This is a genomic window from Shewanella sp. 4_MG-2023, assembly GCF_030548015.1.
Classification (GTDB): domain Bacteria; phylum Pseudomonadota; class Gammaproteobacteria; order Enterobacterales; family Shewanellaceae; genus Shewanella.
Genome location: NZ_JAUORL010000036.1, coordinates 1 through 46,000, shown reverse-complemented (window position 1 = coordinate 46,000; position 46,000 = coordinate 1). Strand labels below are relative to the sequence as shown.

Genomic DNA, 46,000 nt, shown 5'->3' with positions numbered 1-46,000 from the left:
GTAGGGCTAATTCTTGCTCGATAGCTTTTTTAGCCACTGCAAAAGCAATATATTTGCTCACTTGCTGAATGTCTTCCAGTCTTGGCAGTAATGAGCCGGTACCATTTTGACCAAGGGGTGAACACTCTGCCAGCGCACGACTTGATGCCATCAGCATTTCATCTGATACCCGAGTTGCGCCACTTGCTAATACGCCTAAGCCAATACCGGGGAAGATAAAGCTATTGTTACATTGAGCAATTTCAAAGGTTTCTTCTTCAATTACAACTGGTTCGAACGGGCTACCGGTAGCCACAAGTGCTTGGCCATTGGTCCAATGCAGCACATCTTTAGGCGTTGCTTCAACGCGGCTGGTTGGATTAGATAGCGGGAATACAATCGGGCGCTTGCAATGGCTATGCATGGCTTTGATTATTTCTTCGGTAAATAAACCTGGCGCACCAGATACGCCAATAAGCACAGTTGGCTTGGCATTATTAACCACATTAAGTAATGAAATGTGATCGCTAAATCCGTCCCAGTTTTCAATATTAGCGGTTTTTTGTGCCAGTTTTTGCTGGAAGCCTAACAGGGTTGGCATGTTATCAAGTAACAGTCCCCAGCGGTCGACCATAAACACTTGTGAGCGTGCTTGCTCGTCGCTAATACCTTCAGCAACCATTTGCGCCACAATGGCTTCAGCAATACCACAGCCGGCACTACCAGCGCCTAAAAAGGCGACTCTTTGCTTACATAATTGCGTGTTTGCAGCTTTACAGGCTGCTAGTAATGAACCTACAGTCACTGCTGCAGTACCTTGAATATCATCATTAAAGGTACAGAATCTATCTTTGTAGCGCTCAAGTAATGGCATGGCATTTTTCTGAGCAAAATCTTCGAATTGGATTAATGCTTCAGGCCAGCGACGACTAACCGCTTGCATAAACTCTTCAACAAACTCAGCGTATTCTTCACCGCCAATACGCTGGTGGCGCCAGCCCATATACATAGGGTCTTCTAGTAAATGAGGGTTGTCAGTGCCGACATCTAAGGTGATCGCCAAGCAGTACGCCGGACTGATCCCGCCACAACTGGTGTATAAAGATAATTTACCAATGGGGATCCCCATGCCACCAATACCTTGATCGCCTAAGCCTAAAATGCGCTCGCCATCGGTTACCACAATGACTTTTACTTTATGACGGGTCGAGTTATTGAGGATGTCATCAATACGGTCTTTATTGGAATACGAGATAAACAGACCACGGTTACGGCGATAGTTTTTAGAAAAACGCTCACACGCTAAGCCTACCGTAGGGGTATAGATGATTGGCATCATTTCACTGATGTGATTACGCACTAAACGATAAAAAAGCGTTTCGTTGGTATCTTGAATATTACGCAGGTAAATATGCTTATCGAGATCGTTAGTAAAGTTTTTATATTGATCATAAGCACGCGATGCTTGCTCATCGATAGTTTCAACCACCCAAGGGATAAGCCCTTCAAGGTTAAAGTAAATGCGTTCTTCTTCGCTAAAAGCAGTGCCTTTATTGAGCATAGGAGATTCAAGAATCGCTGGACCTGCGAAAGGAAGATAGAGAGGGCGTTTATTCTCGTCCATTGGAAACCTTATTGTCAGTGACGTATTGCAGTTATTTTTATCTACAGTTAGTTAATTTTTATCTCAAAGATAGAATTTTGTTGTTAATCGTAGACGTATCTTGTTATCGGTGCAGGTTATCACATCTTGATTTTATTGTGGTCTGTTAAGTGAGCCTAATCACAGATTTTTATTGATGTTTTTTTAGGCATTGGCTATTTACCTTTATGGTAAAGGCTTAAAAGTCATGTGGATGTATTTACTGAGGTTTTAGATAATCCACACAATCAGCTGTGATTTTGACAAAGTTGGTTACATTTTTAGCGGCGTAATTTAGCGCGGTTCTGCCATGATGATTTTAAGGTGTTTTACATATTGGGGTGTTATGGCAGTTCCTTTTATCTTGTTAGGCAGCGCAGCAATCACAGCAATGCTGATGGCTGACGAGCACAAAAAGCGTCAATTGCTCCATAGACAACGCTATTTAGGTCGTGCGCCAGCGGTGCCTGATGACAACAATTTCAGCCCATTACTGCCAAGTATATTGCATCATAATAAGGTCAAGGTAAGCCCAGAGGCTGGGGCCATCGTGTGCTGTTTTGTATTTGGGGTCATTGAACATACAGGCGTGTGGCTTGGGGATAATAGCTTGGTGGAGTTACATGGCAGTGGCTTAATTAGGCCTATTTCGTCGGCGCGCTTTTTAAAAAGCCGCAGTGGCAGCCGGATTTTTCAAGCTTGTAATCATCTTCATCAACCCCTTGTAGCTCCTGAGGCGCTAGAAAGGGCGCAGCAATCATTATTTCAATATCGTGAGTATGAGCTATTCAATAATAACTGTCATCGGTTTGTGTGGTCTTGCATTAGCGGTCAAGAGGTGGCGATTTCAAATTTTGACAAACTTAATCAACGCTTAGCCCAGCATTTTAAACAAGCCATTTATTGGGATGAGCTGGCATCGCCAGATAGGCCTTATTGATACAAATAAAAATGCACAGCCTAAGCTGTGCATTAAATAAGGAAGCTTAAACGCTAAGGAAAATATTACATTCCGCGATGTTTAAGTGATAAACCTTTAAGGAAGTTACGTAAAATCTGATCGCCACAGGTTTTGTAGTTTTTATGGCTAGGATTACGGAATAACGCGCCTAATTCAGACTTACCAATAGCCAAGTCAGCAGAACCAATCAGCTCAATAATGTCATCTTCACGAAGTTCTAATGCGATACGTAATTTCTTGAAAATTAAGTTGTTGGTTAGATCTTTTAGCGGTGCAGGTACTTCACTACCTTCACGTAAACCACGTTTTTCGATGATAAAGCCATCTAAAAACTGACACATTAATTTGTCATTACAAGCTTTATAACCTTCTTCCTCTTCTTTCTTTAATAAGCTAATGATTTCGTCATTGCTGACTTCAACATTTGCTTGAGCGAAGATTTTAGTCATTTTGGCATTTGAGTAATCAAATACAAAACGAAGGCGGCGAAGGATGTCATTGTTAATCATAAAGGTCTCTGGGCGCGGCTGCGCTGGTAAAGTAAGTGCTTATGTTTAAAGTTACCTGAACGATATTACTATCACATCGCTTTAGGCTTAAAACACATTGAACAGTGATTATACCTGAGTTGAGGGCATTAGGTCAGATTATCTACCCACAGATCCGCTCTCTCATAATTATGATGCGGATATGCCAGTTCATGCTATGGCTTATTGTGACTGACTTATTGACATTGTAACTGGTTAAATTTGCTTTTAAAAAGCGATTATAGAATTAATTTCCAGTAAATAAATACAGCTGAGAAACCGACTAAATAGGTTAAACCAAACCAAGATAATATTTTCATTTTCAAACCATATCGATGTTCTTCAGGTAATGAATTACTGGTCATCAAGCGATAATTAAGCCAAGCAAAAATAACCGTGGTCATAAATGCTAGGGTCATAACAAACTCAAGCAGTGGTAATAGGGCGCCTTTAAAGAACCAAATTAAAGCCATTGCGAAGGCGGAAACCAGCAACATAACTCGGGTTAATCGTGCCGAGCAGTCTGGTTTATGGGTTAAAAGCTGCCAGCCAATATCTAAGGTTCTACTGTAACCATCAATCACGGTTACTGTGGTACTGAAAATACATAAAAAAGCGACAAGGGCAATCAAATAACGACTTTCTTGGCCCATAACATCGCTGTATAAATCGATCAGCTGGCTGGCAAATTTAGCCCCAGAGCTGGCAAATTGCTCACCACTACCATGCATAACCAGTGCCCCTAGGGCGAGAAACACAATCGCTAAAATAGCGGTGACAATAAAGCCTAAGTTAAAGTCAAAGATGGCTTGCTTACTGGTGACGGTTTGTGTTTTTTGCTTTTCCAATAGCCATAAAGAGTTCCAGGCACTGACTTCAATTGGCGCTGGCATCCAGCCCATCATTGCCACTAAGAAACCCACATAAGCCCATTGCCAAGGTGATTCACTGGGCACAGTTGCAACCGTTCCTGCTGAGTGATTAAAAGCTAATGTCACAGCGATTAGCGTGGTTAATGTCAGGGCTAGCATGATGACTTTAGTCAGTTTATCGAGTAACTGATAATGACCGAGGATCAATAATGCCAGCGAGCTGACTAAGACCAAAAAAGCCAGTATATCAATGGGCAGCGGCACAAACTGGGTTAGCATGGCTGCGGTTAACATACACACACCGGCAGTGCTGGCAATGGCAGCAATGGTATTTAAACAGGTAAACATCAGCAGGTAGCCACGACCTTGCTTTAAATAGCCATGGAGTAAGCTTTCGTTGGTGGCAGCGGTATAGCGAGCACCCGCAGCAAAGAAAGGGTACTTAAGAATATTGACTGCGAGAACAACCCAAGCTAATTGCCAACCAAACTCGGCGCCAGCACGGGTTGATGCCACCAAATGAGAGGCGCCAATGGCCGCTGCAGCCATTAAAATCCCCGGCCCTAGGCTGGCAAAGAGGGTGGCAAATCGGCTAGAGCGGCTTGTTGCTGGCTGAGCTGTTGTCATTATTTGTCTCGTTATTCTTCACGTCATGGGGCTGACATAAAATAGCTGCTTATTACACTATCTTATTGTTTAAATTGATAATGACTATGTCACACTTTATCAATAGTTGAATATAGCAAATTAATGGCTTACTGGTACGATTTGTTACATTTGCCTAAAAATCAATCGTTGACATCCTGTGGAAATTACTTAGGTTAGTGTATTGCGAAGTACTAATATACTGCGCGTTATTAGAAACTCAATCGAAAGAGTTCAGCTAAACCAGACTTAAAAATGATGTTGAGTCTAAACAAGTTAATATTTTAAATTAGGGATAATTATGTCACGACCTCAATTCTGGCGGAGCGCTTGCGCTACTGCCGTATCACTTATGCTCACCCCAACGTTTTTAACGCAGACCGCTTTTGCTGCCGAACCCGAAGTCGAACGCATTGAAGTTACTGGTACTCATATTAAACGGACCGATCTCGAAGGGGCTTCACCAATGACGGTGTTAAGCGCTGAAGATATTGCCCGTTCTGGCGCTCAAGATATTTCACAACTGCTCAGTAAACTCCCGGTATCGGGTAGTGGTACTTTTTCTACCCAAGGTAACAACTCAGATGACACTGCTAATGGTGGCGCAGCTGTGTCACTTCGTGGTCTTGGCGCTGATGCCACCTTGGTGTTATTAAACGGTCGCCGTATTGCGGTATCGTCGTTTGCAAAATCAATTGATACTGCCTTTGTTGATATAAATTCAATTCCGATTTCTGCAGTTAAGCGAATTGATATCGTTAAAGACGGCGCTTCTGCAACCTATGGTTCAGATGCGATTGCTGGTGTGATAAACATCATCATGAAAAAAGATTTCGAAGGCTTTGAGGTTAACGGCAAGATTGCTGAAACCGTTGAAGATGGCGGTGGTCAGCAAGCTGGCTCTATTTTGTGGGGCACGGAAGCGGCGAATGGAAAGTCTCATACCACAGTAATTTTTGATTATTTTAAAGAGCGTGAAACCTTATTTGCCGATCGTGATTATTCACGTTCAGCAGATCAAACTGCAAATGGCGGTAGCGACTTTAGATCGTCTGCGGGTAACCCTGGTTCATACATTCCTGCAACCATTGGTATGGATGGCTCAATTACCCCTAAATCAGACTTGTTTGGCTGGACCCCTGATGTTAATTGTCCCGCTGATAGTGTTAAAGGCAGTTACTGCCGCTATGATTACGCGCCAGAAATGACCTCAGTGCCAGAGTCGAGCCGCATGGGCTTATCAGTATTTCAAAACTATGAATTTAATGATGATTTAAGTCTATTTGCTGAGCTTATGTATCAGCATAATGAAAGTGTGATTAAAGGCGCTGCCAGCCCATCTTTTGGTGAGTTTTACATGCTCAACGATAACCCACTGTTTACCAGTGGCGCAGCTATTAATCCGTTTCCTGGTGAAGACTTGACCATGCGTCGGCGTTTAACTGAAACTGGGCCGCGACAAAAATCATCAGAATCAGATAGCGCCCGTGTGGTGTTAGGCTTAAATGGTATGTTGTCTGACTGGGAATGGGAATTAGCTTACACCTATTCTTATAACCGTAACCTTGAATTTGGTGAGCAAGGCTTTGTGTGGACGCCACGTTTACAAGAGGCCATAAACTCAGGCGCGTTTAACCCGTTAGCGACGACCCAGCAAGGCACTGTGATTGACGATATCAGTGTTAATACCACCCGAAGTGGTAAATCAACCACCAATGCTTTCGACGGTAAAATCAGTGGCGACTTAATGGATATGCCTGCGGGCAGTTTAGCCATGGCGGTCGGTTTTGAGTACCGTGAAGAGTCATTGTCAGATAATCCTGATGAGCTGTTTAAGCGTGGTGAAATTTTTGGTACTGAAGCCACAGAAGCTGCAGGTGAACGCGATCAAACTTCATTATTTATTGAGTTAGCGGTACCGATTTTTGAGCGTTTAGAAGCGCAATTAGCGCTGCGTTATGAAGATTACAGCGACTTTGGTGATACCACTAACCCTAAAATAGCACTGCGTTATACCCCGCTTGATAACCTCACATTGCGCGCCAGTTGGGGCGAAGCGTTTAGAGCGCCATCACTGGTGCAATTAGGTTTAGGTCCTTCTCAGGAGTCACCTGGTTTAGTGGATACCACACGTTGTCCATTAACGGGCTTAGAAGAAGATTGTACTGCCCAAGAGCGTACGGTGATATTTTCTGGTAACCCTAATTTACAACCTGAAGAGTCGACCTCATATAACGTGGGCGGTGTTTGGGAAATCACTGATGGTTTAAGTGTCGGGGTGGATTACTGGAATTACGATCAAGATGGTTTGATCACCTCTGATACCCAATACTTAGTCGATACCCAAGGTGATAATGCCAATGTGGTTAAGCGTGAACCTTCATCGACTAATGTTCCCGGGCGCATTATTGAAATTTATGACCAATTTGGCAACTTAGGTAGTCAATCTACAGACGGTGTCGATTTTGATGTCAAATATGTATTGAATACCGACTCTGCTGGTGAGTTTGGCTTTAGCTATAACCTGACTTGGGTCAATAGCTTTGATCAAGTACGTGAAGACGGTTCAACGCGTGAGTTAGCTGGCGAGTACCAACATCCCGAATATCGCTGGATTGGTGGTATGGATTGGGGTTATACCGACTGGCAAACCAGCGCACGCTTAAACTACATTGGTGAATACACTGATAATGTTGATGCAGGCGCCACAGGTCAAATTGATTCAATGCTTACTTTGGATTTAAATGTCACTTATATTGGCTTTGACAATTGGTCACTGACTGTGGGTGCTAATAACGTGTTTAATGAAGAACCACCATTTAGTGCTGCTGACTTCATGGGTTACGATCAAGCAACTCATTCAGCCATCGGCGCCTTATGGTACGGTAAAGTTAGCTACCAGTTTTAATTAAACTAGGCTAATGTTTACAGCATGAATACCAAGCGGCGCAAGCCGCTTTTTTATGGCAGTTATTAGCTTACTTTATTAAACAGGGACAGATTATGATTACTTTGTATGGCACGCCCCAAAGTCGCGCATTACGCGTGTCTTGGCTATTAGAAGAGCTAGGCATTGAGTGGCAGTTTTCCTTTGTGGATTTTTCAAAAGGAGATAACCGCGCTGAAGCCTATTTGGCCTTAAATCCCAGTGGTAAAATGCCCGTGATTACGGATGGTGAGCTGGTGTTAACTGAGTCAGCCGCTATTTTACAATATTTGGCTGAAAAGTACGGTAATGGCCGATTTTTACCTATGCCTGGCAGCGCAGCGTCAGCAAAACATCATCAATGGGTCAGTTTTATTATTTGTGAATTAGAGCAGCCTTTATGGAGTATGGGTAAGCACCGCTTTGCTTTACCAGATGAGCAGCGTTTAGATGCCATGTTGCCAGTGGCAAAGTTTGAGTTTAATCGTGCTGCGGCTATTGCTGAATTATGGGTACCAGAATCAGGCTATCTTTGTGGCAGCGAGTTAACCATTGCTGATATTTTATTGGCGCAAACGTTATTGTGGGCCACTATGTTTGAGCAAACCATTCCGCCTAAACTCACCGCTTATCGTGACCGTTTACAACAAAGCCCGAGCTTAGCGGCAGCACTTAAAAAGTCAGCAGCGGCCAAAGCGGCGGCCCAAAGTGAGTAACACTTGATCGAATTGATTGAGTGAGTTTGATGTCACTATCGCTACACCGATAAAACTGACACTAAAAGTCAGCAATAAAAAGGGAAGCCAGAGGCTTCCCATTTTAATGTCATAAAGTGCTCGCTTAAGGGCTTACAGCTGAGCTGCAGCCCATTTTGCGCGGCTCTCACGGCTTTCACTCATGCCCTTGTCAGCACGGAATGATTTGTAGCTTTCCACTTCTAAGGCCACTAAGCTGACTTCAACATCAAGTACGATTTGGCATTCTTTTTTGATGCGCCACGCCGCAGTATTATAAAGCTCAGTGTAAGGCAGTGAGCTTAAAAACTCAGGATTGTACTGAGTGTAAATAGCTTGAGTTGGGTAAACCACAAAGGCTAAACGGCGCTTAGGTTCAGTTTTAAATAACGCTTCGATACCGTCAGTGGTGTTAAGCACTTGCATCTCAATGGTGTCTTCAATTTCAAGCAATTTCTTTTGTGCAACCACAGGCGCTTCAGTTTCACCTGCTTCCCAAGCAATCACCGCTTCAGGAGTGGTTTTAGTTAACTCAGCAATTTGCTCAACCGTTAACCCTAAAGATAACCGTAAACACTGCATTTCAATTGCGTTTAAGTTGTTTGATTTAGCCATGATGTTTCCTAATTTTCTAATACTGTAACGGTATGGGTTTACTGTGTACGTTGATGATGTTAGCTGGTCAAACTTAGGCTATTTTCGTTTCAGCCAAATGTCTTGGATCCAGTCCCACAATGATTCCCACATAATGTCGACCATGCGACCTTTATAGAAGTGACGCACATTGCCTTCTTGGTCGATACAATAAAAGTTATCGCCTTGCTGGCAGATAGCAATATATTCTCTTGGCATGCCGATAGACCAGGCATAGCTGGTCACTTCAGGTAAATAAGTGTGTGAATACGGATCTGATGCCGTGACCATTTCAATGGAGCCATAAATGACATCACTGGCAAATAATAAGTATTCTTTTAAATCATTTGGCAGTGAAATTAAAATTTGTTCTTCCACTTCTACCAGTTGCTCGAATGTCGGTAATTCGAGTGGTACTGGTACCGTTTCACTCAAGTCTTGTAGCATTTCAATGATGTCATTCATCAGTGTATCCAGTCATCGGGCAATAATTGCGGGAGTATAGCCTGAATGGCGCTTTTAACCAATTCAGATTTTATTTTAGGCAAAAAAAAGCACCTTTTAAAAAGGTGCCAAGGGGAGGTAAATAACAAGGGGTACAGGGGCGAACGTTAAACGAGTTAGTGCTTTATTTGAGAGTTTATGCCGCTTGCAGTTCTGCCAAACTCTGACGTTTATAGCTTAACCACGCTTTGTGATACAGCTTGTGTGAAGTTTGACGCAGTTTCACAATTTGCATTAATTCAAGCTCACTGACGGGTCTATGTTGGCGTTGAGCTTGTAATTCGATGTGTTGAATTTGCTCGTAGACATGGTGCTCTGGGCCGCTTTTAATTTCAGCAATCTTATTAAGGTGTAATTGCACTTCAGCAACCATTTGGCTTTGAGGCAGTTTAACCAGCAGGTTTAAATCACGGTAACCAGATGCTTTAGGAGTGGCAAAGCGGTTCTTAACTTGTACGACTTCAGCGTGTGCGACAATGGCTTTATAAGCGCTCATCAAGCTGGCAACATCATTAGTAACAATGGTTGCTCTGGCAATATCGGTGAGGTAGCTGGCATCACCGTCAAATTTAAGGGCGATTTTTTGCTGGGCTCTTTGGTAGCTTTTTATTTTAGGAATAATCGTGTAAGCCTGATTTTGCTGGCTAATTTTAGTCACTAAATTGCTTAGCTCCGATTGTGCCTCAGGGGCACGCTCAAACAAGGCATCTAAATCATGGCTAAATTGCTGCGGCGCCGCCCCGAGAGTATTTTGTAACGCTAATAGGCTGTCGAGATCGTTACTCACAATTTGCCTAAAGTCGTAAGTGGGCTTTACGGGTTTGGTGTCCACCGTTACGGCAATGGCATTGCGGCTTGTCAGCAACAATAAAAAGATAATAAAGGTTCTAAAAATTCGACTCATTGAGTATTCACCTTAGTTCAATATCTGCGTGAAATTGATGGGGCTAGATTAGCTTTAATTAGCTGAATAACACCTGAATACCATGTCGGTTTATGGTGTGGTTAAAAGCAATGTCTTAACGCTGCGCTCAAGAGGCAATGGATTAGGAATAGGTAGATTTTGCGGGTTAATGCTTTTAAGGCGCACAGTTGTACTTTATGTAGCCAAATAATAAGGGCATCAAATGATGCCCTTATTATTTTTTACTCAAGCTAATGACTTTAAGTTAATGATTACCAGATTTTTACTCGCTCATCAGCGGCGATAAACATCTTGTCACCTTCTTTTACGCCATAAGTCTGGTAAAACTCAGGCATATTAGACAGTGCGCCTAATGCACGGAAGTGACCTGGTGAATGCGGATCAGTAGCAACGCGGTTACGCAATGCTTCTTCTTTCATTTTTACTCGCCAAATTTGGCTAAAGCCCATAAAGAAGCGCTCATCACCCGTTAAGCCGTCAATGACCGGTGCTTCTTCACCGTTCAATGACATTTTGTAGGCTTTATAAGCGATGGTTACACCAGATAAGTCACCGATGTTCTCACCTAAAGTTAGCTCACCATTAACGTGTAAATCATCAAATACTTGATAACCATTGTACTGAGTTATTAATGCTTTACCCTTAGCGGTAAAGGCTTTTAAATCAGCTTCAGTCCACCAATCACGCATGTTACCTTCGCCATCAAATTTAGCGCCTTGATCATCAAACCCGTGGCCCATTTCGTGGCCAATGACTGCACCAATGCCGCCGTAGTTTACCGCGTCATCAGCTTCAAGGTTGAAAAATGGTGGCTGTAAAATAGCTGCAGGGAAGACAATCTCGTTCATGGTTGGATTGTAATAAGCATTAACGGTTTGCGGCGTCATGTGCCACTCGCCTTTATCAATTGGCTGACCAAGTTTTGCGATATCTTTGTTATGAGAAACAACCGCAGAACGTTTAATGTTGCCGTGTAAATCATCGGCTGCAATAGTGAGTTTGCTGTAGTCTTCCCACTTATCAGGGTAACCAATTTTAGGATTGAATTTAGCCAGCTTATCTTTAGCTGCAACTTTAGTGTCTTCGCTCATCCAATCCAATGATTCGATGCTAGTGCCGTAAGCGCCACGTAAATTTTCAACCAATTGGCTCATACGGGTTTTTGCTTCTGGTACAAAGTGACGTTTTACATACACTTTACCGACAACTTCACCCAAGGTGCCACTGACTGTGCTTACGCCGCGCTTCCAGCGAGGTTGTTGCTCTTCTTGGCCATTAAGTGTTTTTGAGAAAAACTCGAAGTTTTCATTATCAAGCGCTTCAGATAAGTGACTCGCATTATGAGTGAGTGCCATCCAGGTCATGTAGGTTTTCCAAGTATTAAGATCATTGTCTTTAATTACTTGGTTCATGCCTTCAATAAAGCTTGGTTGGTTAATGATGATGTCAGACTGCTTATCACCACCAAGGGCTGCTAAATAGCCATCCCAGTTAATGTCTGGTGCTAAGGTCGCTAAATCTTTAACTTGATAACGATTATAAGTTTTAGTGCTGTCGCGGGTTTCAACTACATCCCAATGTTGCTCAGCGATAGCGGTTTCTAATGCTAAAACCGTTTGCGCTGCTTGCTTGCCATTTTCAAGGCCGGCAAGGTCAAACATCTTCTCGATATGCTCAAGGTATTTGCTACGAATATTAACGAAGCGCTCTTCTTCATTGAAGTAGTAATCTTTTTCAGGAAGGCTAAGACCATATTGCCAAATATGGGTGGCGTAACGGCTTGAATCTTTAGCATCAACATTGACATAAAACGCTAATGGTGTGCCGCCACCATTAACTTGGCTTTCGCCAAAATAGGCGGTTAATTCATTTTTATCTTTTAGCGCGGCAATTTGGGCAAATTCAGCTTGGATTGGGCTAATACCTAATTTATTTAAGGTTTCAACATCCATAAATGAACGGTAAAGATCGGCCACTTTTTGCTCATCAGTACCCATTTTAAGATCTGGGTTTGCACTGACATCTTCGATGATGGCTTTAACGTCGTCACGGGCATTTTCGCGCAAGTCGTAAAAGGCGCCGATATTGGTGCGGTCACCAGGGATTTCCGCGGTGTTTAACCAGCCGCCATTTACGTAGAGGTAAAAATCATCTTGTGGGCGAACTGACTTGTCCATATTGTCAAAGCTAATACCTGAGGTAAGGGCTTTTTCAACGGCAACTGCGGTTTCTGTTTTAGCGACTTCTGGTGCTGCGGATTCAGTGACTGCTTTATCTGAATTGCAGGCACTAAGGCCTGCGATAAGTGAGGCGCAAAGCCCACCGATAACTAGCTTTTTCATGTTGTTTCCCTATGCATTGAAGAGTGAAGCCTTTTTATCGGCCTTAATTTTGAGCTGTTTTTATTGTTCACTGCCTTAAGACAGTTTTATGTGACCAACATGTTAAGTCTTAACAGGGGCACTTAACAAGGGCTAAGGCTAGGCTTTTAGTGATAAATTGAGCATTTATTGACTGTGTTGTGTAACTAAAAATTACCAGAATGTTACAGTGGCCATTTATCGTTTTCTATTTGCTAGCCAACAGCTCATAATAGCGACCAATTAGTTTTCACTTGGTTTTATATATGCGTTTAGACAAATTTATCTGCGAGAGCACCGAGCTGACTCGTTCATTAGCAAAAAGAGTTATCAAGTCAGGTGAAGTGACCTGTAATGGTGACGTGGTTAAAGACGCGAGCTTTAAAGTGAAAGATGATACTGAAGTGTGTATCGAAGGTCGTCAAATTAAGATCGTGGGCGAGCGCTACATCATGATGCACAAGCCTGTTGATACCATTTGCTCAACCATTGATGAAGAATATCAATCGGTGTTGGGATTAATGGATATTGAAAAAGTCGATACCCTGCATATTGCTGGGCGTTTAGATGTGGACACCACAGGTTTGGTGCTGATCACCAGCGATGGCCAGTGGTCACATAAAATCACCTCACCTAAAAAAGATTGCGGTAAACGTTACCTTATCGAAGCTGCTGCATCACTTGATCCTGCATTGGTGGAAACCTTTGCCGAAGGGATCCAATTAAAAAGTGAAGACGGCTTAACTAAACCGGCGCTGCTAGAGATCATTGATGAATACCATGCCAGATTAACTATCAGCGAAGGTAAGTACCATCAAGTGAAGCGTATGTTTGCTGCTGTGGGGAATCGGGTGGTCAATTTACATCGTGAAGCTGTGGGTGAAATTGAACTTGATGCTGATTTAGAAGAAGGCGAATGGCGTTTTCTCACCGATGCTGAAATCGCCTCAATTTAACACTTACGCACTGTTAAAACCAAAAAAGCAGCCTAAGGCTGCTTTTTTAATGGCTCAATAAATCGTGAAGGTGTTATTTGCTAAGAGGGCTATTCACTATAGCCAAACAGTGATTTTACCGTTTCTAAGGTATCATCAATGGTTTTGATACTTGAAGGACAAATAAAGATAGTGTCATCACCAGCAATAGTCCCCAAAATCCCTTCAGGCTTACCTATCGAGTCTAATAATCGGGCAATAAGCTGCGCTGCGCCGGGGCTGGTTCTGACTACGATCATCGCTTGGTTATGATCCACATCCAATACCAAGTTTTTAACAGGGCTGCCTGCTGTTGGCACACCTAACTCAGCGGGTAAACAATATACCATTTCTTGCTTAGCATTACGGGTACGTACTGCACCAAACTTACTTAGCATACGGGAAACTTTTGACTGGTTAATATTGCCAAAACCTTCTGCTTGCAGTGCGATTACGATTTCACTTTGGCTACCAAAGCGCTCTTCCTTTAATATCGACTTAAACGTCTTTACGAGTTCATCCTGATTCTTAGTCGCTGGCATATTTTTTTCGTCTTATAGTAATTTTTAAAAAGAATAGATTTTATTCAAAAAAGTAGCTCATTCTGAATAGATAAACGCATCAAGTCAAGAAATAAGCTAAATTGGTGAATAAAAATTCATTTTAGCTATTACTGGCTAAATTAGTCATTATTTATATACATATCATAGAATAAGGAAATTAGTGTGATCTACTAAGGGATAATTGAAATCCTCGCTGTGATCCAGTAATGTGACGCCACAAGAAAACATGATCTGTGTCACAGACCAGACTGAAGTCAATCACTAGAACGTAATTGGAGATCATCATGAAAGTAGCTGTACTTGGTGCTGCTGGCGGTATCGGCCAGGCCTTAGCTTTACTATTAAAAACTCAACTTCCTGCAGGTTCAGAGTTGTCTTTATATGACATTGCTCCTGTTACTCCGGGTGTTGCAGTTGACTTAAGCCACATCCCTACAGATGTAAAAGTGGCTGGTTTTGCTGGTGAAGACCCAACTCCTGCGCTAGTTGGCGCTGATGTTGTTCTTATCTCTGCAGGTGTTGCGCGTAAGCCTGGTATGGATCGCTCAGATCTATTTAATATCAATGCGGGTATCGTAAGAAACCTTATTGAAAAAGTGGCGGCAACTTGCCCTAAAGCATTAATTGGCGTTATCACTAACCCAGTAAATACTACTGTTGCTATTGCGGCTGAAGTACTTAAAAAAGCAGGTGTTTACGATAAGAACCGTTTATTCGGTGTGACGACACTTGATGTTATCCGCTCTGAAACCTTCATCGCTGACCTTAAAGGGCTAAACGTTGCTGATGTAAACATCAACGTTATTGGTGGCCACAGTGGTGTGACTATTCTGCCACTTCTTTCACAAGTTGAAGGCGTAAGCTTTACTGATGAAGAAGTTGCAGCGCTAACAACACGTATCCAGAATGCGGGTACTGAAGTTGTTGAAGCTAAAGCGGGTGGCGGTAGTGCGACTCTGTCTATGGGTCAAGCGGCATGTCGCTTTGGCCTATCATTGGTTCGCGGCCTACAAGGCGAAGCTAACGTGGTTGAATGTGCTTATGTTGATGGCGGCAGTGAACATGCTGACTTCTTCGCACAACCTGTATTACTTGGTAAAAACGGCGTAGAAAAAGTATTACCATACGGCGATGTTAGCGCATTTGAAGCTAATGCCCGTGATGCAATGCTTGATACATTAAACGGCGACATCAAACTTGGTGTTGAGTTCGTTAAGTAAATTTAAGCTTATCAATTATTGATAACTTGATTTACCGATAAAAATGCGAAGCCTTTGGCTTCGCATTTTTGTTGCTGACAGGCTAAAGTTGCTGCAAGGGAAAAAGACCTAAGCCCTTTACCAACTAATCAGTTTTCCTTGCCAATCAATAAAGCTGGCTTGTCCATCGTAGTAAATTCGGTCAATTTCAGCGTTGTCATCTTCACTACTTTCGCTTCCAGCTTCCTTAATTGCGTTATTGATATTCAGTAATTGCGACGCGACAAATTCAGCAGTAAATAATTTTTCAGCGGGCACTTTGGCCTGAAAAGGTTTGGATAATGGGGTGTCTGTGGTGCCGGGATGAAAAGCAATGAGCTTTACGTTTTTGGCACGCCGAGCATATTCAATCGCCGCGGTTTTAATTAGCATGTTTAGCGCAGCTTTTGAAGCGCGATAGCTATACCATCCTCCCAAGCGATTATCACTAATACTGCCTACTCGGGCGCTGAGCACATTAATAATACAGCCCTGTTTACCTGCAACCAGTTTGACTAAATGCTGTAGCCACAGCATAGGGGTAATGGTGTTTGACTCAAACAAAGCCTGCATTGCCTCAGGGTTAACATCTTCTAAGCGCTTTTCAGGGGCTATTGTTTTAAAGGGGAGAGTTTTAGAAACTGTGTTTTCTGAGGCGCTCCCTGTTGCTGCGCCAGTCATTTGATACTGATTGTGCAATCTGCCATTACAAATAAATACCCGAGTAATTTTACCTTTAAACGGCTGCAATTGCTGGCACAGTGTGGCAATGGCGTCTGCTGAATAATCGCAGCTAATATGTTGCTGAGTTATGGGGTTAGCACTTTCATTAGCCAATTTCGTCTCAGCAGTTGCAGATTGGCTGATACTGATGAGGTGCTTTATGTCAGTTGCCGTATCTTGCTTAATCAGTGCTGCAATAATGGCCTTTGCAATCCCAGAAGATGCACCAATGATTAACGCAACTGAGCCTGAATTTGCAGTGAATGATTGGCTCAAGTAAATCTCCTTGGGTTGATGGCTGATTGTAGCTATGGCTTTAAGCAGTTAACTCACTATTTGATGCTACAGCTACCATCTTCACAGCGCTGCTTACCGGTTAACAGGTAGGATAATTTGTAGCGGTGTTTTGCAAAACCAAGATAAGCCACATCGGCTAATGGTTTGATGCAAGGTAAGCGCAATAACTGTACCCATTGATGTTTTCCTGTAAGTGCCCAAGCTTTTGCCGTCACATCCAGTCCCAGTAATATTTCGCCATGGTTGGTTTCTGCATGCAAAATTTTGTTGGCTTTTTCTAAGTCGATATGGGGATACTTTTCGGCAAAACCGTCTTGGTTTAAATCAGCCAGCTCAATTTTGTGCAAGCGGTCATGTTGCTTTAATTGTTGCATTTCATTGCTGCATAAGGGGCAGGCACTGTCGTAAAAAATCCGTAATTCCATCTCGATACCTCTATGGTTAATTACTAAGTTCTAAATTAACTCAATAAGTTACTACAATGAATAATACGTCAAATGTGCTTGTTTAGATCTTTGTTGCTGGCTTATAGTCGCTATTATTGTAAGTTTTTGAATGTTATTATCTAGTTAACTAAAATGTTTCGGAGCAAAAAATGAAGAAGCCCTGTAAATTTTCTTCTTTACTCGTGTTCTCCTTGGTGGCTTTAACCAGTCCCTTTCTCGCGTATTCTACTGCTGCTGAGCAGACTACAACAGCTGCATCATTTGACCCCAGGCCCGTTAAAGTCCTGCAAATTGATGTGGGCAGTGATTTTCGAGAACGATTTTTACCTGGTGAAGTAAAAGCCTCAGAAAAAGCCGCTTTATCTTTTAGGGTTGCTGGTGAAATTGCTGACATTTTTGTGCGCCCCGGCGATGCCGTGGAGCCCGGCCAAGTGCTTGCGCAACTTGATGGCGCTATTTATATACAGCAATTGGCTGTCGCTCAGGCGCAATTTGAATTAGCTAAAGTTCTGTTCGAGCGTAATGCATCTTTGGTTGAGCAAGGGGTGGTTTCGCGTAATGATTACGATCAAACCAAAAGCGATTACACCATTGCCCAAGCCGCATTAGACAAAGCCAAAGCAGATGTGACTTACACCAAATTATTGGCTCCTTACAAAGGCATCATTTCTAAACGCAGCAAGCGTGCTTTTGAATATGTTCAAGCCCAAGAAGAAGTGATGGGAATTCGGATCGAATCAGCCATTGATATTAGTTTTCAGTTACCTGAGCAGTTTATTGGTGCGATTCAAAAAGCCGGTTCAAGCTTTGATAAGATGCAAAACCTTGAGGTGAAGTTTGACAGTCGCGATCGTTGGTATGCTGCCAGTTTAACAGAGCTCAATACCATTGCCGACTCAACCACAGGTAGTTACACCATCATTTTAACCCTGCCAATGCCTGAGCAACTTAATGTGCTACCGGGGATGTCGGCCCAAGTAAAAGTCAAACTGCCTGCCAGAACCGCTGATGCTCATCCTAAAATTCCTGCTGGTGCTGTGATTACTGAAAATGAAACTGACTTTGTTTTTATCTGGTCTCCAAAGGCGTTAACCCTTGAAAAAGTACCAGTAAAATTAAAAGGCAATCGCTTAATATCTGGCCTTGAAGATGGTGACTGGTTAGTCGTTGCTGGAGCATCTGAGCTTAAAGATGGCCAAGCTGCGGTGCAATGGATTAAAGAGCGAGGCTTATAAATATGAACAGTAATTTTATCTATAGCATGCTTAAAAGTGTTGGCCTGCTGCTGGCGGTTATGACTCTGAGTGGCTGTGACAAAAGCCCCGATATTGAGCCCAATGTTACTAGAGTTACGACTTACGCTTTACCGGTTGTAGATAACTCGGTGATCCGTGAGTTTAATGGTGTTGCTAGAGCGCAAGACTTAACTAACCTTTCTTTTCGTGTTGGCGGCCGTATCGCGCAAATTCCAGCGAGCAAAGGCAAAAAAGTCGAAAAGGGAGATTTACTGGCGATATTAGAAAAAACTGACTTTGAGATTGCTTTAAGCGATCGAAGGGCACGTATGGAGGTTAATTTTAAACAATCTGAACGTGGTAAACAGTTGGTGGCTAAGCAGTTAATGGCGCAATCTGATTATGATCAAATGAATGCCCAGTACTTAGTAGCAAAAGCCGAGGCAAGGCAAGCAGAGCTTAATCTGCAATACACTGAGCTAAGAGCGCCCTTCTCAGGGGTGATCAGTGATGTATTTTTAGAGTCTTTTGAAAACGTGCAGCCGGGCGTGCCAGTGGTAAGTATTCAAAAGATTGAGCGCATCGAAGTGGATGTACAAATTCCTGATATGTTGATTGCGGTGTCAAAGAAGGCTAAGGACAGAAGTGTAGGCGCATTGCTAGAGGTCAGTTTTGAAGCCTTTCCTAATGCCACATTTGATGGCCATTTACTGGAAGTTAACACCGAAAAAGATCCCGCAACTTCAACCTATATAGCCACGATAGCAGTAGATTTAGACCCTAAATATAAAGTGCTTGAAGGTATGCCTGCCAAGGTGAAAGTTGACTTAAGCCACCTTACTTACACCTACAACCGACAGTTCTTGGTGCCTATCGAAGCGGTGATTATGCAAGATGGCAGTGACATTGAAATACAAGACAGTGGTGTTTGGCTGTTTGATAAATCTGATCAATCTATCCAGTATCAGCACGTGACTTTAGGTGTGATCGTCGGCGACAGAATTGAAGTTATCGATGGGCTAAAAGATGGCCAAGTGATTATTCAAACGGGCGCTTCACGTTTAGTGGCTGGTCAAAAAGTACAAGTAGTAGGGGGAGTGTAGGCTGATGATTGTATTGTTAATAAACCCATTACTCACAATCGTTCCAGCTAACACAAAGGAAAGTGACATATGAATATTGCAGGCTACTTTGTCAAAAACACCGTCATTAGCTGGATGTTTACCCTGATCTTATTGATCGGCGGCTTAATGTCATTTACCGGCCTTGGCCAATTAGAAGACCCACCATTTACCATTAAAGATGCGGTAGTTGTCACCCTGTACCCAGGGGCGACCTCAACGGAAGTGGAGGAAGAAGTGACCTACCCAATCGAAAAGGCCATTCAAGAATTGCCTTATATCGATACTCTCAAGTCATTAAGCACATCGGGAATGTCACAAATTACTGTGACCATGAAAAATAACTACGGCCCTGATGAGCTTCCACAAATTTGGGATGAGCTGCGCCGAAAAGTGAATGATATGTCGTCCAGCTTACCGCCAGGGGTTCAGGCCCCGATGGTCAATGATGATTTTGGTGATGTTTACGGGGTGATGCTAATGGTCAGCGGTAGCGATTACAGTTACCGCGATATTTTAGATTACGTCGATTACGTTAAACGTGAATTAGAGCTAGTGCCAGGTGTCGGTAAAGTGTCATTGGCAGGCAATCAACAAGAACAAGTTTTCGTTGAAATGTCGCTTAACAAAGCTGCCAGTTCTAATATCGATCCATCTTTAGTGAGCAACCTGCTTAATTCGCAAAATATGGTGTCTGATGCTGGTAACATTCAGGTTGCCGGTGACAACTTAAAAATCCGTACCAGTGGTGGTTTTAAGTCTGTTAGCGAGCTAGAAGGGCTGATTATTCCAGGCACCCAAGGCGATAAGCTTATTTACTTAAAAGATGTCGCCACAGTATCGCGGGGCTTTCAAAATATTCCCACCAATCTACTGACCTTTAATCAGCACAATGCGATCAACATTGGCATCGCATTTTCAACCGGGGTGAATGTGGTTGAAGTGGGTAAAGCCATTGACGCCAAGCTTGCCAGTATTGAAAGTGTCCGCCCAGCGGGCATGATGATTGAAACCATGTATAACCAGCCTAATGAAGTAGATGCTTCAGTGGGCAGCTTTGTATGGAACTTAATTGCCGCGGTAGTGATCGTAATCGGCGTGCTACTGGTCTTTATGGGCATTAAGTCAGGTATTTTAATAGGGTTAATTTTGTTCTTAACCTGTTTAGGCACCTTCATGTTGATGCTGCAAGCAGAGATTGAGCTGCAGCGAATATCCTTAGGGGCGTTAATTATTGCCTTAGGGATGCTGGTGGATAATGCCATTGTTATTGTTGAAGGCATATTAATCGGCAGGCAGCGGGGCCAAACGACTTTAGAAGCTGCTCAAAGCATTGTAAAACAAACCATGTGGCCATTACTTGGTGCGACAGTGATTGCTATTACTGCCTTTGCGCCAATCGGTTTATCACCTGATGCTACCGGTGAATTTGCGGGCTCTTTATTCTGGGTATTACTGTTTTCACTGTTTTTATCTTGGATTACTGCCATTACCATCACACCATTTTTTGCGCAGTTATTTTTTGGAAAAGATGCTGAAAAAGTGGAAGGTGAGCTTAAAGATCCCTACGGTGGTGCCTTTTTTGTGTTTTACAAAGTATTACTCGATTGGTGTATGAAGCATCGCTGGGTGAGTGTTATCGCCGTGGTGATGGCATTTTGTATTTCGATTTATGGCTTTGCTTACGTTAAGCAATCGTTTTTCCCGCCTTCTACCACGCCGATTTTCTTAGTGGATGCCTGGATGCCAGAAGGCACAGATATTCGTGAAACTCAGGGCATTGTCGAGGGCATGGAGTCCATCGCCATGGGGCTTGATAATGTTGAGTTTGTTGGCTCGAGCATAGGTAAAGGCTTTCCGCGTTTTCTACTGACTTACTCGCCAGAGAAAAACTACGCATCTTATGCGCAAATGGCTATTCGCACCGAAGATTTTGAGTCTCTTAGTGAGGTAATGACTGAATTTAGAAGGGCAGTCGAAGCTAAATACCCGCAGACGCAGTTTAAGTTTAAGCGCTTAGAAATCGGCCCTTCAACAGACGCTAAAATTGAAGCGCGTATTAGCGGTGCAGACCCTGATGTATTGCGAAGCATTGCAGCGCAAGTGATGGAGATATTCCAGGCCACACCGGCAACCGTTAACGTGCGTCATGACTGGCGTGAACGGGTGAAATACATTGCGCCTCGCTTTAATGAAACCCAAGCAAGACGTTTAGGTATCGTAAAAAGTGAAGTAGATGAAGCGATTAAGTTTTCGTTTACAGGGTTACAAATAGGGGTATACCGCGAAGGGACGACCTTATTGCCAATCATTGGCCGTTTACCAGAAGATGAGCGTATTGATATCGACTCACTTGAAAGTGTTCGTATTTGGAGCCCTGCGCTGTCTGCCTTTGTACCGCTGCAGCAAGTGGTTGATGGGTTTGAGGTTAAGTTTGAAGATCCCATTATTCAACGCCGGGATCGCAAACGTACCTTAACGGTATTTGCCGATACGGATTTTGAGTATGATATTTTACCGGCGCAATTGTTTGCCCAAATTAAGCCACAAATTGAAGCGCTAGAATTACCTGTGGGTTATGAGCTGCAGTGGGGCGGTGAGTTTGAATCATCCAATGATGCACAAGAGTCATTATTTGCCACCTTGCCACTGGGCTTTTTATTCATGTTCTTAATCACGGTATTCTTGTTTAACTCAGTGAGAAAACCATTAGTGATTTGGGCGTGTGTGCCGCTGGCCATTATTGGTATTACCTCAGGCTTATTGATTTTAGATAAACCCTTTAGCTTTATGGCGCTGCTGGGAATGTTAAGTTTATCGGGTATGCTACTTAAAAACGGTATTGTCTTGCTGGATCAAATTAACACTGAGATTAATGACGGCGTCGAAACCTTTGAAGCGGTATTTAACTCAACCGTTAGCCGTGTTAGACCCGTTTGTATGGCTGCTATCACCACCATTTTAGGGGTGCTACCGCTATTGACCGATGCCTTCTTTGAGTCATTAGCGGCGGTAGTGATGTTTGGTCTTGGGGTTGCAACCATATTGACATTAATCATAGTGCCGGTGTTTTACCTTATTTTCTTCAAGGTAAGTTATAGAAATTATAAAGAGTTTTAGTAAGCCAACTAGCTTGAAGTTAATCCTGTGGTAGTTGATTTTCTTTAAGCTGACTAATTAAGGTAAGTTAACTAAGCTATCAAGCACGTAAACTCGCATAATGGTTTGTTTATCGCTATAAATAGGAGAGTCAGCAGAGTTTACGTTGGCTCTTTTTTTATTTGATCTTTACTAGATGTATTCACGTATTGCGCATTGGTATACAAAAACAGTATCCAAAAACGCGTATTCAAAATGAGGCTTTCTATGTCAATTAGCCAAGCAATTATTAAAGTTACTAATTTACGTTTACGTACTTTCATCGGCTTTAACCCTGATGAACGAGAAAAGCAGCAAGATGTTGTTATTAATATTGAAATTCAGTACCCAGCCGATAAGTCTTTTCAAACTGATGATGTCGCTGATGCGCTGAACTACAAGATAATCACCAAGAAAGTGATCCAACATGTTGAAGAAGGTCGATTTTTATTACTGGAAAAATTAGTTGCTGATGTGCTGGCAATTTGCAGTGAGCATCCTTCCATTACCATGTCGCGGGTGACAATCGACAAACCACACGCATTACGTTTTGCCGACTCTGTTTCATTATCATTAGAGCAGCGAAAATAAAGTGAGTTTTAATTTGGCACGAGTTGCCATAAGGAAAACACATGATTTCTGAAGAAGCACGTAAAGTACAGCAAGTACTGATTGAGCGAGGTCTTGAAACCCCAGTCGTTGAAAATGACATGACTAACGAGCAAAAAGTGGCTCGCATTCAAGGATTGATGACAGAAGTTATCTCTACCCTTGGACTTGATTTAACCGATGACAGCTTATGTGAAACCCCTCATCGAATCGCCAAAATGTATGTTAATGAAATCTTCTCTGGGCTTGATTACAACCACTTCCCTAAAGTCACCCAAATTGACAATAAAATGGGCGTAGATGAAATGGTTAAAGTCAGTGATATTAGCGTGGTTAGTACCTGTGAACATCACTTTATTACCATCGATGGTGTTGCCAATGTTGCTTATGTGCCGGGGCGCAAAATTATTGGTTTATCTAAAATTAACCGCATAGTGAAATTTTTTGCCCAGCGACCTCAAGTACAAGAGCGACTCACCCAGCAAGTGCTGGTGGCACTGCAAACCTTGCTTGAAACCGACGATGTTGCCATTAGTATCAATGCCACCCATTACTGCGTTAAATCCCGAGGCATTATGGATACTCAATCCTATACCAAAACCTCCGCACTAGGCGGCTGCTTTAAAGCTAACCCTGCCTCAAGAGCTGAATTCTTTGCTAACAGCTAATCGGCTTTAGCTTGAATCATACTTTAAAGGTCATTAATTTCGAGTCAATGAGGCTATTATTAATTGCTTATGATTAATTGCAATGATAAACGACTGCATTAATGACCTTTTCTAACACTTCTTATTTTCAATAAAAATCATCATAAGAGAACTGCAATGAAGCAAACTATTTTCATTACTGGCGTCGGCAAACGTATTGGTTACGCCTTAGCAAAGGACTTTCTCGCTAAAGGCATGAAGGTCATCGGCACCTTTAGAACCCATTACCCCTCTATTGATGAATTAGCTGAATTAGGTGCCGACCTTTATCAATGTGATTTGTGCATTCCTGCTGAAATAGACGATATGTTAGCGCGCATTAATGACACCCATGACGAGCTTCATTGCATCATTCATAATGCATCTGACTGGCATAACGATAAAACCAAGCCGGGCATGACCTCAGCCGATATCATGAACCGAATGATGAATATTCACGTCAGTGCGCCTTATCAAATAAACTTGGCTCTGGCCGACAAATTAATCGCTTCAGCAAGTGGCAATATTGGCAGTGCTAATATTATTCATATTACCGATTACGTGGCAGAAAAAGGCAGTAAAAAGCATATTGCCTATGCGGCCAGTAAAGCGGCAATGCACAATTTAACCCTGTCATTTGCGAGTAAACTTGCGCCTATGGTGAAAGTCAATTCCATTGCCCCTGCGATGATTTTGTTTAATGAAGGCGACGATGAGGCCTACAAAGCAAAAGCGCTAGCCAAAGCCATACTGCCTAAAGAGGCGGGTAACCCTGAGATCATTGAATTAGTTGATTACCTGACAAGCAGTCAATACGTCACTGGTCGCAGTTTTGCGGTGGATGGTGGCCGTCACTTAGCCTAACTGTGTTTGCTATTGAGTTTATATAGGGGAGCTACGGCTCCCTTTTTAATGGCTGAATATTTTAAATAGACATCTAGACGTCTTATTGTTAGTGTGGAGTACCACTGGTTTTTGGTTGTTTTTTATCCGGCTATTAATTCGAAAGTTTATCCGGCAAACAACTTTTTGGTAGATGGCCCAATTTGAATATCTTAAGGTAAAGGAAGGCATTATGACGGCAGAAAACATGAAACTGGAATCACTGGCATTACATTATGGCTACGAGTCGGAAGCGACCACCAAGGCCGCAGCAGTGCCGATTTACCAAACCACGTCTTACACCTTTGATGATACCCAGCATGGTGCCGATTTATTCGATTTAAAAGTGGCTGGTAACATCTATACCCGCATCATGAACCCAACCACTAACGTGCTTGAGCAGCGCTTAGCCGCCATCGAAGGCGGCATTGGTGCCTTAGCGGTGGCATCAGGTATGGCGGCCATCACCTATGCGATACAGGCGCTCACCCAAGTAGGCGATAATATTGTTAGCACTAGCCAGTTATATGGCGGTACTTATAACTTATTCGCCCATACATTGCCCCGCCAAGGGGTTGATGTACGCATGGCGGCCTATGATGACTTTGACGGCTTAGATGCGCTAATTGATGATAAAACCAAAGCGCTGTTTTGTGAGTCCATCGGCAATCCAGCGGGTAACGTGGTCGATTTACAACGCTTGGCCGACATTGCCCATAAACATGGGGTGCCGTTAATTGTCGATAATACTGTGGCAACGCCCGTGCTTTGCCGCGCTTTTGATCATGGTGCAGATATTGTGATCCACTCACTGACCAAATACATTGGCGGCCATGGCACCACTATTGGCGGGGTGATCATTGATTCAGGTAAATTTGATTGGGTCGCCAATAAAGACCGCTTTGCGATTTTAAATCAACCCGATCCGTCTTATCACGGCGTGGTGTACACCGAAGCCTTTGGCCCCGCTGCCTATATTGGCCGCTGCCGGGTCGTGCCCCTAAGAAACACCGGCGCAGCTTTATCACCCCAAAGTGCGTTCTTATTACTCCAAGGGCTAGAAACTTTAAGTCTGCGCATGGAACGCCATTGCAGTAATGCCCTAGCGTTAGCCGAGTATTTACAGCAACACCCTAATGTAAGCTGGGTAAACTACGCTGCGTTAGCTGATAGCCCATTTAACGCGACATGTAAAAAAATCACCGGCGGTAAAGCCTCAGGCATTATCAGTTTTGGTATAAAAGCAGCCGATGCACAGGCGGGTAAAGTGGCTGGTGGTAAATTTATTGATGCGCTGCAAATGGTGCTGCGATTAGTGAATATTGGCGATGCAAAGTCACTGGCTTGTCACCCTGCTAGTACCACACATCGTCAGTTAGACAGCGCAGAATTAGCTAAAGCTGGGGTATCAGAAGATTTAGTACGTATTTCGGTGGGCATTGAGCATATCGATGACATTATTGCCGATATCAGCCAAGCGTTAGATAAAGCGGTGAGTTAACGCCAGTGTTTTAATGAGTTCTCAGCCTAATATTAAGCCCATCATGATATTGTCGTGATGGGCTTTTTTTGCATGTTAATTGCTGACATATTAATGGTTTATATACAGGATATGCGCCTTGTAGGGGTGATAATTATTGGTAAGGGCACATCCCAATATTCTACTGGGAGTTGGCTCACTTGCTGGCAGTCGTGGGCAAAGCCCACCGCTAATGGTTTACCATCAATCACTTGGCACAAAGTGCGATCGTAATAGCCACCGCCCATGCCCATGCGATTGCCCTTGTCATCAAACGCAACCAGTGGAGTGACAATCATATCCAGTTTGTTTACTGGGATAATATCTTGCACCGACAACGCAGGCTCAGCGATACCATATTGATTGAATACCATTTTTGATTCGGCATGGTAATGCAAAAACAACAAGTTACCTTTGCTAAATGGGTGAATGCGAGGTAAGTAGGTTTTTACCCCGATGTGCCAAAGGGCTTCTATTAATTTTTGTGTTGCCAGTTCACCGTCATGGCTGATGTACAGAGCCACTGCTTGGGCATTTTTTTGCTGTATTTCTGCCAGCATATGGCGACAGGCAATTAACGAAAGCTGGTGCTGTTCTGCTTGGGTATAACTTTTACGTTCTTGACGAATATGCCGGCGAATAAAGTCACGGTTCATGCCTTGGCTATCAAATAAGGCGTAACGTTCTTGATCGCTCAATTCAAAACCTTGGTCTTGATGGCTCAGGTTATCAATATCAAGATGTTGATTATCATCTGCCACAATACTCAGGGTTTGATGCGCACCAATATGGTGTTTATTGCTTTGCGTTATGGTATTTGCAGACTTATTGATAGAAGAGAAATAAGTAATATTGATAGTTGGAGTGCGAGCTGGTGAAGGTTCGACCGAAATGGCATTGGTCATTAAGCGGGTCATACTCATTATTGGCGGTACTCCATACTTGCCATGTCTATTAAGGTTAGAGTACTGCGTTCGAGGGTATTTTAAAAGGGCGACTGGCTAAAATATCCCCCAGCCAGTCGCTTTATGGATAGTTATTTGTCCAGCTTTAAAGATTTAAGCAATACGGCGCAGTCGTATTCAGATACTGCGGTTTTGGCCTTTATCCAGAATCGTCTGCGGGTGGTGATAATCCCTGTTGCAACCGCTAATACTGCTATCTCAATATAAATAAACGGCATATATTGAATAGCCGGATCCAGTGCAGCGCCTAAGTATCGCGAGTATTTCGAATAGTGCTCTGGTATAAATTGCACTTGAGAGCTTACGGTTTCTAAGCCTAATTGGAGCGCTGCGACGCCAGCTACAGCAGCCAAACCTGCCAGTATTTTGAAGTACCACTTTTTAGGCCCAAAAAAGCCCGCAAAAACCAAATATAAACTCAGCAGTAACCCGCCACCCACTAACATGTTGGTGGGGAGCAAAGGGTAATGGCTAAGGGTGAACAGGATAGCAACAAGGTTCAGTAAAAAGTACGATACTACATAGCCAGAAAGTACAGTTAACCCTAGCCGTTTGGGCTGACTAATTTGCTTCCAATACAGTTTAGGAATAGCGACATATAATCCCCAAAACCATGCAAGGACGATAGGGTAGTTTGACCAAGTGGGGAGTCCATAAAGGCCGAATCTCGCTAACAGTAAATCAATAAAAAATTGATAATGACTTAGCAGCCCCGAGCGATACTCAGCATCATAAATCATTTCAGGTGCTAGCATGGCAAAACACATAGCTACCATAGCTAAAATTAGTCCCCAATTGACAACGCCTTTGACCAACTGCCATGCAAAACCCTGATTGTTATCTTTTTTAAGTTGAGATACCAAGCTTTGGTAGTTGCTGATGACCGCCTCTTTGATATCTTTTGATACCCAGTTTTCAGTCAGTAAGGCAATTTTTGTTTTGGTTTCATGGGCTTCAATAATATTTTTAATGGCCGGAATCGCTAAGGCTTTCTTATCATCGTCTTTGTCTCCGGCGGCTAACTTTTTGGCATTTTTCCACACTGCTGGGTCATATACGCCACCGGCATTGTGAGTCACATTGTTGGTACCTGCAAAGCACAGGGTGGTATCGGTGTTATCTATGGTCGCGGTATATTGTAGGGTCGGTAGGTTGGCAGTAAAACCATAGATGAACGTACAGCCATTTAGGGCTTCAGTAACGTCAATTTCATTCACGTCACTGATGTTGTTAATAATATTAAAGCCCGCATTGGTAACGTAATCTGTTATCCACTGGTGATAATCGGGGCTGTTGATAAACCATTTAGTTGATCGTTTTGCATCGCCATCAATGGTGTAGCTGTAATATAAATATCCGCCGCCATCACAAGTTTTACAGGTGACTTGACCTGAGCCATTACAGGTGTAACAGGTTTTTGTCCCGCTGCCATAACATGATGAACACGACTCTGTGGTGTAAACGGTGCGGTTATTGTGATCTTGCCTAGTCACATGATGACGGCCGCTGCCGCTACAAGATGTACATGATGTTGAGCCATTGCCATTACACGATGAGCATGAACATTTGCCGCGGCCATTACAGATATGGCAAATATCTTCACCCACATAACTATCAGGTGCTGAACCTAGATTGGTATCTTTAATGATAAAGTTTTTGGCGACATCAGCGGTTAAGATTTTTTTAAAGGTCTCATTAAAAAATCCATTTTGACCACTGACATACTCTTTGGCTTTATTGTGGGCACAATCACACGCTTGCGATGAGCTTCCTGACTGTATGCCTGATGGACAATAGCCACCATGTTCGTGTTTGGTTACCCCAATTTCAATTGTCCAACCAAAATGAAATTTAACATTGGTAGTTTTGGCGCTTTCATCACTTAATACCACAGGGACATTTACCCCCGTTAGCTCTTTACCGTTTGAGCGGATAAAATCTTGAAATTGTTCTAATTTACTCACGTAATATGTCCTGTTAATCAATGCGTGAAAGACTAAAAATTATGTTATCAGTTAACCTTAACTATGCTGTTAAAGCTTAATATTGAAAGTGGTCTCATCATTTTTGAGGTAGACCCACTGCCGCACCGAGTTATGGCCTGGAGCGCTGACTTTAATGTCGTAACCACCGGCAGGCAGTTTCATTCCCGCTTGGTATTTGGGCTTTATATTCATCACTGCCACCTTGGCATTGTTAACATTGGTTTTAATGGTTAAAGGTAAAAGCGGCGCATGTGCTTGCGCTGACTGCGATGGTTTTTTTGTGACAGTTAATGGCGACATAATCGCTTGATCAAAGCGGTGAATTGGCTCACTGATGGCATCAAATCCCTGGGTGATAAACAGGCTTTGATCAATGGCTGTGCCAATTGGTTGCACCATAGGCTGAGTGACCAATAGCCACTTAAGCGCATAAGAAATGCTGGCAGAGTCATTTTTTTTCATTTGCTCAAAAAAGTAGTGCAGCGCTGAGCCATTAGCGGTGTAATGATTACCGCCTAGCGACAGTGGCACCACAAAAATAGCCACTAATATCCCCGCTGAAATAGCCGGTTTTATATAGGGCTTTGTTGGGCGGGCCTCGGCGTTTGAGGTGCGCTTTGCTTGTACTAACTCAAATGCTTTCATGGGTAGCTTTAACACGGTTAGCAACACCAACGCCAAGCTAATTGACATGGAAATAGGCGGAATAATCGTTGCTCTTAGGGCTGACTTACCGCTTGATTCAAATGCGCCGCCGTCAGCAAACTCAGCTTGCTGAGCTTCAAGTACATTAAGATACTCGGTGGTTTTGCGCTGAATATTAGGCTCAATGATGCGCTGCTTAAACTCACGATTATTCCAATCAGCAAGGGTTGGGTTCACATACAGTTCTGCCATTTTAGCTGCTATGCGGCGCTGAATATCGCCCTGTTGCTGAAACTGCTGCCAGCTTAAATTAGGCGGCATATCATTGCCTTGCTTCTTCATGGCTGCACGCCATTTGGCATCCGCTTGTTGGCGCACTTTTTTACTGACAGCATTATCAAAACTCACTCTGTCAGCCATAACCCAAGTGCTTGGTAACATTAGGCCTTTTTGTTTTAATCTGGCGTTGACTTTAGCACTGGTTATTTCATGGTGCCTGAACTCATGTATGCTTGATATCCCTAATGGATAACCGCCAGATTCTTTGACAAAATCTGGCTCCATTTTTACCATCAGCACGCTTTTGTAATGATTTACATCGTTAGTGAATATCATTCTATGATCTTTAAAACCGGCATCGCCGCCCATAGCAGCATCAACGGCTTGCATTGCGGTAAATAGGCCTAAGGTCATTACCCCGCTAATAATTGAATTACCGACATTTTCCGAGGTCGAAATCTCTTCTCGCTTTAGCCAATCATCAGGGGGAATATAGCCAATACCGTATTTGGCGATTTCTTGGTCATAACCGGTTTGTAAACGCTCGAAACAGCGATCGCGACTGCTGCCTTTTTTCATGTCGGCGCATTTATTACGACGCTCAAAATAGTCATACACCTTTGGGGCGATTTGTTGGGCACGGGACTCCACGCGGGCTTCGTAAGCATCAGTCCCTTTTTGGTATTTTTCCCAGCCTTGTTTAACTTGGTTTTGGGTGTCTAGCCAATATTCATTGGAACGCTCTGGCGAGCTGGCCAGTGCTTGGTTGTAATCATTAGAACCTTGAGCGTAGTCTTTATAGCTATCTTGTAGGCGCAGGCGAAAACTATCGTAGTCGCTATAGTGCAGATCGAAATTCGACATGGCGCGGTCACGGACAAATTTTTCCATGATGGCCCGTTTTTGCTGTTCTAAATCATCGACCAGCTTATCATCGGCATACACAAGGCCGCCAAATACAGACAGAAAGGTTTTTTCGGTGGCGTTATGTTCACTATCGGGATCGTAATGGATCCCTTCAAATTGAATAGACTTTTCAATAAGCGCGCTGCGTAGAACCTGTGATAAGTAAGCTTGTTGGCGCTCCTGTGGGCTTGATGTATCAATAATAAAATGATCCACTAACCACTTTTGACCAAAGAAAACTGTTGGCCACACTATCAGTGCAATCAGTGCAAAATACCCCAATGCCCGCGACACTTTGGCAACGCGGCGGCCCTTTAGTAATAAGTCTGCTAGCAGCAGCGTCACCCCTATACCACTGATGGTGCGACCAAATAACTCAATGGCGTGCAATTCATCTTCGCTGGCATTACGGCCACCGGCGACATCGGTTAAGGCGGCATTAAAAACGGCTTCAGGAAATAAATACACCACTGAGCAAATGAACATCAGTAGCATCCACCAAAAGGGTTTGCCCATTTGGGTTATTTGCGCTTCACGTTGCTGCTGATGCTTGGCTTTAGCCTGCGCTGAATGCTGCTTTGATTTAACCTTATTTAACGCTTGCTCAGCCGCTTGCATTTTTTGTTGTGTCGGGGCGCTATTGAGTAGATCGGTAGCAAAGGGGCTATGATTGTTATTGGTCATTGTTATTAATCATTGTTGTTATCGGTCTAGTTCTAGTTCTAGTTCTAGTTCTAGTTCTAGTTCTCGTTTCAGTTTTAGTTATTTAGCATTGCTGCTTGGCAAGGTTAAGATGATGCTGTCACCTGTATGGGTATCAATTTTTTCATCGGTGATAGTGGGAAAACCATGCTCCAATAACGGCGTAGGCGTGCTGGCTGGCACCACTTTAGCTTTCGCGCTATAGATGGATTTAAGGCCGGAGGTTAATGATAAATAGTAACCTTCATGCTGGTAGCCGAGCATTTCTTTAAAGCGATCAAAGTCAGCATCTACTGGCAGTGAGACAATGTATTGACCTAAATCTGTCACTGCTTGATAGCGCTGCGCTGGCACGGCGGCATTAAACAACTGCTGACAGATCTTGTAAGGCGTGGCATCGACAATGACACCATCAGGCAGATTATTTTTACTCAGTTTGAGCAACTGTGACTGATGATAATCCGTGCCATTAAGTGAATAGCTATACACTTTCATTCCTAGTCGCTGAGCGCGTTGTTTTACCCCAGAGTTTTGCATGTAGCTGCGAATATCAAGGTGGATCCCTGAGTTGTAACCCAGTTTTGCTCTTAGCTTTTTGAGTGCATCAGTGCTGGTGTGATCTTGATAACGGGAGCGATATCGTTTGGTACCATAATTGCTAGCGCGCTCAATATTAGTGTGATTTTCTAGATAGTAAGCATCGTTACTTGCGCCTTTGCGTAAGTCGCTGCGCAAGATATCAATGCTGGTAGGGTGACCACCTTGGACAAAGCCCAAGTAAACAATAGGGTTTATGCCTCGCAATTTCACTAAGGTATCTTGCTCAGACGATGAGAAGTAATAGCCTTCGTGGCCGACGTACTTTCTGAGCATATTATCTAGCTCAAGCAATTTTTGGCCATTGGCTTTTGACTTTATTTCTACATTTAATTTTTGATTTGGCAGTCGCTGGGCGGCGAATATTTTAAAGGACTCTTTAGCGGTGATCGGCCGCTCATTGAGTAGATTGTTATTATGCTTGTCCCGCAGTTTTAGCCGTTTAAACTCTTTAAGGTTCACGCGCTCCAGTTTGAAACGCTCACCGGTGTAATGCACAGTGGCGCGGCCAGTTTGGCTGTCATGGTGATTTACCCAAGTGCCATCGCCCAGCAACATGACATCAATTTCAACACTGTTGAAGTTATCGTTAAGTGCGGCAGAAATTGCATTGTAACTGCTTTCAGGCTGGCGAAAATCACCACGATGGGCTGAAATATCAATTTGGCATTGCGCTTTTGATAGCATCTTAATATTGCCGTTACTGGCAAGATATAAATTACGATCGCCTAAGGCCAATTGAGTATCGACAATATCTTTGCCGTGAGTTGCAGCATCATAGGGCAAGTGGCTCAGTTTTTTAGGGGTGACATGCACAGTTTTCACTGGCTCTGGAGTCGATTTACAAGCTGAAAGAATGAAAAATGAGCTAAAAAGAATAGAATAAAGTAGTAGGGTACTTAACTGGCGGCTTGGCATAACTCATTATATAAATTGGCTAATTTTGCTATTTTATACCGTAATCTAAAGGTTAAGACAATAATAACCATAACTTTAACAAGTGTGTCAGCCCCAAAGAAGTTTTTGATTCACTTTACTGAGGCTTTAGTTGGTTTTGATACATTTTTTGTAGGACCGTTAGGGCCTGTTTGGCGAATGATTGACAACCCATTATAAGTTTTAGCCATAAAAAACACCGTGAAGATGTTGTTTAAAAATGAGTGACTTTGCCAAAATATCGAGCTTGTGATTGAGAAGGGCTTGGATGGTTAAGGTCTTGGACGATTAAGGGCTTGGATGGTTAAGGGCTTGGACGATTAAGGGCTTGGATGGTTAAGGTCTTGGATGGTTAAGGTCTTGGATGGTTAAGGGCTTGGACGATTAAGGGCTTGGATGGCTAAGGTCTTGGATGGTTAAGGGCTTGGACGATTAAGGGCTTGGATGGTTAAGGTCTTGGACGATTAAGGGCTTGGATGGCTAAGGTCTTGGATGGTTAAGGTCTTGGATGGTTAAGGTCTTGGATGGTTAAGGTCTTGGATGGTTAAGGGCTTGGACGATTAAGGGCTTGGATGGTTAAGGGCTTGGATGGTTAAGGGCTTGGATGGTTAAGGGCTTGGATGGTTAAGGGCTTGGACGATTAAGGGCTTGGATGGTTAATTGCTTGGATGATTAAGGGCTTGGCGGGTGAGTAGCTAAGCGCTAATTTTGGCCATAAAAAAACCACCATTGAGGTGGTTTGTTTTAAATTAAATTGCTCCCCAGAATACCGACCGTCGGTGCAGCCCTTGAACCGTAGGTTCAAGGCGGGAAAATGTTCATATCCTAAGGTTTCTCGATACGAGCCGAGCATACGCAATGTCAATGAAAGCATTCACCCTGGGTTTGTAAATATCGGCACAGGGACATAACCTACAAGCGAATATCCCAGGGAGCAAAACAGGGTTGAACCAGGTACCGTTAGCCATTACTAGCGGCAGTACATAATTCTAAAATTGTTAACCTTTCTTGGTGGTTCGTTCAAGCAACGAGTTTTCTAACGTTGATTGTAATAACGAGATACGCTCATCCATTTGCGCCATATACTGCTGATTTTTTTGCTGCTCTTCATACAACTCATGACCAATATTTAACGCGGCCATAATGGCTAATTCTTCGCGACTCAAATTGTTGGTACGCGTTTTTAATGTAGAAAGCTGCTGCTCGACACCCTTGGCAATCGCACGCAAAGCATCCTCTTGTCCCTTAGGACAATTAATCGAGTAGGTGCGCCCTAACAGGGAGATATCAATAGCACTATTACTCATGCTTCGCTGAAGATCCTTATTTGTCGAAAAATAAAAATTGTAGCAGGTTAACGACTTACCTCGCGATAACGCCTTAGCATTACGCTTTTACCACAGTTGATAACGGTATTAGTCTATTTGCGGACTATATAGCGCTACTATTAAAAGTGCAAGGTAACTCGCCGCCTTTACGATTATTTGCTTGTTGTCTGAGCATAATTAATCTTAAAACATAATTATGGCTAAACTCTCTACACGTTCCCTACACGTCAGGCAGGATAACTCGTTAAGCGCCTAGCTCAAGGCTAATACAAGCCGTCATTGCAATAGGCGTTACAATCGTCATTTCTATTTTTACAAATTAATGGCATCGAACAGTTTACCGTTTAAGAATACTCGCTTTGGTGCAAAACGCTTAGTTGATTGCGTTATAGACAAGACAGTTAATATCAGCTTTAGCTTTATAGCGGCGGGGTTAGTGAAGCTTTGGTCAATTTGCTATTATACTTAGCAAATCGCAATGAACAATTTGGTGGCAGTTATTAACTCTGCTAGCATTGCATCTGATTGAATATAACTGGAACAATATCATGGCAACCCCTCCTTCTTTATGTATTGAAAAACTAAAACAAGCGTTAGATTCAGCTGAAATTGGTCAGCATCCTGTTGAGGTGCATGGCGCATTAGTTGGTTTAATTTGTGGTGGGGTAGATCAAGCAAAATTAGCTTGGCAAAAGCCATTACTTGAATTGATGAATGACGGTCAAGCAGTCAGCACTGAACTGCAACAACTTATTAACGAATTATTCCAAGACACAGCAACTCGCTTAAGCGATGCTGAATTTGGTTTTACGCCGTTATTACCAGAAGAAGAAGAGCTACTCAGCTTGCGCTTAGAGTGCTTAGCCCTATGGGTACAAAGCTACTTAACCGCTATTGCGCTTATTCAGCCAAAGCTTAACGGCGCATCAAGTGATGTGCGCGAAATTATCCAAGATTTAGGCGCTATTGCTCAAGTGGAATTTGATGTCAGCGATGATGATGAATCAGAAGCTGCATTTATCGAGTTGCACGAGTTTGTCAGAATGGCGGCTATTTTATGCTACTCAGAGTTTGGCCCTGAAATGCCATTAGATGAAGAATCCCCATTAGCGCCGCTGCACTAATTAGAATGTAGCTTTCGCCTTGGGCCGTGTTGGCTCGGGGTGAAAAGTCCTCTGGCATCACAGATACTTGAGCTCAGCCAGAACACGAACCAGAGCTGAACTAGCTACATGGCCAATAGCAATACCATCATAACAATATTCAATTCATATCATAATTAACAAAAACAATAAGAACAGGCTTTATGACTGAGTTAAACGCGAAGACAGATAGCAAACAGGCAAGTGCCCAATTACCACAGCCACCACAACAGCCACCACAACAGGTGGATATCACTATTGTTGGCGGCGCTATGGCTGGTGCCAGTTTAGCGCTGGGTTTAGCAAAATTATCAGAAAAATTATCCGCTAAACATGCAGGTCTTTTAAACCGTCCTTTATCTATCGCCTTAATTGAAGCGCAAAAAACTGATGATAATCACCCAGGGTTTGACTCGCGTTCAATCGCCATTGCCCATGGCTCAGTATTTGAGTTAACTCAGTTAGGGATCTGGCCAAGTATTGAAAGCCTTGGCAGCGATATTGAAAATATTCATATCTCAGATCGCGGTCACTTTGGCATGACCGAGCTTAACGCTGAGCAATTTGGCCTGCCATCAATGGGGCAAGTGGTTGAGCTAGCGAAAGTCGGTAAAGTCTTGTTTGATCAACTTCAACAAGCGGATATTAAATTGCACTGCCCAGCAAGCCTAACTCAGCTTGAAACCGATATGGATGGTCACACGATAACCCTTGATAACGGCCAGCAAATTCGCAGCAAGTTGTTAGTGGCTGCAGATGGTGCTCACTCCAAAGTGCGCCAAGCGTTAAAACAAGATGTGACTCAAGTTGAATTTGAACAAGTGGCGCTGGTGGCCAATGTCCAAACTGATAAACCTCACAATAGTTGGGCCTATGAGCGTTTCACTGACACTGGCCCATTAGCCTTATTACCCATGGCGCCAATAAATGGTAAAACTCGGCTGTCATTAGTGTGGGCGCTAGATGCTGAGCAAGCCCAGCAGTTTAAACACTGTGACAAAGTCGACTTTTTAGCCGCGTTGCAACAGGCTTTTGGCAATCGCGCCGGGCGCTTTACTGATGTCGGCTTACGGGTCAGTTATCCATTAACCTTATCTTACATGCCAAGACCGATTTATCATCGCACTGTGTTTATTGGCAATGCGGCGCAAACTTTACATCCCATTGCAGGTCAAGGCTTTAACCTAGGTCTACGTGATGTGGTTGGATTAATCGATGCTGTCGAAACAAGTATTGAAACCAGCATTAAAAGCAGTATTGATACAAGTATTGAAGCTGGCATTGAAAGTTTAGATCTTGGCCACAACTCGCTTATTCATCATTATCTTGCATCAAGACAGCAAGATAGAATGGCCACCATCAACAATGTTGAGTTTTTAGTGCGTGGCTTCTCAAATCAGTATTGGCCGCTAGTGGCTGGGCGCAGTTTAGGGTTAAGATTATTGTCATGGTGTCCGCCGCTTAAAGCGCCGATTGCCCATAAAGCCATGGGCTGGAAAAGCGTCTAAAGATTGCAAGTGCAGTAATAAAGCATTTCAGTAAACCGATTGAAGATTAAGGATTAACATGTTTCAAACTCAGACCTATGATGTAGCCATAGTTGGCGGTGGTATGGTTGGCTTGGCAACGGCAATCGGTTTAGCCGAGGCAAACTTAAACGTGGTGGTGATTGATGCGGGCCAAACAGAGGCTGTGTCAGGTGAGCCACGCCTTCGAGTGAGTGCCATTAACAAAGCCAGTGAGCGACTACTTACCAACTTAGGTGCTTGGCAGTACATTGATAGCGCCCGCGCTACCCCATATTCAAAAATGGCGGTGTGGGACAAAGACGGTTTAGGTAAAATTGCCTTTGATGCCGCCAGCATTAGCGAGCCATCCCTTGGGGCGATTATCGAAAACCAAGCCATCAGCTTTGCCTTAGCAAAACGCGCCGCTGAACTCTCGAACATCACCCACCTAGAAGGTCAGCGACTAGAGCGCATCGCCTTTGGTGAGCGTGAATCATGGCTTACCCTAGATAACGGCGACAACTTAAGCGCCGCCCTAGTGATTGCCGCTGACGGCGCCAATTCTTGGGTGCGTAGCCAATGCCAAATCCCATTAACCTTTTGGGATTATGGTCATCACGCCATTGTCGCCACTATTCGCACCAGTGAGCCCCACGATGCTACCGCCCGCCAAGTGTTTTTAGCCGATGGCCCATTAGCTTTATTGCCATTGTATGAAGACAATTTATGCTCAATCGTGTGGTCAGTATCGCCCCAGCAAGCAGAAGAATTATTAGCGCTATCAAGTGATGAGTTCTCAAAAGCCTTAACCGCAGCATCAGATGGTCGTTTAGGCATTTGTGAACTGGTCAGCTCGCGCCAATCGCACCCATTACGGATGCGTTATGCCCGTCATTTTGCCCGTCATCGTTTGATTTTAGCCGGTGACGCCGCCCATACAATCCATCCGTTAGCAGGTCAGGGGGTTAACTTAGGCTTTTTAGATGCGGCCAGTATTATCGAAACCGTTAGCGAGTTACATGAAGCGGGTAAAGATCTCGGTGATTACGCCAACCTTCGCGCCCTTGAGCGCTGGCGAAAAGCTGATGCCATTGAAATGATTAGCGCAATGGAAGGGTTTAAAAGACTATTTTCCGGTAGCAATCCAGTTAAAAAAGCCTTTAGAGATCTGGGTTTAAACCTAGTTGATAATGTCGCAGGACTAAAAACAGTGTTCATCAAACAGGCTATAGGCAATAAAGTGAAACTTCCTAAGCTTTGTCGAGATTAAATTTTTTAGCTAATTCGGCCTAAAAATCCTTATATATCAGGGGATGGGCCGAGTTGGCGTAAATAAAGATATTAAAACGCCTATAGTCGCATTAGCTAAACTAATGACAAAGTCTCAGATTAGAAAATTTCCTACTATACAAAATTAACCCTGTGGGTATAATTTTGGCGCATTTATAAAATACCTTCATTAGTTTTACCCTCAGAAGGTTCATAAAAAAGAGATAATAATGGCTAATAAAACTGTACTCTTTAACAAGCACTTAGAATCAAATGGCAAGATGGTAGACTTCCACGGTTGGGACATGCCACTTAACTACGGTTCACAAATCGAAGAACATAACGCTGTGCGTCAAAACGCAGGTATGTTCGATGTATCACACATGACAGTGGTTGATGTGACGGGTACCGATGCTTGTGCATTTCTACGCAAATTATTAGCAAATGATATTGCTAAGCTTAAAGTTGCTGGCAAGGCGCTATACAGCGGCATGTTAGATGACAATGCTGGCGTAATTGACGACCTTATCACTTATTATCTTACCGATACCCATTACCGCGTTGTGGTTAACTCAGCAACTCGGGTAAAAGATTTAGCATGGATGGAAAAACAATCTGCAGGCTTTGAGGTGACGATTACTGAGCGCCCTGAGCTGGCGATGATTGCCGTTCAAGGCCCTAACGCTAAAGCCAAAGCCGCCACTGTATTCAGCGCTGAGCAAAACGCCGCCGTTGAAGGCATGAAGCCATTCTTTGGCGTGCAAGCAGGTTCACTGTTTATTGCTACCACGGGTTACACCGGTGAAGTTGGCTACGAAATTATCGTACCTGAAGCAGAGGCTGAAAACTTATGGCAAGCACTACTCGAAGCAGGCGTACAGCCTTGTGGACTAGGCGCACGTGACACCCTGCGTTTAGAAGCAGGCATGAACCTTTATGGTTTAGATATGGATGAAACCGTTAACCCATTAGCCGCTAACATGGGCTGGACTATCGCATGGGAACCAAGCGAGCGCGACTTTATTGGCCGCGAAGCATTAACGGCTATTAAAGCCGCTGGACCTGACAAATTAGTTGGCCTAGTCATGGAACAAAAAGGCGTACTGCGTCACGGCATGCCAGTATTCTTTACTGATGCAGACGGCCTAGAGCACCAAGGCTCAATTACTAGCGGCACATTCTCGCCAACCTTAGGCTACTCAATTGCCATGGCAAGAGTACCCCAAGGCATTAGCGATACCGCTGAAGTGGAAATGCGTAAAAAGCGCGTAGCTGTTAAAGTAATAGCGCCAAGCTTTGTCAGAAATGGTAAACAGGCATTCTAACCAAAGTGTTATAAATGCTTGTATTGAAGTCACTGAATAATAAAAGTGTTGCTAATGAGGTTGTTAGCCAGCACTTAAATAACACTAACGATTACGCTTTAAATTTATAGATATAGGAATTACGACAATGAGCAACATTCCAGCTGAACTTAAATATGCATCATCTCATGAGTGGATCCGCAAAGAAGAAGACGGCACTTACACTGTCGGTATCACTGAGCATGCACAAGAGCTATTAGGTGACATGGTATTCGTTGAATTACCAGAAGTTGGCGACACAGTGACAGCCGGTGAAGATTGCGCCGTAGCTGAATCAGTAAAAGCTGCATCAGACATCTATGCACCGATTTCAGGTGAAGTAATTGCCGTAAACGAAGCATTAGAAGACTCACCAGAGCTAGTAAACAGCGAAGCATTTGGCGAAGGTTGGTTCTTCCGCGTTCAGCCTTCAGACGAAGCTGAAGTGGCTAACTTGTTAGACGCTGACGGTTACCAAGAAGTGATTGACGAAGAATAATCGTCGACGCTACTAGAAGCTCCCTTGGGAGCTTCTTTTGTTTTACCTTTAAATATTTAAAGGCATTAGCGATCCTTACGTCCCGCGTATAAGTATTGCATTACAACATTTTTTTCCTAGACCAGCTATTGATGCCCTACCGCAAAATACTGGCAGATTTGGAACACGATTTCTCATGACAAAGCAGACCCTAACTCAATTAGAGCAACACGAATTGTTTTTAAGCCGTCATATCGGCCCAAGCCAAACTCAACAGCAAGAAATGTTGAATTTTGTTGGCGCAGAATCGCTCGAAGACTTAACCGCACAAACAGTGCCTGGTTCAATTCGTTTACCGCAAGAATTGACCATTGGTGATTCATGTGGCGAAGCAGAAGGCACCGCTTACATCCGCGGCATAGCTGACAAAAACAAAGTCTTTAAAAGCTATATCGGTATGGGCTACTACGGTACAGAAGTACCCAATGTCATTTTACGAAACGTGTTTGAAAATCCGGGTTGGTATACAGCGTACACCCCGTACCAGCCAGAAATCGCCCAAGGCCGTTTAGAAGCCATTCTTAACTTCCAACAAGTGTCTATGGACTTAACTGGACTCGATCTCGCCTCAGCATCATTACTTGATGAAGCAACCGCCGCCGCTGAAGCAATGGCCATGGCCAAGCGCGTATCAAAAGCCAAAAAAGCCAACATCTTTTTCGTGGCAGACGACGTATTCCCACAAACATTAGACGTAGTGCAAACTCGCGCAGAATGCTTTGGTTTTGAAGTTATCGTTGGCCCAGCAAGCGAAGCCGCAAACTACGAGCTATTCGGCGCATTATTCCAGTACACTAACCGTTTTGGTGAAATCACCGACAACACTGAACTGTTCGCTAAGCTTGCTGAAAAGAAAGCGATTGTGACTGTTGCTGCTGACATCATGTCACTGGTACTGCTTAAATCACCAGGGGCGATGGGCGCAGATATCGTTTTTGGTAGCGCTCAGCGTTTTGGCGTACCAATGGGCTACGGCGGACCACATGCGGCATTCTTCGTTGCACGTGATGCACACAAACGTTCAATGCCAGGTCGTATTATTGGGGTATCAAAAGATACCCGCGGTAATAAAGCCCTGCGTATGGCGATGCAAACTCGTGAGCAACATATCCGCCGCGAAAAAGCCAACTCAAACATTTGTACTGCGCAAATCTTATTAGCCAATATGGCGTCGTTTTACGCGGTATTCCACGGCGCCGTTGGCCTTAAAAATATCGCCAGCCGCATTAACCGTTTAACAGACATCTTAGCCGTCGGCCTAAAAGCCAAAGGCGTTGAGTTAGTTAACGGCACTTGGTTTGACACCCTTTCATTATCAGGCCTTGATGTTGATGCGGTTAACGCACGTGCATTATCTGCTGAAATGAACCTACGTATCGACCACGACGGTATCGTCGGCATCAGCCTTGACGAAACCACCACCCGTGACGATATCGCTCAGTTATTTGATGTCATCTTAGGTGCTGACCACGGTCTAGATGTAGCAACACTCGATGCTGAAATCATTGGCGGCGCTGCTTTTGGCGAAGGCGAGGGATCAATTCCTGCTCATCTCATCCGTCACGACAAGATATTGTCTCACCCAACATTCAGTAGCTACCAAAGCGAAACTGAAATGATGCGTTACATCAAGCGTCTTGAGAATAAAGATTTAGCCTTAAATCACTCAATGATTTCGCTGGGTTCTTGCACCATGAAGTTAAACGCCGCCGTTGAAATGCTACCAGTAAGCTGGCCTGAATTTGCCAACATGCACCCATTCTGCCCGCTTGAACAAGCCCAAGGTTACACTCAGTTAATTAACGAATTGTCAGATTTTCTCGTTAACATTACGGGCTACGACGAAGTGTGTATTCAGCCAAACTCTGGCGCGCAGGGCGAGTACGCTGGCCTGTTAGCGATTAAGAAATATCACGAGTCACGCAGCGAAGGGCACAGAGACATCTGTTTAATCCCCCAATCTGCCCACGGTACTAACCCCGCTTCTGCCCAGCTTGCTGGCATGAAAGTAGTCGTTACAGCCTGTGATAAAGACGGTAACGTTGATTTAGAAGACTTAAAAGCGAAAGCGGCAGAGCTTGCTGATAACTTATCGTGCATTATGATCACCTACCCATCGACCCACGGTGTGTATGAAGAATCAATCAGCGAAATCTGTGAAATCGTTCATCAACATGGCGGTCAAGTTTACCTTGATGGCGCTAACATGAACGCACAAGTAGGTCTTACATCACCGGGCTTTATCGGCGCTGATGTATCACACCTTAACCTACACAAAACCTTTGCTATTCCACATGGCGGCGGCGGACCAGGAATGGGCCCAATCGGCATTAAAAAGCATTTAGCGCCGTTTGTTGCAGGCCATAAAGTTGTCAAACCAGGCCGCGAAAGCGACCATAATGGCGCAGTATCAGCCGCGCCATACGGCAGTGCTAGCATCCTACCTATTAGCTGGATGTACATTAAGCTGTTAGGCACAAAAGGGGTTAAGCAATCAACCCAAATGGCGCTACTTAACGCTAACTATGTGATGAAGAAGCTGTCGGCCCATTACCCAGTATTATTTACTGGCCGTAATGATCGCGTAGCCCACGAGTGCATTATCGATTTACGTCCACTTAAAGAAGCATCTGGCGTCACTGAGATGGACATTGCTAAGCGTCTAAATGACTACGGCTTCCACGCCCCAACCATGAGCTTCCCTGTAGCAGGTACGTTAATGATTGAGCCAACAGAGTCAGAGTCAAAAGTAGAGCTAGACCGCTTTATCGAAGCGATGATCGCTATTCGTGGCGAGATTGCCAAAGTCGAAGCAGGCGAGTGGCCAAGCGATAACAACCCACTGCACAATGCACCACACACCATGGCCGACATTATGGATCCTGAGTTTGACTCACGTCCATACAGCCGCGAAGTGGCCGTATTCCCAAGCGCAGCGGTTAAAGCGAATAAGTTCTGGCCAACGGTTAATCGTATTGATGATGTTTATGGGGATCGTAATTTGATGTGTTCGTGTGTACCTTTGAGTGAATATGAATGATGATAATGGCTGCTGATGAGTGTGAATTAAGTTTGTGACTATTTTAATTAAGTTTGTGACCGTAATTAAGATTGTGACTGGCTAGATAGCAAAACGCTTATAACGACATTAAAAAGCGAACCAGAAATGGTTCGCTTTTTTTTAAGGTCAGTTTTACTTTTTCTCGGGTGTTAAGGGAAACTCCGAGTTAGTCTAACGTTCGTTAGCTTAATGCTCGTTAGCTTAATGCTCGTTAGCTTAACTCTTTGGAGGGGGCAACTCGAAAATGCCCCCAAATCATTTTCACTGATAAAAGTGGTAAATAGCACATTAGAGCTTTGGGCTTATAAAAACTAATGTGGGACACAAGATACAAGAGCTGCCCCGGAATTATCATATAGGCCGGAACCTAGTGATTTTTCTTCCTGCGTGAACATTGCACTTTATGCAATGTCGAAGGTTTTTTGTTTCACTCAGGCAAAGAAACAAGGGGCTGTTCTTTACATGCTATAACTCATTGTTAATAATATGGTTTACTGTTAGGCTTGAGTGATTAAAGTATTGGCAACCTGTCCTTATTAAGACCGTTCTTGTTAGGAATTCAGCCTAATATACTGTTACATTTTACGTGGTTTAATCCAATAGTTGAGGTTATTGATTGAAAGTCATTACAATACAAGAAATAGAATTACATCGTTTTAAACGATATAGAAATAAAACTATTGGTACGCCTGACGGGTTTTGTTTATTAGCAGGTTCGAATAATTCAGGTAAGTCCACTTTCATGCAGGCATTTGCCTTGTGGGAATTTTGTAAGAATCTTATAAAGCTAGAACATGGCGACGGCGGCCTACTTAACGACCATCTTGGGAAGAAACAGGGTGTAGGTGTTAATGGCGAAGATTTTCTTCCTTTAAATATTCCATCATTAAAACATTTGTGGACTAACTTGAAAGTTAATCCTGAAGAGGATTCTCAAGGTAATAAAGAGCCTGATGGCTATACATTATGGCTAGAAGTTAAATGGATTAATAGTTCACAAGAAGAACCTCGCTATTTACGTTTTTCCCTCTCTTTAGCAAATGAGCGACTATTCGTTAAGACAACTAGATCGAATATATCTAATAATGAAGAGTTACCTCAAGTCGCCTATATTCCACCTTTTGCAGGAATTTTGAATAGAGAACCATTTCACACTAAAGCAATGAGATCACGTCTCGTTGGTCAAGGTTTGAGTGGTTCAGTAATGCGTAATACATTGTTAGAGCTATTTAAAAGAAATCAAACTAAAAGAAAAGAGCTATTAGGTGATAAGAGTCGAATCTCACCTGCAAATCTTAGAAATCTCCGTGAAACAGACCGTTGGGAGCATTTACTTGAGGTGATGCGAAGACTTTTTGATATTGAATTATTCGTTCATGATTTTAACGAGGATTACCATAGTTATATTAAAATTGAATATTGGAAAGGTGCATATAACGAAGCCGGAACTAAATTTATCAAATATACTGGGTTTAATAGACGAGATATTATGGTAGAGGGGAGTGGCTTTCTTCAGTTATTAAATGTTTTATCTTTGGCGTTGGATCCATCTTATCAGGTTATATTTTTAGATGAGCCAGATGCGCACTTGCATCCATCATTACAATTTTCACTTTTGGATGAATTGAATACATTAGCAGAAAAATATCATAAACAGATATTGTTCGCGACACACTCTACGGAGCTCATAGCCTCCCAGCCACCTGAAAATATAATGAAATTTGAAAATGGTAAGGTGAAAATACTAAATGATGAATCTCAAAAAGTAGGCTTAATAACTGGGTTGGGCTCTGAGTTTTCCCCTCAGCTCCATAAGTTACAAAGAACAAAAAAAGTCCTATTTGTTGAAAATGATTCTGATGCAGACACGATAAAGATTCTTGCAGAAAAAATCGGTACTCCTATCTCTCCAGATATAGTCGTTTGGGCTTGGCCTGGCAAGCATGTAGAACGCCAGCATTTATTTAACCAATTGAAACGAGTTATTAGTGGTTTAACAGGCATAAGCCTCAGAGATCGTGATGGTCAACCATTCGAAACGATTACAGAGTCCTTATTAGATAAAAATAATGTTGGCTGTGATAAAGATGGGTTATTAGCCAGAACTTGGAGGTTTAGGTATATTGAGTCTTACTTACTTTCTCCTAAAGCAATTGCACGAGCAGCTGTAAAAACTGAAGATGATGTAATTGAAAGTGCTAAAGTTTTTGGGGTCGATCTAGGTGCGTTTGATCCAGAGAAAATTATTAATGCATATCAAGAGTTGCCTTCAAAGCCAATCTTAACTGAAGGCGAAAATTGCTTAACTGTAAAGTATGGAATTTCTAAATATGATATTGCAAACGCTATGGAAGTGGATGAAATACATGTTGATATTAAAGCTCTGATATCTCAAATCGTACAATTGTAGAAAGAAATGTAACAAGGTCTTTAAGTCGGAACAAAAACAGTTGGCTTAAGGCGGCGTTACCCCATATCGGATTGTCATAGCTTTCCTAATGCCAAGAGTCATTTTCAGAGCTTAAGCTTTAACGCATTTCTGTCCAGGTACGTCTTAGAGTGATCGCTCTAAGACACTTTTGCCCCGAAATGTGTTTGAAATGGATATCTCTCGAGGTTTAGTCATTTGTATTTACCCTCAATAATCTAATATCACC

34 protein-coding genes and 1 other RNA gene are annotated in these 46,000 nt (G+C 43.3%); 19 read left to right on the top strand and 16 right to left on the bottom strand.

Annotation, left to right across the window (positions count from 1 at the left end; all coding sequences use genetic code 11):
* A partial coding sequence (locus tag Q4546_RS16700) for an NAD-dependent malic enzyme (protein ID WP_303446653.1) occupies nucleotides 1–1,603 on the bottom strand: 1,603 nt, incomplete at its 3' end.
* A 364-nt stretch (nucleotides 1,604–1,967) separates the two neighbouring features.
* Between Q4546_RS16700 and Q4546_RS16695 the strand changes: the two genes are divergently transcribed.
* Nucleotides 1,968–2,561, top strand: a complete 594-nt coding sequence (locus Q4546_RS16695; RefSeq protein WP_303446652.1) for a hypothetical protein — start codon at nucleotides 1,968–1,970, stop codon at nucleotides 2,559–2,561.
* 65 nt (nucleotides 2,562–2,626) lie between these two features.
* Here the strand turns inward: Q4546_RS16695 and Q4546_RS16690 are convergent, their stop codons facing one another.
* Nucleotides 2,627–3,091 (bottom strand): DUF1456 family protein, encoded by a 465-nt coding sequence (locus tag Q4546_RS16690; RefSeq protein WP_076539695.1) that lies wholly within the window; start codon nucleotides 3,089–3,091, stop codon nucleotides 2,627–2,629.
* Between the two features lie 257 nt (nucleotides 3,092–3,348).
* Entirely contained in the window at nucleotides 3,349–4,608 is a 1,260-nt protein-coding gene (locus Q4546_RS16685; RefSeq protein ID WP_102475318.1) for an NRAMP family divalent metal transporter, read from the bottom strand.
* Nucleotides 4,609–4,927: 319 nt separating this feature from the next.
* On the opposite strand from Q4546_RS16685, the gene Q4546_RS16680 reads away from it, so the two are divergent.
* Together Q4546_RS16680 and Q4546_RS16675 are read left to right on the top strand one after the other, a co-directional pair.
* Complete coding sequence (locus Q4546_RS16680) at nucleotides 4,928–7,534, top strand: TonB-dependent siderophore receptor (protein ID WP_303446651.1); 2,607 nt, start codon at nucleotides 4,928–4,930, stop codon at nucleotides 7,532–7,534.
* 95 nt (nucleotides 7,535–7,629) lie between these two features.
* Complete coding sequence (locus tag Q4546_RS16675) at nucleotides 7,630–8,268, top strand: glutathione S-transferase family protein (RefSeq protein ID WP_102438506.1); 639 nt, start codon at nucleotides 7,630–7,632, stop codon at nucleotides 8,266–8,268.
* A 132-nt stretch (nucleotides 8,269–8,400) separates the two neighbouring features.
* On the opposite strand, the gene Q4546_RS16670 is transcribed toward Q4546_RS16675, so the two are convergent.
* From Q4546_RS16670 to Q4546_RS16655, 4 genes are all read right to left on the bottom strand, one after another.
* Complete coding sequence (locus Q4546_RS16670; RefSeq protein ID WP_102438504.1) at nucleotides 8,401–8,901, bottom strand: DUF4447 family protein; 501 nt, start codon at nucleotides 8,899–8,901, stop codon at nucleotides 8,401–8,403.
* A 78-nt stretch (nucleotides 8,902–8,979) separates the two neighbouring features.
* The gene (locus Q4546_RS16665; RefSeq protein ID WP_076539686.1) at nucleotides 8,980–9,384 is read right to left on the bottom strand and encodes an SMI1/KNR4 family protein; all 405 of its coding nucleotides are present in this window, start codon (nucleotides 9,382–9,384) and stop codon (nucleotides 8,980–8,982) included.
* A gap of 175 nt (nucleotides 9,385–9,559) precedes the next feature.
* Complete coding sequence (locus tag Q4546_RS16660; RefSeq protein ID WP_102519400.1) at nucleotides 9,560–10,327, bottom strand: RelA/SpoT domain-containing protein; 768 nt, start codon at nucleotides 10,325–10,327, stop codon at nucleotides 9,560–9,562.
* A 272-nt stretch (nucleotides 10,328–10,599) separates the two neighbouring features.
* On the bottom strand, nucleotides 10,600–12,690 hold the full coding sequence (locus Q4546_RS16655; protein WP_303446649.1) for a M13 family metallopeptidase: 2,091 nt from the start codon (nucleotides 12,688–12,690) through the stop codon (nucleotides 10,600–10,602).
* Between the two features lie 284 nt (nucleotides 12,691–12,974).
* Between Q4546_RS16655 and rsuA the strand changes: the two genes are divergently transcribed.
* Nucleotides 12,975–13,664, top strand: a complete 690-nt coding sequence (gene rsuA / locus Q4546_RS16650; RefSeq protein ID WP_102438498.1) for a 16S rRNA pseudouridine(516) synthase RsuA — start codon at nucleotides 12,975–12,977, stop codon at nucleotides 13,662–13,664.
* A gap of 89 nt (nucleotides 13,665–13,753) precedes the next feature.
* Here rsuA and argR read toward each other — a convergent pair whose 3' ends face one another.
* Nucleotides 13,754–14,224, bottom strand: coding sequence for a transcriptional regulator ArgR (gene argR / locus Q4546_RS16645; RefSeq protein ID WP_076539676.1), 471 nt, complete (start codon nucleotides 14,222–14,224; stop codon nucleotides 13,754–13,756).
* Nucleotides 14,225–14,529: 305 nt separating this feature from the next.
* Between argR and mdh the strand changes: the two genes are divergently transcribed.
* Nucleotides 14,530–15,465 (top strand): malate dehydrogenase, encoded by a 936-nt coding sequence (mdh, locus tag Q4546_RS16640; protein ID WP_102438496.1) that lies wholly within the window; start codon nucleotides 14,530–14,532, stop codon nucleotides 15,463–15,465.
* Between the two features lie 117 nt (nucleotides 15,466–15,582).
* Here the strand turns inward: mdh and Q4546_RS16635 are convergent, their stop codons facing one another.
* Both Q4546_RS16635 and Q4546_RS16630 read right to left on the bottom strand, forming a co-directional pair.
* The gene (locus tag Q4546_RS16635) at nucleotides 15,583–16,482 is read right to left on the bottom strand and encodes an SDR family NAD(P)-dependent oxidoreductase (protein ID WP_102519397.1); all 900 of its coding nucleotides are present in this window, start codon (nucleotides 16,480–16,482) and stop codon (nucleotides 15,583–15,585) included.
* Nucleotides 16,483–16,538: 56 nt separating this feature from the next.
* A complete protein-coding gene (locus Q4546_RS16630; RefSeq protein WP_102438492.1) occupies nucleotides 16,539–16,928 on the bottom strand; it encodes a thiol-disulfide oxidoreductase DCC family protein in 390 nt (129 codons plus the stop codon).
* Between the two features lie 170 nt (nucleotides 16,929–17,098).
* Between Q4546_RS16630 and Q4546_RS16625 the strand changes: the two genes are divergently transcribed.
* From Q4546_RS16625 to Q4546_RS16595, 7 genes are all read left to right on the top strand, one after another.
* Nucleotides 17,099–18,184, top strand: coding sequence for an efflux RND transporter periplasmic adaptor subunit (locus Q4546_RS16625; RefSeq protein WP_303446647.1), 1,086 nt, complete (start codon nucleotides 17,099–17,101; stop codon nucleotides 18,182–18,184).
* A gap of 2 nt (nucleotides 18,185–18,186) precedes the next feature.
* Nucleotides 18,187–19,287, top strand: coding sequence for an efflux RND transporter periplasmic adaptor subunit (locus Q4546_RS16620; RefSeq protein WP_241900969.1), 1,101 nt, complete (start codon nucleotides 18,187–18,189; stop codon nucleotides 19,285–19,287).
* Nucleotides 19,288–19,356: 69 nt separating this feature from the next.
* Nucleotides 19,357–22,425, top strand: coding sequence for an efflux RND transporter permease subunit (locus tag Q4546_RS16615; RefSeq protein WP_102438488.1), 3,069 nt, complete (start codon nucleotides 19,357–19,359; stop codon nucleotides 22,423–22,425).
* Nucleotides 22,426–22,677: 252 nt separating this feature from the next.
* Nucleotides 22,678–23,034 carry a dihydroneopterin triphosphate 2'-epimerase gene (gene folX, locus Q4546_RS16610; RefSeq protein ID WP_076539769.1) on the top strand — a complete coding sequence of 119 codons (357 nt, stop codon included), beginning with the start codon at nucleotides 22,678–22,680 and terminating at the stop codon, nucleotides 23,032–23,034.
* 41 nt (nucleotides 23,035–23,075) lie between these two features.
* On the top strand, nucleotides 23,076–23,720 hold the full coding sequence (gene folE, locus Q4546_RS16605; protein ID WP_102438485.1) for a GTP cyclohydrolase I FolE: 645 nt from the start codon (nucleotides 23,076–23,078) through the stop codon (nucleotides 23,718–23,720).
* 156 nt (nucleotides 23,721–23,876) lie between these two features.
* Complete coding sequence (folM, locus tag Q4546_RS16600; protein WP_102438483.1) at nucleotides 23,877–24,602, top strand: dihydromonapterin reductase; 726 nt, start codon at nucleotides 23,877–23,879, stop codon at nucleotides 24,600–24,602.
* Between the two features lie 226 nt (nucleotides 24,603–24,828).
* Nucleotides 24,829–26,121, top strand: coding sequence for an O-acetylhomoserine aminocarboxypropyltransferase/cysteine synthase family protein (locus Q4546_RS16595; protein ID WP_102438582.1), 1,293 nt, complete (start codon nucleotides 24,829–24,831; stop codon nucleotides 26,119–26,121).
* Nucleotides 26,122–26,219: 98 nt separating this feature from the next.
* Here Q4546_RS16595 and Q4546_RS16590 read toward each other — a convergent pair whose 3' ends face one another.
* From Q4546_RS16590 to zapA, 6 genes are all read right to left on the bottom strand, one after another.
* Nucleotides 26,220–27,062 carry a 5-formyltetrahydrofolate cyclo-ligase gene (locus Q4546_RS16590; protein ID WP_303446645.1) on the bottom strand — a complete coding sequence of 281 codons (843 nt, stop codon included), beginning with the start codon at nucleotides 27,060–27,062 and terminating at the stop codon, nucleotides 26,220–26,222.
* Nucleotides 27,063–27,175: 113 nt separating this feature from the next.
* Complete coding sequence (locus Q4546_RS16585) at nucleotides 27,176–29,068, bottom strand: hypothetical protein (protein ID WP_303446644.1); 1,893 nt, start codon at nucleotides 29,066–29,068, stop codon at nucleotides 27,176–27,178.
* A gap of 69 nt (nucleotides 29,069–29,137) precedes the next feature.
* Nucleotides 29,138–31,603, bottom strand: coding sequence for a hypothetical protein (locus tag Q4546_RS16580; RefSeq protein WP_303446643.1), 2,466 nt, complete (start codon nucleotides 31,601–31,603; stop codon nucleotides 29,138–29,140).
* A 78-nt stretch (nucleotides 31,604–31,681) separates the two neighbouring features.
* On the bottom strand, nucleotides 31,682–33,136 hold the full coding sequence (locus Q4546_RS16575; RefSeq protein WP_303446641.1) for a glycerophosphodiester phosphodiesterase family protein: 1,455 nt from the start codon (nucleotides 33,134–33,136) through the stop codon (nucleotides 31,682–31,684).
* Between the two features lie 772 nt (nucleotides 33,137–33,908).
* Nucleotides 33,909–34,091: non-coding RNA, 6S RNA (gene ssrS / locus Q4546_RS16570), on the bottom strand.
* Nucleotides 34,092–34,152: 61 nt separating this feature from the next.
* Nucleotides 34,153–34,461, bottom strand: coding sequence for a cell division protein ZapA (gene zapA, locus Q4546_RS16565; RefSeq protein WP_076539654.1), 309 nt, complete (start codon nucleotides 34,459–34,461; stop codon nucleotides 34,153–34,155).
* 569 nt (nucleotides 34,462–35,030) lie between these two features.
* Between zapA and Q4546_RS16560 the strand changes: the two genes are divergently transcribed.
* The 7 genes from Q4546_RS16560 (at nucleotide 35,031) to Q4546_RS16530 (ending at nucleotide 45,753) form a co-directional block, all read left to right on the top strand.
* The gene (locus tag Q4546_RS16560; protein ID WP_102476654.1) at nucleotides 35,031–35,606 is read left to right on the top strand and encodes a UPF0149 family protein; all 576 of its coding nucleotides are present in this window, start codon (nucleotides 35,031–35,033) and stop codon (nucleotides 35,604–35,606) included.
* A 182-nt stretch (nucleotides 35,607–35,788) separates the two neighbouring features.
* Complete coding sequence (gene ubiH / locus Q4546_RS16555) at nucleotides 35,789–37,132, top strand: 2-octaprenyl-6-methoxyphenyl hydroxylase (protein ID WP_102435704.1); 1,344 nt, start codon at nucleotides 35,789–35,791, stop codon at nucleotides 37,130–37,132.
* Nucleotides 37,133–37,190: 58 nt separating this feature from the next.
* A complete protein-coding gene (locus tag Q4546_RS16550) occupies nucleotides 37,191–38,402 on the top strand; it encodes an FAD-dependent oxidoreductase (protein WP_102435702.1) in 1,212 nt (403 codons plus the stop codon).
* A 229-nt stretch (nucleotides 38,403–38,631) separates the two neighbouring features.
* Nucleotides 38,632–39,726 (top strand): glycine cleavage system aminomethyltransferase GcvT, encoded by a 1,095-nt coding sequence (gene gcvT / locus Q4546_RS16545; protein ID WP_303410347.1) that lies wholly within the window; start codon nucleotides 38,632–38,634, stop codon nucleotides 39,724–39,726.
* A 127-nt stretch (nucleotides 39,727–39,853) separates the two neighbouring features.
* Complete coding sequence (gcvH, locus tag Q4546_RS16540) at nucleotides 39,854–40,243, top strand: glycine cleavage system protein GcvH (RefSeq protein WP_076539644.1); 390 nt, start codon at nucleotides 39,854–39,856, stop codon at nucleotides 40,241–40,243.
* Nucleotides 40,244–40,418: 175 nt separating this feature from the next.
* Nucleotides 40,419–43,322: an aminomethyl-transferring glycine dehydrogenase gene (gene gcvP, locus Q4546_RS16535; RefSeq protein WP_303446640.1), complete on the top strand. Its 2,904-nt coding sequence runs from the start codon at nucleotides 40,419–40,421 to the stop codon at nucleotides 43,320–43,322.
* 637 nt (nucleotides 43,323–43,959) lie between these two features.
* Nucleotides 43,960–45,753, top strand: a complete 1,794-nt coding sequence (locus tag Q4546_RS16530; RefSeq protein ID WP_303446639.1) for an AAA family ATPase — start codon at nucleotides 43,960–43,962, stop codon at nucleotides 45,751–45,753.
* The last annotated feature ends 247 nt before the right edge of the window (nucleotides 45,754–46,000 follow it).

Excerpts from the sequence above, each read along its gene's own strand:
- Q4546_RS16695 (WP_303446652.1), top strand. The coding sequence starts at position 1,968 with ATGGCAGTTCCTTTTATCTTGTTAGGCAGCGCAGCAATCACAGCAATG.
- Q4546_RS16690 (WP_076539695.1), bottom strand. The coding sequence starts at position 3,091 with ATGATTAACAATGACATCCTTCGCCGCCTTCGTTTTGTATTTGATTAC.
- Q4546_RS16685 (WP_102475318.1), bottom strand. The coding sequence starts at position 4,608 with ATGACAACAGCTCAGCCAGCAACAAGCCGCTCTAGCCGATTTGCCACC.
- Q4546_RS16680 (WP_303446651.1), top strand. The coding sequence starts at position 4,928 with ATGTCACGACCTCAATTCTGGCGGAGCGCTTGCGCTACTGCCGTATCA.
- Q4546_RS16675 (WP_102438506.1), top strand. The coding sequence starts at position 7,630 with ATGATTACTTTGTATGGCACGCCCCAAAGTCGCGCATTACGCGTGTCT.
- Q4546_RS16670 (WP_102438504.1), bottom strand. The coding sequence starts at position 8,901 with ATGGCTAAATCAAACAACTTAAACGCAATTGAAATGCAGTGTTTACGG.
- Q4546_RS16665 (WP_076539686.1), bottom strand. The coding sequence starts at position 9,384 with ATGAATGACATCATTGAAATGCTACAAGACTTGAGTGAAACGGTACCA.
- Q4546_RS16660 (WP_102519400.1), bottom strand. The coding sequence starts at position 10,327 with ATGAGTCGAATTTTTAGAACCTTTATTATCTTTTTATTGTTGCTGACA.
- Q4546_RS16655 (WP_303446649.1), bottom strand. The coding sequence starts at position 12,690 with ATGAAAAAGCTAGTTATCGGTGGGCTTTGCGCCTCACTTATCGCAGGC.
- rsuA (WP_102438498.1), top strand. The coding sequence starts at position 12,975 with ATGCGTTTAGACAAATTTATCTGCGAGAGCACCGAGCTGACTCGTTCA.
- argR (WP_076539676.1), bottom strand. The coding sequence starts at position 14,224 with ATGCCAGCGACTAAGAATCAGGATGAACTCGTAAAGACGTTTAAGTCG.
- mdh (WP_102438496.1), top strand. The coding sequence starts at position 14,530 with ATGAAAGTAGCTGTACTTGGTGCTGCTGGCGGTATCGGCCAGGCCTTA.
- Q4546_RS16630 (WP_102438492.1), bottom strand. The coding sequence starts at position 16,928 with ATGGAATTACGGATTTTTTACGACAGTGCCTGCCCCTTATGCAGCAAT.
- Q4546_RS16625 (WP_303446647.1), top strand. The coding sequence starts at position 17,099 with ATGAAGAAGCCCTGTAAATTTTCTTCTTTACTCGTGTTCTCCTTGGTG.
- Q4546_RS16620 (WP_241900969.1), top strand. The coding sequence starts at position 18,187 with ATGAACAGTAATTTTATCTATAGCATGCTTAAAAGTGTTGGCCTGCTG.
- Q4546_RS16615 (WP_102438488.1), top strand. The coding sequence starts at position 19,357 with ATGAATATTGCAGGCTACTTTGTCAAAAACACCGTCATTAGCTGGATG.
- folE (WP_102438485.1), top strand. The coding sequence starts at position 23,076 with ATGATTTCTGAAGAAGCACGTAAAGTACAGCAAGTACTGATTGAGCGA.
- folM (WP_102438483.1), top strand. The coding sequence starts at position 23,877 with ATGAAGCAAACTATTTTCATTACTGGCGTCGGCAAACGTATTGGTTAC.
- Q4546_RS16595 (WP_102438582.1), top strand. The coding sequence starts at position 24,829 with ATGAAACTGGAATCACTGGCATTACATTATGGCTACGAGTCGGAAGCG.
- Q4546_RS16590 (WP_303446645.1), bottom strand. The coding sequence starts at position 27,062 with ATGAGTATGACCCGCTTAATGACCAATGCCATTTCGGTCGAACCTTCA.
- Q4546_RS16580 (WP_303446643.1), bottom strand. The coding sequence starts at position 31,603 with ATGACCAATAACAATCATAGCCCCTTTGCTACCGATCTACTCAATAGC.
- Q4546_RS16575 (WP_303446641.1), bottom strand. The coding sequence starts at position 33,136 with ATGCCAAGCCGCCAGTTAAGTACCCTACTACTTTATTCTATTCTTTTT.
- zapA (WP_076539654.1), bottom strand. The coding sequence starts at position 34,461 with ATGAGTAATAGTGCTATTGATATCTCCCTGTTAGGGCGCACCTACTCG.
- Q4546_RS16560 (WP_102476654.1), top strand. The coding sequence starts at position 35,031 with ATGGCAACCCCTCCTTCTTTATGTATTGAAAAACTAAAACAAGCGTTA.
- ubiH (WP_102435704.1), top strand. The coding sequence starts at position 35,789 with ATGACTGAGTTAAACGCGAAGACAGATAGCAAACAGGCAAGTGCCCAA.
- Q4546_RS16550 (WP_102435702.1), top strand. The coding sequence starts at position 37,191 with ATGTTTCAAACTCAGACCTATGATGTAGCCATAGTTGGCGGTGGTATG.
- gcvT (WP_303410347.1), top strand. The coding sequence starts at position 38,632 with ATGGCTAATAAAACTGTACTCTTTAACAAGCACTTAGAATCAAATGGC.
- gcvH (WP_076539644.1), top strand. The coding sequence starts at position 39,854 with ATGAGCAACATTCCAGCTGAACTTAAATATGCATCATCTCATGAGTGG.
- gcvP (WP_303446640.1), top strand. The coding sequence starts at position 40,419 with ATGACAAAGCAGACCCTAACTCAATTAGAGCAACACGAATTGTTTTTA.